Here is a 56,212-nt window from a genome sequence, read left to right as displayed (position 1 = left end):
CGAAGCGCGGCAGGTCGAGGCTGGTCTCATAGCCGGCCAGGATTTCGTTGCGCTTGGCGCCGGCGAACAGGCGCTGGGTCTCGGTGATCTGGCGACCCGGCGCGATGGTGTGCGCCTCGCCCAGCATGGTGGCCGAATGGATGTCCGCATTGGGGGTTTCGGTGACCCGGAAGGCGGCCTCGATCTGCTCGTCCTGCTGAGGGATCAGGGCGGCCAGCCAGTATTTGTCGGTGATGCCCATCCAGCCGCCGGTCGAGCTGTGCTCCTGCACCGGTTTCTTGACCCAGGCTTTATATTTGAGCTGCTGGGTCGTGTATTTGCCGTCGGCGCCGAAGGTGCCGATGCCGCCTTCGTGCAGGATCTGGTTGTTGCCGAGGGTGTTCGGCACGCCCTGACGCTCGATCCGGCCCCAGGGCGCGATGGTGATCGGCTGGGCGCTGAAGTTGGCGACGGTGTCGGTGATGGTGAACAGATACTGGGCGTCGATGGCGATGCGGCGCGTGAAGCGCAGACCCGCGCCGTTGTCCCAGGTCAGGGTGACGGGCGTGGTCGGCGTCAGGGTCGCGCCCTGGGTCAGACGCCACGGCGTCATCGGACCGGGCACGCCGCCCGGGACGTTCGGCCCGTTCCAGCCGAACTGGGCCTGATAGGCATGACGCATGCCCTCAGGGCGGAACAGTTCGACCGGCGGCGAGCCCGCCTCATTGGTTTCCTGATAGCCGGTCAGGAACAGGTCATCGATGCGCGAGCCGCGCAGCGACAGCGAACCCGTCACTGTTCCGGTCTTGATCGGCACCCGGTCGCCGCCGCGGGCCATCGCGACCGTGCGGTCGTCGGTGAAGACGGCGGCGACGGGCGATGCGCTCGTCACCAAGGCCGGACCGGCCGTGGTCTGCTCGGCTGCAGCCTGCTGGGCGGCCTTCCGCCTTGCGGCCTGGGGCTCCATCACGAAGAAGCTGTAGGCGAGCAGCATGATGCCGGCGATCACGACGAAAAGGATCGTGTTTCGGCTGTTGTCTTGAGGAGGCATGAAAATCAGGAATCCTGGCCGGCGGGCGCGGGTTGGGAAGGCGCGGACTTGGGCGCCGGTCGCGGGGTCGCGAGCCTTGTAAGCGCCGATTTCACATCGTCAAGCAAACGGTCCCAGGGACGGTCCGCCGTGCCCATGCGGGCGATGAAGACATAGTCGCTGCCGGGGACCGCCAACAGGGGCGCAGCAGCGCGGGCGGCTTCTCTCAAACGGCGTTTGGCGCGATTGCGGATGACGGCGTTTCCGACCTTGCGCGTGGCGGTGAAGCCCAGCCGCACGGTCTGGACGCCGTCCCGGCGATCCAGCCGCTGCACCACCACCGCGCCGCGGGCCTCTGAAACGCCCTTCGCGGCCGCCAGAAACTGGGGCCGCGAAGTCAGGCGTTCGATTTTGAAAGGGTCGCTCATTATTCCTCCCCCGTTGGGGGAGGGGGACCGCGAAGCGGTGGAGGGGGCGAATCCCATCCACAGACTTTCGGGTCCGGCCCCCTCCACCATGCTTCGCATGGTCCCCCTCCCCCGACGGGGGAGGACTGGAAAAGACTAGGCCGTCAGGCGCTTGCGGCCCTTGGCGCGACGCCGCGCAACAATCTTCTGTCCGTTCTTGGTGGCCATCCGCGAACGGAAGCCGTGACGGCGCTTGCGCACGAGTCGCGACGGCTGATAGGTCCGCTTCACGTTCGGCTCCTGGGACTGAAAACAAAAAGGCGGCGGAAAGCGTCCGTCGCGGGAAGGGCGGGCGTATAAGCGGCAGGGCCCGCGGTGTCAACGCCGACGGCCCCTCTGCGGAGAGACAATGGACCGGATCAAACGCTTTCTGCCCCTGATTTTGCTGGCCGGCGTCATCGCCCTGATCTTCGCCATGGGCTGGAACCGGTACCTCTCGCTGGACACCATCCGCGATCACGGCGCGGAATTCCACGCCTTCAAGGACGCCAACTACCTTCTGTGCCTGCTGATCCTGATGGCGGTGTTCGCCATCCTGACCGCCAGCGTGGTGCCGGGCGTCTTTTTCGTCACCATCACCGCCGGCTATCTGTTCGGCCCCTGGGTCGGCGGAATCTCGACCTCGATCGCCGCCACCGTGGGCGCCCTGATCGTCTATGCCGTGGCCCGCTCGGCGCTCGGGGAGGCCTTGAGGAAAAAGGCCGAACGCGACCAGGGCCTGATGCAGAAGGTCTGTCAGGCCATCGACAAGGATACGTTCTGGTATGTCCTGGCCTCGCGCCTCGCCGTGGTCGTGCCCTTCCATATGATCAATGTGGCGGCGGGGATCATGGCGGTGCGGTTGCCGCCCTATACGGTCGCCACGGTCATCGGCCTGCTGCCGGCCCACATCATCTACTGCTGGATCGGATCGCGGCTGAACCAGCTGCTGACGACCAACCCCAACCCCGACTTCCAGGCCCTGTTCGGCCAGTTCTGGGCCCCGATGGCGGGCGTTTTCGTCCTGGCGGTGGTGCTGCCCTTCGGGTTGAAGAGCCTGCAGAAGGCTCTGGGCCGAAAGGCTTCTGCATGAACGGCGCAGCTTTTGGCCCAAGCCTTGCGTTAAGCCCGGGATGAACCGGTTCCGGCCCCTTCTTGGCGCCCTTCGAAGGGGGCTGCGCGTGCCCGCTGACTGGCGCGAGCGGCTGAAAATCCATGCCCCCGACGCCCTCGCCTGGCGGCTGCTGCTGCTGACCTTCATCTTCACCGTGGTGGTCGAGATCCTGATCATCGTCCCCAGCGCGGCCAGCTTCCACGAGCGCTGGTTGCTGGACCGGTTGCAGTCCGCGGAACTGGCCTCGGTCGGGGTCGAGGCCCTGCCCTATTCGGCGGTCGAGGACGACGCCGCTGAACAGCTGCTGGCCATCGGCGGCGTGCAGGCGGTGGTGGTCGGCGACCAGGGCGTGCGTCGGCTCCTGCTGCAGGCCCCCAACCTGCCCCGGACGCCGGACCTGATCGACCTGCGCCAGAGCCGGCCGGTGACCCGGATCGCCGATCCCTGGCGCACCCTGTTCGGCCACCCTGATCGGTCCATTCGGGTTCAGGCCCGGCCGCGCTACCGCTCCGGCGACTTCATCGAGATTCTGGCGCCCGCCGAACCGCTCAAAGCCGAGCTGGGCGCCTTCCTCGTCAACAGCCTGCTGATGTCGCTGCTGATCTCGCTGGTGGCCGGGGGACTGCTGTACGGCGCTCTGGCCTTCCTGGTGCTGCAGCCGCTGCGGCGGGTGACCCGCTCGATCGAGCATTTCGCCCTCGACCCCGAGACCGAGGGCGACCCGCCCAGTGATCGGCACGACGAGATCGGCCGGGTCGAGCGTGAGCTGGCCCGGATGCAGGAGGAGGTGCGCGTCTCCCTGCGCTCCCGCGCCCGTCTGGTCGCGCTGGGTGAGGCGGTGGCCAAGATCAATCACGACCTGCGCAATATGCTGACCTCGGCGCAGCTTGCATCCGAGAGGTTGGCCGACTCGCCCGACCCAGAGGTCGCCCGCGTCCTGCCGCGGCTGGAACGGGCGCTGGGCCGCGCCGCCGCCCTGTCGCGCAATGTGCTGGAGTACGGCAAGAGCGAGGAGCCTCCGCCCCAGCGGGTCCGCATCCCGCTGGCCCCCGCCATCGCAGCGGCGGCCGAGGACGCCGGGCTGACGGCGGAGGGCGTCCGCCTAACCAAATCCATTCCGGCGCGCCTGAGCGTCCACGCGGACTCTGACCAGTTGCACCGCGTGCTGGTCAATCTGATGCGCAACGCCCGTCAGGCGATCGAGAGCGACACCACCCGCCGCACGGGCCGCAGGGGCGTGGTCCACGTCACCGTCTCGACCGAGAAGGGCGACTGCATCATCCAGATCGCCGACGACGGCCCCGGCATTTCGCCGCGCCTGTCGGAAAGCCTGTTCGAGCCCTTCGTCAGCGGCCGGGCCTCGGATGGGGCCGGACTGGGCCTGGCTATCTCGCGCGAACTGGCCGCCAGTCACGGCGGCGCCCTGACCCTGGTCGAGACCGGGCCGACCGGCACGACCTTCGCCCTGCGCCTGCCACAGTGAAGGGACCAAATCGCGCGACCGGCGTTATCACTGGCGTATCCCGACGAAGCCGCCCAGCTTCGCCGCATGCTTTTCTGTTCAGGAGGCCCTGCATGACCCGTTTCACCCTCGCCGCCGTGACCGCCCTGCTGCTGGCCGCCGCCCCCGTCGTCGCCCAGACGACCCCGCCCCAGGCTCCGATCCAGAGGACGACGCCTCAGCAGACCACCGCGCCCGCAGCGCCGGCCACCAGCCCGACGCCCGGCTCCGAGGAATGGCTGCGGCTGCGCGGCGAGAGCTACAGCGCTGCGCCAGAGGCTGAGCAGGACCCCACCGAGGTCGCCGAGACGATTCGGCTGAACGCCGGGATCACCGCCCGCAACGAAGCCGCCGAGCGCCGCGAGACCGAAGGAGCCGCCGCCTGGCAAGCCGAGGACGCCCGCTGGCGCGCCGAAGTCGCGCGTCTTGAAACCCAGCGCGCCCAGTGGGAGGCAGACGCCGCCGCCGCCGAGGCCGCCCGCCTCCGGTACGAGCGCGAACGCGCCGCCTGGGCGGCCGAAGTCGCCGCTTGCAAACGCTCGCCCCGGTCCTGCGTGACCCGCACGCCGGGATACTGAGACCGGGCCTGTAATCCCCGAAGCTGACGCGTCGTAGGCGCGGTCAGCGGCGTTGCGCCCCGCCCATGGTCATGAGACCGTCGGGCGCGAACCGCGTAGCTTGGGGATGACCATGACCGACATCGCCGGCGAGCCTTCGACCGAACCACCCAAGCCCCACGCGGACCGCCCCCTGTCACGTGGTCGGACCGACACGTGGCGGCATCCCGCCTGGGTCAGGCTCGCGCACTGGCTGAACGTCGCCGCCGTCGTGGTGCTGATCATGAGCGGACTCAACATCCTGCTGGCCCATCCGCATCTGTACTGGGGCGTCCGCTCGACCTTCGCCGACCCCTGGCTGAGCACCCCGACCCCGCCGGACTGGCTGCTGATCCCGCAAGGCCGCAATCTGGCCGAGGCGCGCAACTGGCATTTCCTGTTCGCCTGGATCTTCGTCCTGAACGGTTTGGCCTATCTGCTGCTGGGCCTGATCACCCGCCGCTTCGGCCGCCGTATGTGGCCGACCCCCGCGGACCTGAAGGGCTTCGGCCCCGCGGTGGTGGAGCATGCCCGGTTTCACTTTCCGACCGACGATCACGCGCGGGCCTATAATGTCATCCAGAAGCTGACCTATCTGGCCATGATCCTGATCGTCCTGCCGATGATGCTGATTACCGGCCTGTCGATGTCGCCCGGCTTCAACGCGGTGGGCGGAGTGCTGCTGGATCTCATGGGCGGGCGGCAGTCGGCGCGGACGCTGCATTTCATCTCGGCGGGGCTGATCGTCGGCTTCATCGTCATCCATGTCGGTCTGGTGATCTGGACCGGCCTGTTTAACAATATGCGGTCGATGTTCACCGGCTGGTTCGTGATCGAGCCGCCGGGTTCCACGGCCGGGCCAAAGCTCCGGCGCAAACCGCCGGCCGATGCCGGAGATGCGTCATGAACCGCCGCCGCTGGTTGACCGGCGCTGTCGCCACGGCCGCGACCGCCCTCCTTTCGGCCTGTGGTCAGGCCGGGACCAGTCTGGCCGAACAGGCGCGTCGGATGGGCGAGGGTCTGACCCGCCGGACGCAACGCCTGCTGATCCCCCGCGACGCCCTGGCCCCGACCTACAGCCGCGCCGAAATCTCACCCGACTTCAAACCCAATGGGTCCATCAGCCCGGCGGCCGCCGACTACAAGGCGCTCAAGGCCGATGGCTTCGGCGGCTATCGGCTGGTCATCGACGGTCTGGTTGAGCGGCCCCTGTCGCTGAGTCTGGCGGAGCTGCGCACCCGCCCGTCGCAGAGCCAGATCACCAAGCATGACTGCGTCGAGGGCTGGACCTCGATCGGGGAATGGACCGGCGTGCGGCTGGAGACCCTGCTGGACGAGGCCGGGTTGAGGCCCGAGGCGCGCTACATCGTCTTTCACTGTTTCGACGCCCTGACCCAGACCGAGGACGGGGACCGCTACTATGAGAGCATCGACCTGATCGACGCCCGGCACCCGCAGACCATCCTCGCCTGGGCCATGAACGGCGAGACCCTGCCGGTCCCGCACGGCGCGCCGCTGCGGCTGAGAGTCGAACGCCAGCTGGGCTACAAGCACGCCAAATACATCAGGCGGATCGAGGCGGTCGAAAGCTTCGCCCACATCGGCGGCGGCAAGGGCGGCTATTGGGAAGACCGGGGGTACGAGTGGTACGCGGGCATCTGAAAGTCTCCTACCCATGCAATGGGGAGGGGGACCGCAAAGCGGTGGAGGGGCCCTGGTCGCGAACCAACTGTTCCGAGGCTACCAACCCCTCCGTCTCGTCGCTGCGGTCCGATCCACCTCCCCATCGCTTCGCGACAGGGAGGAGACGTCACGCCTCCGCGCCTTCGGCCCGCTTCTTCATCATGGCGTCGAAACTGCCCCAGACGCCCTCGGTCCCGTGCCAGGCGCCGGTAGTGGCGGCCTTGGAGTATTCGGTGGCGCGGGCCTCGAAGAAATTGGCGTGCTCGACGCCCGACAGCAGCGACTGCAGCCACGGCAGCGGGTTTTCCTTGACGCCGTAAACCTCGGGCAGATGCAGCTGGCGCAGACGCCAGTCGGCGATGAAGCGGATGTATTGCTTGATGTCGTCCGGGGTCATGCCGTCGACCGCCCCCATCTCGAAGGCGAGGTCGATGAAGCGATCCTCCATCTCGACCACGGTCTTGCAGCAGTCGATGATGTCGGCGGCGACCTCGGGGGTGACCGCGCCCGTCTCCTTGTTGAAGGCGTGGTACAGTTTGATGATCCCGTCGCAGTGCAGGCTCTCGTCGCGAACGGACCAGCTGATGATCTGGCCCATGCCCTTCATCTTGTTCTGGCGCGGGAAATTCATCAGCATCGCGAACGAGGCGAACAGCTGCAGCCCCTCGGTGAAGCCGCCGAACATGGCAAGGGTGCGGGCGATGTCGCCGTTGGTCTCGACCCCGAACTTGCCCATGAAGTCATGCTTGTCGCGCATGGCCTCGTATTCCATGAAGGCCCCGAACTCGCTCTCGGGCATGCCGATTGTCTCGAGCAGCAGGGCGTAGGCGGCGATGTGGATGGTCTCCATGTTGGCGAAGGACGCCAGCATCATCTTGACCTCGGTCGGTTTGAACACCCGACCGTAGCGCTCCATGTAGTTGTCTTGGACCTCGATGTCGGCCTGGGTGAAGAAGCGGAATATCTGGGTTAGCAGATTGCGCTCGGACGGCGTCAGATTGGCCGCCCAGTCCTTGCAGTCCTCGCCCAGCGGCACCTCTTCGGGCATCCAGTGGACCTGCTGCTGCTTCTTCCACATGTCGAAGGCCCACGGGTAGCGGAACGGCTTGTAGGCCGCCGAGGCGGTGAGGAGGCCGGGCGTGGTGGGCTTGATCGAGACGTGCGCGTTCATCGGGTACAGGGCTCTGAAGGCGAATCCGGGATTGAGAATTCACCATGCGGGCGGACGGCCCCGGCGCCAAGCCGAAATGCGGCTATATTGCGATCACTTTTTGCGCGACCGCTACATGTGGTAGGTCGACCGCAGGTCTCTGGGGATGCGGTTGGGGACAAGCCCAAGCGCTCCCTATGGCGGTCCGGGCAGGTCTTGGGCGCGGAGGGGCGGGCGAAGCGTTAGCCTGACCGCCGGAAGAGGAGACATCCATGACCTACACTGTCTATGGCGCCATGGGATCGGGCTCGGTCCCGGTCGAGGCGGCCCTGACCCTGATCGGCGCCCCGTACACAGTGATCGAAGCCGTCACCTGGGAGGGCGAGGCCGAGCGCGACAAGGTCGCCCCGGTCAATCCGATGCGGCAGATCCCGGCCCTGATCACCCCCGCCGGCGAGACCATCACCGAGAGCGCCGCCATCCTGATCTGGCTGGCCGAACAGCATCCCGAGGCAGCGCTGGCGCCCGAACCATGCGACCCGCGGCGGGCGCAGTTCCTGCGCTGGATGACCTTCGTCCCGGCGGCCGTCTATTCGATGTTCTGGGTGCGGGACGAGCCGTCGCGACTGGCCGGAGACGATCCGGCCGCCCAGGAAACGATCAAGGTCCGCACCGCCGAACGCATCGCCGACTGCTGGGCGGCGATGGAAAGCCAGATCACGCCGGGGCGTTTCCTTCTTGGCGCAGAGCTGACGGTGCTGGACCTGTATGTCTCGGTGGCCAGCCGCTGGACGCCGCATCGCAAGCGATTCCATGAGGTCGCCCCGCGCATGGGCGAGGTCATGCGGCGCGTCGACGCCCTGCCCGAACTGACGACCTTCTGGGCCGAACGGTTTCCGCTGGTGGGTCGATACGGCAGCTAGAACGTCAGGCCGCCTCGGACTCGAGGGTCACGCGGGCGGCCGGGAGGTCGCCGGACAGGGCCCGGTTCACCATCGACAGCAGACCGGCCTGGTTGATCGGCTTGGCCATGTGGGCGTTCATGCCGGCGGCGAGGCACCGGGTCACATCCTCGGGCATGGCGTCAGCGGTCATGGCCACAATGGACAGAATCTCGCCCGCATCCGGCATGGCCCGGATGCGGCGCGTCGCCTCCAGTCCGTCCATGACCGGCATTCGCACATCCATCAGCACAAGATCGAAGGGCCGTTCCGCCACGGCGTCGAGCGCCTGCTGGCCGTCGCAAACCTCCACCACCTCGCAGCCGAAGGCCTCCAGCATGATCCGGGCGACCTCGCGATTGACCGGGTGATCGTCGACAACCAGCACGCAGGGAACGCGGCTGGAATCCTCGACCGGGGCCGCGACGGTCTCCTCCGGACGAATATCCTCGACGGCGTCGGCGACGCGCTCGAAAGGCAGGTGCAGGATGAAGGTCGAGCCCTCGCCGACACGACTGTCGACGTCGATCCGCCCGCCCATGCGCCGCACATGGCGCGCGGCGAGAGCCAGACCCAGGCCCACGCCGGAGTGATTGCGGCGGATCGAGGCGTCGCCCTGGGCGAAGGCCTCGAACAGGTCCGGAAGTACCGACGGCTCGATGCCGCAGCCGGTGTCCGAGACCCGGATGCAGACGCCGTCGCCGGCGCGATCCAGCCGCACCACAACCTCGCCGCGTTCGGTGAATTTGACCGCATTGGCGACCAGGGGATGCAGGGCCTGGCGGAGCGCGCGCCTGTCAGCGGTGAAGCGGGCCTGGGCCGGTAGCCGGTCGTCGATGCTCAGTGTCAGCCCACGCGCCTCGGCGGCGGCGAGGCTGGGCGCGACAGTCTCGCGGGCCACGGCGGCAAGGTCGAGCGGCTCATTCGTCAGAGTGTCGTCGCCGCGCGCGAAATCGAGGATGTCCTCGACCAGCATCAACAGGCCGTCGCTGGATTCACGGATCTGGCGCGCCTGACGTACGGCCTCGGCGTCGAGGCCCGGACGTCCGGCCAGAACATCGGCGAAGCCGGCGACGCCGTTCAGGGGCGTGCGCATCTCGTGGCTCATCATGGCCAGGAAGCGGGAGCGGGCGGCGGCCGCGTCCTCTGCCTTCCGCCGGGCCTCCTGGGCCGCGAGGGTCCGGGCGCGCAGACGGGTTTCCAGCCGGCGGCGTTCCGTCATCACCGTCGAAATCGGCAGGACGGTGGCGACCATGGCCAGAAGGTACAGATTATAGATACCCAGCCGGCGCAGCATGGGCGAGACCGCCTCCAGACCCGGAACCTCGGCCAGTCGGGTCAGATGCACGGGGCCGTGTCCGGTCAGTGTCGCCACGCCGGTGATGGCGGCCAGCAGGATGAGCGCCATCGCGGTCTTGGTCGGCGACAGCCGCAGACTAATCAGCAGCATGGGCGGGAAGGTCAGGTAGGCGACGGACAGGTCGTTCTGCCAGAAGACGACCGTCGTCACGACCAGCATCAGCGCGAACAGGCTGATGGCCTCAGGCCCGCGCGCGCGGGTCATGCCCTCGAACCGGTGCGCCCGGGCGATCAGCAGCATGATCGGCGTAACCAGCAGCAGGCCCAGAAGCTCGACGACAAAGAAGGAATAGATGTTGAATACGGCGGCGGTGCTGAGAGCGGTCTCACGAACCAGCATCACGAGGCCGAAACCGATGGCGGCTGTCATGGCCACCGCGGGAACCGCGGAGTAGCCGGCGAAGGCCAGCAGCCGCTTCGGACGGCGCATGTCGAGCGCCGCGCCGCAGACCCGCCGGGCCAGAAAGGCGCACAGGAAAGCCTCGCCCATATTCATGAGCGCGTTCAGCCAGAGAAGCATGCCGACGTCGCCGCGGATGACATTGCTGAACAGATTGATGGTGAAACAGGCGATCAACACAGCTACAGCGGGCCGGCGATGCAGTTGCAGCAGGGCTGCGGCGAGGATGCCGTTCGACAGCCAGACGGCGATCGCGTCGAAGGTCGCCACGCTCCAGTGGCCGGTCAGCTGCGAAGCGGCAAACAGCAACACATAGACCCAGGCTGGCGGGCCTGCGATGCGGCCTGCCTCATGCCTGAAAAGACGCCAATGACCCCGCAACCGGCTTCCTCCGGCCATACTCAATCAGGGGAGCGTTAAGGTGAAGGCGTAAACAAATCGGGCGCCTTGATGCCTGTTTCGCGAGTGCAGTGTTTCAAGTCTGAAACGCTTCACGCGGCCGGAACCTGCGCCAGACCGCCCAGATCAGCAGCGCCGTCGCCACGCCGAGCGCGTCGGCGAGAAGATCGCCCCAGCTGGGATCACGGCCGACATAGCGCTGCACCACCTCAACCGCCGCCCCGAGGGCGATCGCCAGCAGCGCCGCCCAGGTCCGCGGCAGGCGCCGGAAGAGCACGCCGAGGCTCCAGAGGATCAGACCGAAGGCGATGAAATGAGCCGCCTTGTCCCAGATCAGCTGTTCCTCAATGGTCCCGCCGGGCGACAGCAACAGGCCCATCAGGACAAGGAGCACGACGGCGCCGACGAAACGAAGGAAGGTACGCATACGATTCAGGGCTTTCCGGGGAGGAGTCGCTTCTATCAGCCCGCGAGCAGGACCCAAACCCCGGTCGCCGCGAAACCCGCCGCCGCCGCCAGACGAATCCAGCCCAGCGGCAGACGTTTCGCCGCCGTCTCGCCCAGCAGGACGGCCGGGCCGTTCACCAGCATCATGCCCAGGGTCGAGCCGGCCACCACAAGCGGCAGGTTCTGGAACTGTGCGGCCAGCATGGCCGTCGCGACCTGGGTCTTGTCGCCCATCTCGATCACGAAGAAAGCGGCGGTCGTGGTCCAGAAGACGCCGGCGAAGGTCTTCTCAGTCTGGTCCGGCGCCTCGTCGAACCGGTCCGGAATCAGGGCCCATAGCGCGAAGCCGAGGAAGGCGAGGCCCACGCCCCAGCGCACCCAGTCGCCGTCCATAAAGCGCGCCAGCACCGAGCCGGCCAGTGCGGCGAAGGCGTGGTTGGCCAGGGTCGCCACGAATATGCCCAGCAGGATCGGCAGGGGCCGCCGCCACGCCGCGGCGAGCATGATGGCCAGCAGCATGGTCTTGTCGCCGATCTCCGCGATGGAGACGAGGCCGGTCGAGATCAGAAAGGCGTCCAACACATCATCGTTCGCGGGGCGGCGGCGGACAGACCATCGGCGTCGCAGCCGGGCCCCGCGTGAAGCACCCTGCGAAGCCAACGGTCTCGCCAGTTAGTCGTCCTACGCTCGCCTCGCGGAGGCTCGCTGCTTGAGGACCGATATGGTCCGCCCTCAAGCAGCCTCGCGCCGCGCGCGAGGCGATAGGGCCACTAAAGAACGCGCCATCCTCTCCGGGCGAGAGGAAGTGTGTTGACGCGAACCCCGCTGATCGGTGCGGGCGGCTACTCCCCGATGACGGGCGGGTCTGTATCGGGGATGGGGTCGTCCGGCAAGGTCTCGTCGTGCGGACCACGGGTATGGACCGCCTGTCTGCGCTGCACCGTATAGGCGACCAGCCACAAGGCCATGGCCCAGGCCGCGCCCACGCTCCAGCCGGCCAGAACGTCGCTGGCCCAGTGCGCCCCAAGATAGACCCGGGTCAGGCCGACGATCAGGGTCAGCAGCAGGGCGACGCCGAGCACATAGGCCTTGAAGCGCCGCTGCGGGAACGCCCGGGTCAACATGACGCCGATGCTGAGATAGAAGACGGCCGACAGCAGGGCGTGGCCCGAGGGGAAGCTGGCGTTGATGGTCTCCACGGCCCGCCACGCTTCCGGGGGCCGGTCGCGCTGGAACATCGCCTTCAGCCCCTCACTCAGAACCACTCCGCCGGCCAGGCCCAAGACCAGCAACAGGGCCGACAGCCGCTTGCGCTGCAGGATCAGGAACAGCACCACGATGACGCCGAACAGGCCGAGGACCGAGATCCCTCCCAGCGACGTCAGGTCGAGGGCGGCGGTCTCAAGCCAGGGCGGACCCCAACCGTCCGCCGAACCGCCCGGCCGCAGCGCCAGCAGCACCGCCTGGTCGAAGGCCCGGCCGTCGGCCTCGGTCATGTCGTCCGCCAGTTCCACGAAGGTCATGATCCCCGCGGCCACGACGAACAGGGCGGCGAGCGCGACGATCTCGGTCCTGGCGATACGCCAGACGCGACGAGCAAACGGGACGATTTGAGAGGAGATCATCGGTCGCAAACGGTCACGCTTGTGGGACGTTCCATTCACGCGTTCGTGATGCTGGACGGGAGTCTCCTGTCACGCCCGCGTCGCGGCCTGTCCACAGGCTCATCCCCCGCCTTGAGAGCGATTCGGGCAGAAAGTGATCGTCAACCCCGTTGACGGTTGGTTAGCCATCTGCGCCCCATATGTGGGCGTGGGGAACGTCTCCAACCACTAGATGATGTGGTCGGCGACGCGGGGCTCCGCATCGATCCAGTTCAGGGCGACAGCATTATGGCCGGCGGCGAAGCGTTGAAGACAGTGGAATTCCAGCCGGTTGCAGGCGCCGATGCGGCGGCGCGTCCCCATCTTTCCGTGGTGCGCTCCCTCCAGCTCGACCGGACTCGCGACGATCTGCTGACCGACTTCGGCAAGAAGACGCTGGAGGACCGCTATCTGCTGCCCGGCGAAAGCTATCAGGACATGTTCGCCCGCGTGGCCACGGCATACGCTGACGACCACGACCACGCCCAGCGCGTCTATGACTATATGTCCAAGCTGTGGTTCATGCCCTCGACGCCGGTGCTGTCGAACGGCGGCGCCGACCGCGGTCTGCCGATCTCCTGCTTCCTCAACGCCGTGGCCGACAGCCTGGACGGCATCCAGTCGGTCTGGAACGAAAATGTCGCCCTCGCCTCGAACGGCGGCGGCATCGGCACCTACTGGGGCGGCGTCCGCTCCATCGGCGAGAAGGTCAAGGGCGCGGGCCAGACGTCCGGCATCATCCCCTTCATCCGCGTGATGGACTCACTGACGCTGGCGATCAGCCAGGGTTCGCTGCGCCGCGGCTCGGCCGCGGTCTATCTCGACGTCCACCACCCCGAGATCGAGGAGTTCCTCGAGATCCGCAAACCGTCGGGCGACTTCAACCGCAAATCCCTGAACCTGCATCACGGCATCAACATCTCGGACGCCTTCATGGAGGCCGTCCGCGACGGCCGGACGTTCGACCTGCTGTCACCCAAGGACAAGGCGGTGGTGAAAACCGTCGACGCCCGCGCCCTGTGGCAGAAGATCCTGGAGATACGCCTGCAGACCGGCGAGCCCTATCTGATCTTTTCCGACACGGTGAACCGCCAGATGCCGCAGCATCAGCGCGATCTGGGCCTGTCGGTGAAACAGTCCAACCTGTGCAGCGAGATCACCCTGCACACCGGCCGCGACCATCTGGGCGTCGACCGGACCGCGGTCTGCTGCCTGTCCTCGGTCAACGCCGAGAGCTTCCTGGAGTGGCGCGAGGAGCCGAAATTCATCGAGGACGTGATGCGCTTCCTCGACAACGTTCTGGAAGACTTCATCCGCCGCGCCCCGCCGGCCATGGCCGCAGCTGTCTACTCCGCCAGGCGCGAGCGTTCGGTCGGTCTGGGCCTGATGGGCTTCCACTCCTTCCTGCAGGCGCAGGGCGTGGCCTTCGAGTCCGCCATGGCCAAGTCTTGGAACATGCGGCTGTTCAAACATCTGCGCCGCGAGGCCGACAAGGCCAGCCGCCTGCTGGCTGAAGAAAAGGGCGCCTGCGAGGACGCGGCCGAGCGCGGCGTGATGGAGCGGTTCAGCCACAAGCTGGCCATCGCCCCGACCGCCTCGATCTCGATTATCTGCGGCGGCACCTCGGCCGGCATCGAGCCGATCCCGGCCAACATCTACACCCACAAGACCCTGTCGGGCTCGTTCGCGGTCAAGAATCCCTATCTGGAGCGGCTGCTAGGCGAGAAGGGCATCGACACCGAGGCGGTGTGGAACTCCATTCTCGAGCACGAAGGTTCGGTCCAGCACCTCGACGACCTGAACGACGACGAGAAATCGATCTACAAGACGGCCTTCGAGCTCGACCAGCGCTGGATCGTGGAGCTGTCGGCCGACCGCGCGGCGGAAATCTGCCAGGCCCAGTCGATCAACCTGTTCATCCCGGGCGACGTCAACAAATGGGACCTGCACATGCTGCACTGGTCCGCCTGGGAGAAGGGCGTGAAGTCGCTCTACTATCTGCGCTCCAAATCAGTTCAGCGCGCTGCCTTTGCGGGTGCGGAGAACAAGGTCGAGGAAGAGATCGATCCGAACCAGCCAGACCTCTTCAGCGCCGCCCGCACCGACTATGACGAGTGTCTGGCCTGTCAGTAGAGCGTCCGGGGGCGTTAGCCACGCTGTGACCCTGGAACCTCGCTATACAGCCGACGTTGGTCTGCGAGAGCAAAAGTCTGTTGGCGAGGCGACCCGCATCGTGCAGGGTCGCGATTGTTGACGGATCGGGAGGACCGTTGATGCGTATGACGGTTGTTTCGTTCGGAGTGTTGGCGACTGTGGCCCTTGCGGCCCCGGCGTTTGCCGCCGAGTCGCCGCCCGAAACGCAGGTCGCCCGGTCCGACCCCTGGGTTGTCACCCGCGAGCCTCCCACCACGGTTTCCGACCTGCTGACCCGGAACGCCCGCGAGGCACGCTTCGCCGGGTCGGACGGCCCGGCCCATGGCCCCGAAGAGGGCTGGAGCGGCTACGCGCGCCCCTCACGCGACCGGGCCTCGCCCTGGGTCGCCTCCAGCCGCGACGTCTGGTTCGAGAACAGCGCCTTTGACGACCGGCTGCGGTTGCGGACCGAAGGCCCCCTGCGCCGGGTCGACGGATCGCCCCTGCCGCCCGGACCGCTGGATCCCGCGGCCTATGAGGCCGAGCACTATGACCTGACCTACACCCGCGGCTGGACCGAAATCCTTGGCCGGACGGCGTCGGGTCTCGACGTCGCCCTGACGCCCCATGTCGGCCTCGGCGTCGGCTCGCGAGGCGGCACCACCGAGGCCGGGGCGACGCTGCGTATCGGACCCGATCTGGATCAGCTGGTGCCAGAGGGCGAAGAGGCGTTCGGCCAGCGGCCGCGCTGGTATCTGTATGCCGCCGGCTCGGGCCGGGCGGTCGGCTACAACTGGGCCCGCAACCGCGACGGCGAATTCGCCCGCTCTGGCGTGAGCCATGACTCCGGCGTCTTCATGGGCGACGCCTCGCTCGGCGTGGCCATGCGCCGCGGCGCGGTGCAGAGCTCAATCGGCCTGATCTACCGCGAGATCGGCGTCGAGGGCCTGCGCGCCGGCCACGGCGTCGACACCGACGTCTCTGAAGGCGTCCTCGCCTTCCAGCTGTCGATCAAGCCTGAATAAGCTGGACCGGGGCTAAAAGGTCCGCGCCACGCCCTCGCGGCGGTCGTCGGCGCCGCCGTCCCAGGCCCAGCCGTCCGGGCCCTGACGCCAGATCCCGCCGTGCAGTCCCGAGGTTTCGCTATCGTTGGGCCGCAAGGTCACGCCGCGCGCTGTCAGCCCTGCCCGCAAGGCGTTGGAGAACCGCTCGGTATCCGCGCCGAACCCATCGCCCCGCGCCACCAGATTGGGCAGATTGAAGGCCGTCTGGACGGGCAGACCCCAGTCCAGCACCGCGATCAGCGCCCGGGCGTTATAGGCCAGAATTGACGGCCCGCCCGGCGAGCCCAGGGCTCCGACCAGCCGCCCCTCGCGGTCGAGAATGAGGATCGGCGACATGGACGAGCGCGGCCGCTTGCCAGCCGCCACGGCGTTCGCCGCCGGCGCGCCGTCGGCCCGCAGCGGCGCGAACGAGAAGTCGGTCAGCTCATTGTTGAGGAAAAAGCCCGCCGCCATCCGGCCCGAGCCGAACACGCTCTCGACCGTGGTGGTCATGCTGACGGCGTTGCCCTCGGCGTCGACGACGACGAAATGCGACGTCCCCGCCGGCTCGTTGGTCGCATCGGGTCCAACCAGCACCCCCCCGGGCGGCGTCCCTGCTGCTGCCGCGCTGGTCAGGCCCGGCGCCAGGGCCGCGCGCGACGCCGTATAGTCCGGGTCCAGCAGCCCTTGCACCGGCACGCCAACGAAGCCCGGATCGGCCACATAGCGGTCGCGGTCGGCGTACATCAGCCGCTGAAGCTGGGCGAAGGCGGTCCAGGCCTCGGCGCTATCGGGGCCCAGAGTAATGTCGGGCGTCCGCTCCGCCATGGCCAGCAGCTGCAGCACCGCCACGCCGCTCGACGGCGGCGGCGGCACGCAGATCACATAGATCCGGTAGGGCCGGCACAGGGCGCCCCGCTCGACCGGTTCATAGGCGGCGATGTCCTGAACCGTCAGCGCCCCCGGACGCGGCTCCTCGGCCACCGTGGCGGCGATCTCGCGCGCGACCCGGCCGTTGTAGAAGACCTCGGCCCCGCCCGCCGCCAGTTCGGCGACCGTTCGGGCGTAGGCCGGGTTTTGCAGCACATCGCCGGCGACGTAGCGCACGCCGTCGGCCCTGGTGAAATACGCATTGGCCCAGCGGGTCCGCGCCTGCCCCCGCGTGGCGGCGATGAAGCCGGCGAGCCGCGGACTGACCACAAAGCCATCGCGCGCCAGCCGCTCCGCCTCGCCGAACAGGGCGCTCCACGGCAGCCGGCCGTGCGCCGCCTGCGCCATCGCCAGCATGGCCACCGCCCCGGGAGCGCCGGTCGACCGGCCGCTCAGGATAGCATCGCCGACCCCCAGCGGCCGTCCGTTCTCGAGGAACAGCCCGGGCGTCGCGGCTGACGGCGCGGTCTCGCGCCCGTCATAGCTGGTGACCTCGCCCGTGTGGACGTCGAACACCATCATGAAGGCCCCGCCGCCGAGGCCTGAGGACTGCGGCTCGACCAGACCCAGAACCGCCTGCACCGCGACCGCCGCATCGACGGCCGAGCCACCCTCGCTCAGGACCTTTAGCCCGGCCTCGACCGCCAGCGGATTGGCCGCCGCCACGAACGGCCCGCGCGCCCTGGGAGCCTGGACCGCCGCGGGGGTCTGAGAGGCTGCGGGTCCGGACTGCCCCCAGGGCCCGGGCATTCCGCCCGCGCATCCCGCCAGCGCCAGAGACGCCGCGACGACAACGGCCGTAACGGCGCGCAGGGGCCGGGGCGGGAAGGCGATCATGGCGGACTCACTCAGACGGATGCGGGAAGGCCCCGCACCTTGGCCCGCCGTCCGCGTGAACGGAACCCCCTGTCCCTCCGCGCCTTCCATGCGCGGCCGGAAAGGATCACCGAAAACCCGCCGGACAGCCCTTGCCCCCCGTCCCCTCCTCCGCTAGATACCCGCCCTCGCCGTTCGCGGCCAAGCGCGCCCGTAGCTCAGCTGGATAGAGCATCAGACTACGAATCTGAGGGTCGGACGTTCGAATCGTTCCGGGCGCGCCATTTTCTCCACGAAATCAGATAGACGATCGGCTTCAGGCTGGGTCGGAGTTTGGCGACCGCGTTGTGGCTTGCCCGGGGGTCCAGCTGTCTTGCCGCCGGATCGGCGGACCTGTTGCGCGGGAGCGAGACCGGAGTTCCGCCTTCAGTACGAAGCTCGCCCTTATGTTGATCGCTTCGGATTCCGACCGTCTATAAGCTTAACCGTAACGTATCCAAAAATCTGCCGCTTTTCTCCCAATATTCGTCGGCATAGGGGGAACAATTCAAGTCGTATGCCGTTTTGTGTTTCATAATCTTGTGTGAACAATCCAGTCACATCTTGTTAATCTATGAAAACACTAAGATCTTTATTGCCGACAACCTGAGGCCGTCTCACAGCTGTGAGGATCTATGTCTTGGGTCATCGCCGAATGAATCGATCAGCCAGCCTTCCTACGTGCGTGCTCCTAGCTGCGTGAGAGCCGTTACGCCCTGATACCGCGGCGGCACCTCGAGGCGGCTATGTTGAGATCGAGTCTTATTGTGGCAGCGCTTTTGGCGACGGGCCAGAACGCCTACGCCCAGCAATCGCCGGCCGCCGGGCAGCTGCAGCAAATTCCCCCCGCGGCCGTCCCCTCGAGGCCCGCTGCGGACATCCGCATCGAGCGGCCTGATCCGGCGGTGGACGCTGTGGCCGAAGGGTCCAGTATCCGCGTCGATGCGCTGCGGGTGACGGGCGCGACCCTGTTCACAGAAGCGGAGCTGGTGGCCGCCGCAGACTTCACCCCGGGCCGCGACCTGACCCTGCCCGAGCTGCGCAATGCGGCGGCGCGGATCACACGCTTTTACAATGACCACGGCTATGTGCTGGCCCAGGCCTATCTGCCCGCCCAGGACGTCGTTGAGGGCACGGTGACCATCGCGGTGGTCGAAGGCCGCTATGGGGCCATCGATCTGCGCAACCAGTCCGGCGTGTCCGACGCCTTGGCCGGGGGCGTGTTGAGCGGCCTGAACCGGGGCGATCCGGTGGCGATCGCGCCGCTCGAACGTCGCCTGCTTCTGCTGTCCGACATCCCCGGCGTCGCCGTGCATTCGACCCTGTCGCCGGGCGCCGAGGTGGGATCGTCAAATCTGACCGTCGATCTGACCCGCGCGCGTCGGATCTCCGGCAGCCTCGAGGCCGACAACGCCGGCAATCGCTACACCGGCGCCTACCGTTTCGGCGGGTCGGTGAATTTCGCAAACCTTACCGGCCTGGGCGACCTGATCAGCCTTCGGCTGCTCGCCTCGACCGAGGGGCTGGCCTACGGGCGGGCCGCCTGGCAGGCCCCGCTCGGGGATGCGACCGTCGGTGTCGCCTGGACCCATATGCAGTATGATCTCGGCCGCGAGTTCGAGGTCCTGGACGCCGGCGGCACGGCCGATATCTTCAGCGTCTTCGCCAGCTACCCCCTGATCCGCTCGCGGAACGCCAACCTCTATGCCCTGGCCAGTTTCGACGCCAAATTCCTCAGCGACGAGATCGGCCTCGTCTCCCAGGTGTCGGACAAGGACATCCGGGCGCTGACAGTGGGCCTGCGCGGGGATTCCCGCGACGGGTTCGGGGGCGGCGGCTGGAACGCCGGCTCATGGTCCTGGACCTCGGGCGAGCTGGACATCGAAAGCCCGCTCGAACGCGCCGCCGACGCGGTCACGGCGCGCTCCCAGGGCGGGTTCAACAAGCTTCAGTACGCTGTCTCCCGACTGCAGACGGTCAGCGGACCGCTGTCGCTCTACGGCTCGCTTCGCGGCCAGATGGCCACAGACAATCTCGACGCCTCCGAAAAGATGGAGCTGGGCGGCGCCTATGCGGTGCGCGCCTATCCGGAAGGCGAGGCCTATGGCGACGAAGGCTATGTGGCGACCGTCGAGGCCCGCCTCGCGCTGGACCAGTGGACCGCATCCCTGCCGGGCCGGTTCCAGCTCATCGGCTTTGTCGATACCGGCGAGGTCGACTTCGCCCATGACCCCTGGTTCGCCGGATCCAATCACGCCCGGCGCAGCGGCGTCGGCGCCGGTGTGGTCTGGTCCGGGCCTGACGACCTGTTCGTTCGTGTGACCTACGCCCACCGGCTGGGAGACCAGATCGCTACCTCCGGGCCTTCCGACAGCGGCCGAGTGTGGTTCCAGATCGTCAAGTTGTTCTGATGACTGCTTCCGCCGCCTTCCCCGCCACGCTCTTCAAGACAAGGACGTTCTGATGAACAGCCTCCAACTCCTGATCGCCGGCGCCATGAAGCGGGGGGACGCCGTGCGCGCCCGCCGGAACGCCCTGTCCGCCTCGACCGCCCTGGCAGGCTTCGTCGTGGCCGGACTCGCCGCGTCCCTGTCCTTCGGATCGGCGGCCCAGGCCCAGACCCTTCCGACCGGCGGATCGGTCAACGCCGGCGGGGCGACCATCGCCACCGGCCCCGGCACGATGACGATCAACCAGTCGACCCAGAACGTGGCGATCAACTGGCAGACTTTCTCTATCGGCCAGGGCGGCAGCGTTGTCTTCGTCCAGCCGAACAGCAGTTCGGTCGCCCTGAACCGGGTGCTGGGTCCGGACGCGTCAGCGATCTTCGGCAGCCTGACCTCCAATGGCCAGGTGTTCCTGATCAACCCGAACGGCGTGCTGTTCGCTCCGGGCTCGCAGGTCAATGTCGGCGGCCTCGTCGCCTCCACCCTGGACATGACCGACGCAGACTTCATGGCCGGCGACTACCGCTTCACCGGAACCGGCCCAGGCGCCGTACTCAACCAGGGCTCCATCGTCGCGAACGGCGGCTATGTGGCCCTGCTGGGCGGCAGTGTCAGCAACGAGGGTCTGATCCAGGCCAATCTCGGGTCCATCGTCCTCGCCGCTGGCGAGGCGGTGACGCTCGACGTCGCCGGCGACGGACTGCTCAATGTGGTCGTCGATCGCGGCGTGGCCAACGCCCTGGTCCAGAACGGCGGCATGATGCAGGCCGACGGCGGCCGTGTGGTGATGACGGCCCAGGGCGCGGGCGAACTGCTCCGCACCGTGGTCAACAACACCGGCGTCATCCAGGCCCGCACGATCGGCGAGCGGAACGGCACGATCCTGCTGCTGGCAGACATGTCTAGTGGCGTGCTGAACGTCGGCGGCGTCCTCGACGCCAGCGCGCCCGATGGCGGCGACGGCGGCTTCATCGAAACCTCCGCCGGGACCGTGAACATCACTTCGGGAACCCGCGTTACAACGGACGCTCCGCGGGGCGACACCGGAACGTGGCTGATCGATCCCCGGGACTTCACCATCGGCGCGGGCGGCAATATTTCTGGCGCTACCCTGTCCGCCCAGCTGGTGACCACCAATGTCGTGATCAGCACGACGACCGGCCCGGGAGCCAGCCTGCCGGGCGATGGCGATATCCACGTCAACGACGCCATCGCCTGGACCGCGTCCTCCAACCCGACGACCCTGACGCTGAACGCGCACCGGGACATCAACATCAATGCCGCGATCACCGCCACCAACGGCAATCTTGTCGCCTGTTGCGGCCGGGACGTGAACGTCAACGCGCCCATCACCACCACTAACGGCAGCGTCCTGCTGGAGGGCGGTCGCAATGTGAACGTCTATCATGCGATCACCACGACCGACGGCAACATCGCGCTGTGCGCCGGGCATGACCTGCATATCGATGCGGCCATCACCCTGACCCGGGGCAGCACCATCGCGGCGCAAAGTCTCGGCCTGCCCGTCGGCCTGACCCTGATCGCGGGCGCGGACGGGACCGGACCCGGCGTGAACGGCGGAACCATTGTGTTCAGCCCGCTGGCCCCGCGGGTCACGGTCACCAACGCTCCGGCGACCATCAACTACAATCCGGTCTCCTATTCCACCCCGACGGATTTCTCGACCCGCTTCACCCTGACGGAAGGCGCGACGCTGACCCAACGCATGCTGCTGTTCCCGGATGGGAGCCGCGTGTTCGACGGGACGACGGGAACCACCCTGACCGGGTTCAGGACCACGGCGACCTCGGGCCTTCCTTCCGGGGTCACGTTGGTGGCCTTGCCCGGAGCCAGCGCGACGTTCGATTCGGCGACGGCGGGCGCCGACGTCGGGATCACCTACAGCGGCTACACCCTCGCGGGCGCCAACGCCCACCTGTACGCCCTGGCCGGATCCTGTTGCGTGTCGACCTTCCGGACACGCGGAACGATCAGCACCGCGCCGACCCCGCCACCTCCGCCGCCACCCCCGCCGCCGCCGCCTCCTCCTCCTCCTCCTCCTCCTCCTCCTCCTCCTCCTCCTCCTCCTCCTCCTCCGCCACCACCGCCACCTCCGCCCACGCCTCCGACGGTCACCCCGCCCTTCCGGCCCTATCCCACGGTGACCTATCCGACCGTGACCTCGACGCCGGACCTCGGTCTGGTGGTTGTCGACACGGGCGTGCGAATGCCGGCGTATGAAACGGCCCCCGTCTCGCCGCCGATCGAGCAGGTGGTCGAGGCCCCGCGGCGCGTCGCGCCGGCCGCGCCTCCGCCGCCGCCCGTCCCGGTCTTTCCTCCCAAGCAGGATCGCAATTGACCGCGAGGCAGTCCCTGTGGCGGGCGGCGACGGCGGGACTGGCGCTGGGACTGCTCTTCTCGGGGTCCAGCCTCGCGGACGAGCGCTCCTGGTCGCCGGGCGGCCCGAACGGGCCCGTCGACGCCGACGCCTCGGCCGCCGCCGGACAGCTCAAGGCATGGGTCCTCGAGAGGGCCGACAACCAGGGTCTGCCCTTCCTGATCATCGACAAGATCAACGCCGAGGTGTTGGCGTTTGACCGCGAAGGCCAGCTACTCGGAACCGCGCCGGTATTGCTGGGTCTGGCGCGGGGCGACATCTCGCCGGCCGGCATAGGCGATCGTCCCCTGTCCGCCATCGCACCCGGGGAACGCATCACCCCGGCGGGGAGGTTCCTGGCTTCGATGGGCGAGAACCTCGGCGGCAAGGGCATTCTGTGGATCGACTATGACGCCGCCCTGTCCCTGCATCCGGTCATCACCACCCGCGCGGCCGACCGGCGACTGCAGCGCCTCGCCTCGGCCACAGCCGGGGACAACCGGATCTCGTACGGCTGCGTGAACGTGCCGGCTGAGTTTTACGAGAAGATCGTGCAGCCCGTTTTCAACGACACGACCGGGATCGTCTACATTCTGCCGGAGACCCGATCGCTGGCGGACGTATTTTTCCAGACCCCCGCTGTCAGCCCATCTGCTCAGGAAGGCGGGCCGGCGCTGGATTGAGTTCACCCTCCTCGCTTCGCAGCCGCTTCACAGAATAGCGCAGGCCTCGTCGAAGGTCGGGCGGGGGTTGCGGGGGTGCAGGTTCCCGTCGGCGCCATAGCCGATGTTGCAGATGAAATTGGTCCGCCACAGCGTGCCCGCAAAAAATTCCTCATCGACGCCGGCGGCCCTGAAGCCTGACATCGGGCCGCAGTCCAGCCCCAGCGACCGCGCCGCCAGCATCAGATAGGCGCCCTGCAGCGAACCGTTTCGCAGGGCGGTTTCGCGGGCGACCCCGGGATCGGCGAACCAGCCGACCGCGCCCGGATTCTGCGGATAGAGAACCGGCAGCTTCTCCGCGAAATTCAGGTCGTAGCCGATGATGACATTGACCGGCGCCTGCAGGGTCTTTGCCCGGTTGCCCGAGGACATGAAGGGCGACAGCCGCTGTTTGGCGTCATCGCTGGTCAGGAACAGGAACCGGCCGGGGCAGCAGTTTCCCGAGGTCGGGCCCCATTTGGCCAGGTCATAGATCTCGTGGATCAGCGCCTCGGACACCGTCTCGGGAGACCATGCGTTGCGCGTGCGGGCGGTCAGGAACAGTTTGTCTAGCGAGGCGTCGGGCAGGCGGTCGGACATCGGGGACAGACTCCGCGCCCGGACAGTTTGGCGCCGCCGCAGCCTATGCCATGGTGACCGCCGATCAATCGCAGGATTTGCCGACGCATGGCCCCGGCCGACGACACCTTCCTCCTGCCCGCGCGGCCCGAGCCGATTTCGCTCGCGGTGAGCCAGACGGCGGTGATCGTCATCGACATGCAGAACGCCTACGCCTCGCCCGGCGGCTATCTCGATCTGGCGGGGTTCGACATCTCGGGCGCGCAGAGGGTGATCGACAACAGCCGAGGAGTGCTGGAGGTCGCGCGGCGCGCCGGCATGCCGGTGATCTTTTTCCAGAACGGCTGGGACCCCGACTATGTCGAGGCGGGCGGGCCGGGGTCGCCCAACTGGCACAAGTCCAACGCCCTGAAGACCATGCGGGCGCGGCCCGAGCTGCACGGCCAACTGCTGGCGCGTGGCGGCTGGGACTATGAGATCGTCGATGCCCTGAAGCCCGAGCCGGGCGACATCGTGCTGCACAAGACGCGCTACAGCGGCTTCTTCAACTCGCAGCTGGACAGCGTGCTGCGGTCGCGCAGCATCCGCAATCTGGTCTTCGTCGGCATCGCCACCAACGTCTGCGTGGAATCGACCCTGCGCGACGGCTTCTTCCTCGAATATTTCGGCATTGTGCTGGAAGACGCCACCCATCAGGCGGGGCCGGAGTTCGTGCAGCAGGCCGCCCTCTACAACATCGAAACCTTCTTCGGCTGGGTCTCCAGCGTCGCCGACTTCAAGGGCGTCGTGGGGCAGATCGCGCCGAACGCCTGACAGGAGACGCCCATGCCCAAGACCGTCATCACCCCGCCCGGCACGCAGACGCCGATCGCCCCCTTTTCGCCCGGCACGATGGCCGACGGGGTGGTCTATGTCTCGGGCACCCTGGCCTTCGACAAGGACAACAATGTCGCCCACGTCGGTGACGCCGAGGGGCAGACCCGCGCCGTTCTGGAGACCATCAAGTCGGTGATCGAGACCGCCGGCGGGACCATGGACGACGTCACCATGAACCACATCTTCCTCAAGGACTGGGCCGACTATGCGGCCATGAACAAGGTCTATGCAGAGTATTTTCCGGGTGAGAAGCCGGCACGGTTCTGCATCGTCTGCGGCCTGGTGCGGCCCGACTTCCTGGTCGAAATCGCCTCCATCGCCCACATCGGCAGATCCTCCTGAGCCCCCTGCTGGTCCTGCTGATCAAGGCAGTCGTCTCAGCGATCCTGATCGTGGCGGCGTCCGAAGTGGCGCGTCGTCAGCCCGGCGTCGGCGCCCTGATCGCCTCGCTTCCGCTCGTGTCGGTGCTGGGGATGATCTGGCTCTGGACCGCCAGACCCGACGCCCGGAACATGGCGGACCACGCTGAGGCGACGTTCTGGTATGTGCTGCCATCGCTGCCGATGTTCCTTGTCATTCCCCTCCTGTTGCGGCGCGGGGTTCCGTTCTGGCCGGCATTGGGCCTCGGCTGCGCCCTCACGATCGGACTGTACGTGGCGATGACCGGCATCGGACCGCGCTTCGGGCTGAAGCTGTGAAAAGCAGCACCTTCGAGGGTCTCTACTACGAAGTTCACGATGGTCCATCGGACGCCTCGACCGTCCTGCTGTCGGCCGGGCTGGGCGGTTCCGGCGCCTTCTGGGCGCCGCAGATGGAGGCGCTGACGGCGCGGTTCCGGGTCGTGCTGTACGACCACCGCGGCACGGGCCGCAGCGACCGCGATCTGCCGAAGCCTTATGCCGTCGCCGATGTGGCGCGGGACATGGCCGGGATTATCGCCGCGCTCGGCAAGGAGGCCGTGCATGTGGTCGGTCACGCGGCCGGCGGGCTGGCGGCCCTGCAGCTGGCGCTCGATAGCCCGTCGCGAGTGCTCAGTGTCACTGTGATCAACGGCTGGAGCCGGCCTGACCCGCACATCGCCCGCTGTTTCCGCACCCGGATCAGCCTGCTGAACGACAGTGGGCCCGAAGCCTATGTTCACGCCCAGCCGCTGTTCCTCTATCCGGCAGACTGGATCTCGCAGAATGCAGAGCGGCTGGCCGCTGAGGAGGTTCATCACCTCGCCGGCTTCCAGGGGCGCGACAATATGCTGGCCCGGATCAACGCGCTGCTGGCCTTCGACATCGACAGCCGGCTGGGGGAGATCGCCTGCCCCGTGCTGATCAGCGCCAGCGCCGACGACATGCTGGTTCCGTCCCTGTGCTCAAGGCGGCTGGCGGAGAGGCTGCCCAATGCGACGCTCGACGTCGCGCCCTGGGGCGGTCATGCCTTTACGGCGATGGTTCCGGATGCGTTCAATGCGGCCCTGATCGCCTTTCTCTCCGGCGAACCTCTGTCCTGCTGAAGGATCACCCCATGGAAGTCGGCGTCTTCATTCCCATCGGCAACAACGGCTGGCTGATCTCCGAGACGGCGCCGCAGTACATGCCGTCGTTCGAACTGAACAAGAAGGTCACCCAGGCGGCGGACCGCTACGGCCTCGACTTCGCCCTGTCGATGATCAAGTTGCGCGGGTTCGGCGGCAAGACGCAGTTCTGGGAGCACAACCTCGAGAGCTTCACCCTGATGGCGGGGCTGGCCGCCGTCACCGACCGGATCAAGCTGTTCGCCACGGCCGCCACCCTGACCATGCCGCCGGCCATCGTGGCGCGTATGGCCGCGACCATCGACTCGATCGCGCCGGGCCGGTTCGGCATCAACCTGATCACTGGCTGGGCCGAGGCCGAGTACAGCCAGATGGGCCTGTGGCCGGGCGATAAACACTACAAGGACCGGTACAACTATCTGGCCGAGTACGCCCGGATCCTGCGCGATCTGTTCGACACGGGGGTGTCGAATTTCAAGGGCGACTATTTCACGATGACGGACTGCCGGGTCAGTCCCCGCGCCACCGACACCAAACTGATATGCGCCGGGTCAAGCACCGAAGGACTGGCCTTCACGGCCCAGTATGCGGACTACAGTTTCGCCCTGGGCAAGGGAACCAACACCCCGACGGCCTTCGCCGACGTCAATGAACGGCTGAGGGCGGCGAAGGAAAAGACCGGCCGGGACGTCAGCGCCTACATCCTGTTCATGGTCATCGCCGACGAGACCGACGAGGCGGCCATGGCCAAGTGGGAACGCTATCGCGACGGCGTCGACAAGGAGGCTGTAGCCTGGTTGGTGGGGCAGGCGTCAGGCAACACGTCAGAGGACACCAACACCCGGCAGCTGGCGGCCGAGAAGGCGGCGGTGAACCTGAACATGGGCACGCTGGTCGGGTCGCACGCCTCGATCGCCCGGATGCTGGACGAGGTGGCGACGGTGCCGGACACGGCCGGGGTGCTGCTGACCTTCGACGATTTCGAGAAGGGGATCGAGGATTTCGGCCGCCGCATCCAGCCGCTGATGACCTGTCGCGCCCACATCAGGAACGCCTGACCGTCAGGCGGCTTCGGCGTCGGGTTCGGGCCCGGCAGCGGCGAGAACCTGCGAGATTGCGGCGAACAGCGTGGCCATGGTCACCGGCTTGGCCAGGTGGCCGTCGGCGCCGGCCTTGCGGCCGGCCTCGACATGTTCGGGCATGGCGTTGGCGGTCAGCATCAGCACCGGGGTGTGAGCCCAGCCGCGCTGCATCTCGAACGCGCGGATTTCAGCGGTGGCGGTCAGGCCGTCCATCACCGGCATCTGCATATCCATAAGAACCAGATCGAAGCCGCCGCCCTGGAAGGCCTCCAGGGCCTCGCTTCCGTCCGCGACACACACCAGATCGGCGCTGGCGCCCGACAACAGAACCTCGATGACCTTGCGGTTGGCCGGATGATCGTCCGCCAGCAAGATCCGCAGCGGAACCCCCTCGGCATCGACCTCGGCGACCGGTGTTGCCGCGGTCCGAACCACGTCGGCGAGCGGCAAGGGGGCCTCGAACCAGAACCGGGAGCCGACGCCCGGTTCGCTGTCGCAGTCGAGACCGCCGCCCATCAGTTCGGCCAGCTCGCGTGAGATGGTCAGGCCCAGACCAGTACCGCCGAAGCGACGCGTGATTGAGCCGTCTGCCTGATGGAAGCGGCCGAAGATGCGGGCCTTCTGATCCGGTTCAAAGCCGACGCCGGTGTCCGTCACGGTGAAGCGGACGCGGTCGCCCACAGCATCCTCGACGCTCAGCCGAACCTCGCCCTCCGCCGTGAATTTCAGCGCATTGCTGACCAGATTGGTCAGGATCTGGCGGATGCGGACCCCATCGCCATAGACCAGCCGCTCCGCCTCAACCGGAATCTCGATCACCAGGTCGACACCCTTGTCCTCGGCCTTGGGTCGCCACAGGGCGGCCGTTTCACGCACCACGTCGGCCAGATGGAACGGCGCCGGTTCGATGGTGATCTGGCCGGACTCGATCTTGGCGGTGTCGAGGATGTCCGAGAGCAGGCGTTCCAGCGTGTCGCTGGAAGACCGGACGATATCGACCATCTCGCGCTCGCGCGGGCCCAGATCGCTACGGGAGAGGGCGTCGGCCATGGCGACCACACCGTTCAGGGGGGTGCGGATTTCGTGACTCATATTGGCGAGGAAGTCGCTCTTGGACCGGCTGGCCTCTTCCGCCGTCCGACGCGCCAGACGCAGGTGGCCGGCCGACCGCCATTGCCAGACCAGCAGGCTTGCCGCCGTCAGGAAGAAGACCACGGCGATGCCGACGATCCACCGTTGGGAGCTGATGACATCCTCGTTCAGCCGGGTGTTGGTTCGCGCGGTTTCGAGCTGCCGACGGCGTTCGGCCAGCTGTTCCTGCATGTCTCCGGTGACCTGTCCGATGCCGGCGTTGAACCGGCGCGCGGCTTGGACCTCACGCGCCTTGTGATAGGCGTCCAGCCGCCGGAAGGCCTCGCGGGTTCGACCTTCGGCGAACAGCAGGGCGGCCTCGACGCGCGGGACTTCCGAAAAACCCTCTTCGCGGAACAGGCCGGCGGCTTCGCGGCGCCGGATCTCCGCGAGATCGCGGCGTGCGAGACCGAGCTGGCCGGTCCGCGCATAGGCGAGGGCGCGTGACGGCAGCATCTGCGGCGCCAGAAAGTCCGCATCGCCGAGATCGGCCCCATAGGGCGAAAGGCAGTTCAGCACGCCGCGCGAGTCACCCCCGCCGTCGGCCACCATGGCGCACAGGTTGGCGTCATAGACCATCAGGCTCTCCAGCCCGGCTCGCAGGGACAGCCGGTGATGGGCGGCATAGAGCTGGTTCGCCAGTTCCTGATCGCCGACCTGAACCGACAGGCGCGTCAGGTTGTAGAGGGCGTCGAAGTCGGGGCGGGGATAGGCGGGGTTGGAGAAGTCGATCTCGAAGCGGCGGAAGGCCGTGGTCGCCCCCTCGATGTCGTTCAGGTCCATCAGGGCAAGGCCGGTCACCTCCCAGAGCCCGGCGCGGGCCGTGTCGGCATAGGGGGCGTCATCGGGAATGACGGCGTCTGCCGCGGTCAGCATGCGCAGCGCCTCGCCGATGCGGTCGCGGTCCATGAGCGCGAGCGCGCTGAGGCGCATGGCGTGCGCCTTGACGAACCAGTCAGTGGCGGTGCGGGCGATCTGGTCCATCTCGACCGAGGCGGCCATGTCGCCGCTGTCGTAGCGGATGGTCAGGGCGTTCAGCCGGGCGATCATCTGAAACCGCTCGTCCCGGCGGGCCAGGGCGGCGGCGGCAAGCCGGTTGTTCCAGACCTCGGCCCGTTCGAAATCGCCCTGGTTCAGCGTGATCCACATGACGTGGTAGAGCCGGTTCAAGCCTTCGCGACCCGAGTGGGTGAGGGCGGATTCACCGAAAGCCTCAAGCGCCGGAAAGCTGGTGGCGGCGGCGCGCTGTTCCACCCGCCGCGCCAGCTCGACCCGGCTCTCGCGGGACTGCATCGCGGCCTCCGCGCTGCCCGGGATGGCGAGCACGAAAAGCAGGACGGCGACGAGAACAAACTTTTCTGAGGGCATGTCGTTTCCGTAGTGACCGCCGATCATCACTCGCCGACCCTTTCACAAGCTTTAGCGCCGCGAGACTTTTCCGGGGTCGGACCGTCTGTGGACTTCCGCTCCCCCTCGCGTCAGCGTCTCGAAATGGTCGAATCGTCCGTCAGACAGTCCGCACCGGGGGGCTATTACGAGTTCTTCGCCGGCGGCGGCATGGTGCGCGCCGGTCTGGGCGAGACCTGGCGCTGCCTGTTCGCCAATGATTTCGATCCGGCCAAGGCCGCCGCCTATCGCGCCAACTGGGGCGACGCCGGGCTGCAGGTCGGCGATATCGCAGGCCTGACCGCCGCCGATCTTCCCGGGACGGCGGACCTGATGTGGGGCTCGTTTCCCTGCCAGGATCTGTCGCTGGCGGGGGCCGGGGCGGGTCTGGGCGGCAAGCGGTCGGGGACGTTTCACGACTTCTGGGGTCTGGCGCGCGCGCTGGCGGACGAAGGTCGGGCGCCGCGGATCGTGGCCGTCGAGAATGTCTGCGGAACCCTGACCTCGCATGGCGGGCGGGATTTCGAGGTCATCTGCCGGACCTATGCCGACGCCGGCTATCGGTGCGGGGCCCTGGTCATCAACGCCGACCGGTTCCTGCCGCAGTCGCGGCCGCGACTGTTCGTGATCGGCGTGCGCGAGGATGCGGCCCTTGACCCGGCCCTGACGATGCCCGTGGCCGCGGGGCTGTTTCATACCCTGGCCCTGCGCCGGGCGGTGGAACGGCTGCCGGACGAGTTGCGGAGCCGCATGGTCTGGTGGCGGCTGCCGGAGCCCGGCGTTTCGAACGCGAGTCTGGGATCAGTGATCGAGCCTGAACCGTCGGGCGTACGCTGGCATTCGGCCGCGGAGACGAAACGGCTGCTAACGCTGATGTCGCCCAAAAACCTGGCCAAGGTCGAGGCGGCGCGGCGGACGGGCGAACTTTGCGTCGGGGGACTGTACCGGCGGACGCGGCGCGACGCCGCCGGTCTGCGGGTCCAGCGCGCCGAGGTGCGGTTCGACATCGCCGGCTGCCTGCGGACGCCGGGCGGCGGGTCGAGCCGCCAGACCCTGCTGTTGGTCAAAGGCGGGCGGGTCCGGTCGCGTTTGATGTCAGCGCGGGAGACGGCGCGGCTGATGGGATTGCCCGACAGCTACCGTTTGCCCGGTTCATTCAGCGCCGCCTGTCATCTGACCGGAGACGGGGTCGCCGTGCCGGTGGTGCGGCATCTGGCGCAATGGCTGCTCGAGCCCTTGCTGGCGATGCGCCCCGGCCTTCGCCGCGCGGCCTGACAGCGCCCTTGCCAAAGCCGTTCAGCGGAGCATCATGGCGGTGGGGGACCTGGGGAGATCATCGTGAAACATTTTCTGGGCGGACTGATTGTTCTGGGCCTGTGCGCGGCGCCGGCCGCGGCCGAGACCTGGCATCCGTATTCGAGGAGCACGGGCAGCGTCTTCATGGCCGACGTCGACAGCATTGTGGTCAATGGCGAGATCACCAGCGTCCTGGTGGCGACCGTGGCGCGGACCGGCGACGCCGGCGACTACAGCCATACGATCGAGACGTTCGAGTTCCAGTGCGGTTCGAACAGCAAATGGCGCACCGCGGGCATGGTCGAATACGGCCCTGATGGCGAGGAAATGGGCCGCTATCCCGAAGAGGGCGCGGAGTGGGAGTCCATCCGCCCGAACACCTCGCCGGACTATCTGGAGCAGATCGTCTGCGACGGGTCGCGCGCCCAGCCGCCGATCTGGCCGACGGTCAGGGCATTCGTCGACGCCGGGCGGGGCTGATCGTCAGGCGTCGACCGCCGCATCCAGCGCATTCGCCTGAATGAACTCGCGGCGCGGCTCGACCACGTCGCCCATCAGTTTGGCGAACAGGTCGGACGCGTCTTCCTGATGCTCGACCTGCACCTTCAGCAGGGTGCGGGCGTTGGCGTCCAAGGTGGTCTCCCACAGCTGTTCCGGGTTCATCTCGCCCAGACCCTTGTAGCGCTGGATGGCGATGCCCTTCTTGCCGGCGTCGAGAACCGCCTCAAGCAGGTCGAGCGGACCGCGGACGGTGACGGTCTTGTCCTTGCGGCGGAAGATGGCCGGCTTGTCGAACAGGCCGTCGAAGGCGGCCGAGCGTTCGGCCAGGCGGCGGGCGTCCAGTGAGCGGATCAGGGCCTCTTCCAGCACGATGCGCTCGGTGACGGCGCGGCGCACGCGTTCGAAGGCCACGGCTCCCTGCGCGCCCGGTTCGCCGGTCCAGTCGCCGTCGCCTTCTTCGGCGTAGAGGTTGAGGCGGGCGGCGGCCGCTGACGGGTCGGAGCTCGTCTCGTCGAACAGGCCGGCGAGGGCCGACTGCTCGATGGCGAAGGCCGGGGCGCGTTGCGACAGACGATCAACGCCGGCCTTGAAGGCCTTGGCCTCGCGGACGAGAGATTGCAGGTCCAGGCCGGTGCGGCGCTCGCCGGTCGGCAGATCCAGTTCGGCCTCTGACGAACCTTCCTCGATGAGGTAGGCGTCCATCTCGGACTGGTCCTTGAGGTAGCGCGACTGCTTGCCCTTGGAGACCTTGTAGAGCGGCGGCTGGGCGATATAGACGTGCCCGCGCTCGATCAGCTCGGGCATCTGGCGATAGAAGAAGGTCAGCAGCAGGGTCCGGATGTGGGCGCCGTCGACGTCGGCGTCGGCCATCAGGATGATCTTGTGATAGCGCAGCTTGTCGGCGTTGAAGTCGTCACGGCCGATGCCGGTGCCGAGCGCCAGAATGAGCGTGCCGATCAGTTCGGACGACAGCATCCGGTCGAAGCGGGCGCGCTCGACATTGAGGATCTTGCCGCGCAGGGGCAGGACGGCCTGGTTCTCGCGATTGCGGGCCTGTTTGGCCGAGCCGCCGGCGGAATCGCCCTCGACGATGAACAGTTCGGACTTGGCCGGATCGCGTTCCTGACAGTCGGCCAGCTTGCCGGGCAGGGAGGCCATGTCCATCGACGTCTTGCGCCGGGTCAGGTCGCGGGCCTTGCGCGCGGCCTCGCGGGCGGCGGCGGCCTCGATGATCTTGGCGACGACCAGTCTGGCCTCGACCGGATGTTCCTCGAACCAGGTCGACAGGCCTTCGGAGCACAGACCCTCAACGGCCGGGCGGACCTCGGACGAGACCAGCTTGTCCTTGGTCTGGGAGCTGAATTTCGGGTCCGGCACCTTGACCGACAGGACGCAGGTCAGGCCCTCGCGGGCGTCCTCGCCGGAGACCGAAACCTTCTCCTTCTTCGCCGCCCCGGCGGCGTCGATATAGCCGCCCATGACGCGGGTCAGGCTGGCGCGGAAGGCCGAGAGGTGGGTGCCTCCATCCCGCTGAGGGATGTTGTTGGTGAAGCACAGCATGGTCTCGTGGTAGCTGTCGTTCCACCACAGGGCGAGATCGATCTCGATCCCCTCCTTCTTGCCGCGGATGACGATGACGTCCTTGAGGATGGGCGTCTTGGACTTGTCCAGGTGGCGCACGAAGGCCTCGACCCCGCCCTCGTAGTGCAGGATTTCCTCGAATTTCTCGGCCCCGCGATGGTCCTGCAGCTTGATGACCACGCCCGAGTTGAGGAAGGCGAGTTCGCGCAGCCGATGCTCGAGCGTCTTCAGGTCGAAGTCGATGTGGGCGAAGGTGGTGAGCGAAGGGTAGAAACTCACCTCCGTTCCTGACAGGGGCTGACCGGCCTTGTCACCGTCCGTGCGGATCGGGGCGTCGCCAGTGACCCTCAGGCTCTCGACCGTGTCGCCACGGGCGAACTTCATCTCGTGGCGTTTGCCGTTGCGGTAGATGACCAGTTTGAGCCAGTCGCTGAGGGCGTTGACGACCGAGACGCCGACCCCGTGCAGGCCGCCCGAGACCTTGTAGGAGTTCTGGTCGAACTTACCGCCGGCGTGCAGCTGGGTCATGATGACCTCGGCAGCGGAGACGCCCTCGCCCTCGTGGATGTCGGTGGGGATGCCGCGGCCGTTGTCGGTGACGGTGACCGAACCGTCGGCGTTGAGGATGACCTGGACCAGGTCGGCGTGACCGGCGAGGGCCTCGTCGATGGCGTTGTCGACCACCTCATAGACCATGTGGTGCAGGCCCGAACCGTCGTCGGTGTCGCCGATATACATGCCGGGGCGTTTGCGCACCGCGTCCAGGCCCTTGAGGACCTTGATGGAATCGGCGCCGTAGGCGGCCTCTTCGGCGGTGTCTTCATTGCGCCCAAGGTCGGCGGAATTCGGGGTCTGATCGGTCATATAATCGGTCGGTGAAACGCCCTCTCGGAGGGCCTGTGAAGGCGGCGGCGGGGCCGCCTTGAACGGACGGTTTTCGGGGCGCGAATCCGATCCGCGCCAATGCCCGCAATATATAGGAAATCCGGGCGGAATTGCGAGGAAAAGCGGCCCTCGAAGCGGTGTCAGTCGTTGGCCTGAATCAGGTGTTCGGGAATGTCGCTTTGGGCGTGCAGGACGCGCCAAACGTCGATTCTGTCGGGCCGGCTTTCATAGCAAACGACATAGGGGAATCCGCGAACCGGCCACGTCCGAAGCTCCGGAATACCAACCGACTCGCCAAGTCGGGGCGATCCTATCCCAGAATTGTCTCCGATCCGGTCATACGCCGCCTTGAGGGCGTCGATGAAGCGAAATGCGACTGCATCTCCCGCTTCCTGGATATAGTAGTCCGTCGCATCTTCAGCGTCGCGGATCGCCGATACGCGCGGGATGACGCGCAGGGACTTCACTTGGCGGTTGCGTCCCGCACCCGCTGCCGAAGTCGTTCAAAGTACGCCTCATCCACCGGCTCTCCCGGTCCGGACAGAGCGCCTTCCAGCAGCATGGCGCGTAGGCGTTCGACCTGTTGTTCCTTTCGGACCAGTGAGCGGATGTATTCGCTGCTGGTGCCGAAACCGTTGTCCGCCACCTGATCGTCGATAAACGACTTCAGCGAATCCGGCAGTGAGATGTTCATGGTCGCCATCCGTGAATAATGAGCGAAATGGCAAAAAATGGCAAGAACCTAGGTAAAGCCGCCATCGGCCACCCGCACGAACTGCGCCCGACCGCGCAGGGGGTCGAACAGTTCGGCCTCGGTGCCGGTCAGAAAAGCCTGCAGGCCGAGGGCCTCGATCTCGTCGAACAGGGCGGCTCTCCGGGCTGTGTCGAGGTGGGCTGGGGCCTCGTCGAGGAGCAGAACCGGCGGGGCCGGCTGATCCGCCAGACGGGTGATCTGGGCGAGGATCAGGTTGAGCACCAGCGCCTTCTGTTCGCCCGAGGAGCCTTCGGCGGCGGGGCGGTTCTTGGTGCGGTGCAGGGCGGTCAGGTCGGAGCGGTGCGGGCCGAACAGGGAGCGGCCGGCGGCGGCGTCACGGGCGCGGCTGCGGGCGAGGCCGTCGCGGAGGACGGCGGCGATGGTTTCCGGACCCGCGCCCGCCGCCGCCATGGCCTCGGCCTCGCCGGTCAGGCCGAGGTCGGCCTGGGGGAAGGGGCGGTCGTTGCGGGCGTCGATGGCGGCCTGGAGGGTGGTCAGGGCGGCGGCGCGGGCCAGGGCGGCCTCGGCCCCCGCCTCGCCGAGGCGCAGTTCGAGGGCGTCGAGCCAGAGCGGGTCGGCGGCGCGGCCTTCGGCCCCCTCGGTCAGCAGCCGCAGCCGCTCGCGCAGGGCCTTTTCATAGGCCGAGACCGAGGCGGCGTGGGCGGGATCGGCGGCGAACACCAGCCGGTCGAAGAATTTCAGCCGCGCGGCGCGGGCGTCGGAGAACAGCCGGTCCTGTTCGGGCGTGGCCCAGACGGGGCGGAGATGGTCGAGCAACCGGCCGGGCTGGGCCGTCTCGCCGTCGATGCGGACGATGCGGCGGGCGGCGCCGGGGGACTGGACGCCGGTGCCGAGTCTCGTTTCGTCGTCGCCATCGGTGAGGACGGCGGCGACGGCCCAGGCCCGGCCGGTCGCCTCGCCGGGTTCGCGCCGGCCCATCTCGGGGGCCGTGGCGCCGCGCAGGCCGCGGCCGGGGGTGAACAGGCTGAGGGCCTCGAGCAGATTGGTCTTGCCCGCGCCGTTGGGGCCGTAGAGCACAACGGCGCCCGCCGCGATCGGCAGGGTGGCGGCCGCGTAGGAGCGGAAGTCGGTGAGGGTGAGGGACTGGATCAAATTTTTCCGCTCATCCCGGCGAAAGCCGGGACCCAGTCCTTTCGCAAGAACGCAGGCGGTTCAGAAGAGCTTTTCGAACAGGTCTGTCCACCCGGGGTTGGTTCGCTCGATCATTTCCAGCTTCCAGATCCGTTTCCATTCCTTGATCTGGCGCTCCCGAACGAAGGCGGCGTGACGGCTCTCGTGGACCTCGAACCAGACCAGAATCGCGACGCCATAGTTGGCGGTGAACCCGTCGCGCCGCTTCTCGCGGTGTTCGATAATCCGCTTGATCAGGTTGTCGGTCGAGCCGGTGTAGAGGGTCCCGTTCCGGCGACTGGCGATAATGTAGGTGAAGAACGCCAACCGGAACCTCCGTACCTAACGAAAGCACTGGGTCCCGGCTTTCGCCGGGATGAGCGGAACCTAGAAAATCACACCCGCAGCGGCATCAGCACATACTGCACGCCCGGATCGCCCGGATCGAGCACCAGGGTCGGACTGGCCGGGTCGGCGAATTTGAAGTGGGCGGTTTCGCCGGTGATCTGGCCGGCGACGTCGAGCAGATAGCGGGCGTTGAAGCCGATCTCGAAGGGCTCCTCGGAATAGCCGATCTCGACCTCCTCGACCCCCTGCCCGGCCTCCATGTTGCGCACCGTCAGGGTGACGCGATCCAGCTCGAAGGCCAGTTTCACCGACCGACTCTTCTCGGCCGAGATGGTGGCGACGCGGTCGACGGCCTGGGCGAACAGGGTGTTGTCGATGTCGGCCTGTTTGTCGTTCCCCTTGGGGATGACCCGCATATAGTCGGGGAAGGCGCCGTCGATCACCTTGGAGGTCAGGCTGGCTTGGCCGAATTCGAAGCGGATCTTCTGCGGGCTGACCATGACCTCGACCGGGCCGGAGCCGTCGTCGAGCAGGCGGCGGACCTGGTCGATGGTCTTGCGCGGGACGATAACGCCGGGGCCGCCGGCGGCGCCCTCGGGGGCGGGCATTTCGGCGAGCGCCAGACGGTGGCCGTCGGTGGCCACCGCGCGCAGCAGGGGAATGCCGGCCTCGGCCACCGTGTGCAGGTACAGACCGTTCAGATAGTAGCGCGTCTCCTCCGTCGAGACAGCGAACCGGGTCTTGTCGATCAGCCGGGCCAGGTCTTCCTTGGGCAGGGAGAAACGCGTGCCCGAGGTGTCGGTCGACATCACCGGAAAGTCGCCAGCCGGCAGGACCGGCAGGTTGAATTTCGAGCGGCCGGCCTGGACCACCAGCCGCGGGTCGTCGCCGTTGTAGCTCAGCGAGACCTCGGCCCCCTCGGGCAGCTTGCGGACGATTTCGTACAGGGTGTGGGCCGGGGCGGTGATCTGGCCCTCGACATTCACTTGGGCCTCGGCCTCGTCGACCATCTCCATGTCGAGGTCGGTGGCGGCGAAGCTGAGCTTGTCGCGTCCGGCGCTGAGCAGGACGTTGGACAGGATGGGGATGGTGTTGCGGCGCTCGACGACGCTCTGCACGTGGCCGAGGGCCTTGAGGAGCGCGGATCGTTCGATGGTCAGTTGCATGTGGTTTCGCCCGCCGGCAGCGACTCACAAGCCGCCGCAAAGAGTTAGGGCTATGGACACTAGCGGATTGGCGGGGCGGGGCAAGGAAGGGGCGAGGGTCGAGGGGCGAGGGCGAGGACGGATGCGGAGGGACGTGTGGATAAACCCCGACCCGGGCGACCGGCTCGGTTTTCCTTCCCCCTCGCCCCTCGTCCCTAACCCCTCAGCTTCCTCGTCAGCGTCTCGACATCCCGCGCGATCTGGTCGTCGAGCCCGATCAATTCCTCGATCTTGCGCACGCCGTGAAGGACCGTGGTGTGGTCCCGCCCGCCGAAGCGGCGGCCGATGTCGGGGTAGGACCGGGTCGTGTGCTGTTTGCACAGCCACATGGCGATCTGGCGCGGACGGGCGACGGCGCGGGTGCGGCGCTCGGACAGCAGGTCGGCCTGTTTGAGGCTGAAGTGGTCGGCGACGGTCTTCTGGATTTCGTCGACGGTGATGCGGCGTTCGGGGCCGCCGCGCAGGGCCGAGCCGAGCAGGGTCTGGACCTCGTCGACGCCGAGGGTCGACAGGCGGCCTCCGGCGACGGCGGCGAGGGTGTTCACGGCGCCTTCCAGTTCGCGCATCGAGCCGGGCGTGCGGTCAACCAGATGCTCCAGCACCTCGGCCTGGGCCTCGCCGGAGACGACGCCGAGCTTGGCGAGGGCCTCGATCCGGTTGCGAGCCACGGCCAGTTTCAGGGCGCGGTCGGCGGGTTCGACCGGGCAGGTCAGGCCCGAGGCCAGATGGCTGCGCAGGCGCGGCTCGACCTCGGTCAGGGCCATGGGCGGACGGTCGGCCGAAAGGACGATCTTCTTGCCGTCCTCGATCAGGGCCGTCAGCGTCGACAGCAGTTCTTCCTGGGTGCCGGCCTTGCCGCCGACGAACTGGACGTCGTCGATCAGCAGCATGTCAGCGTTGCGCAGACTGTCCTTGAACGCGGCCATGGTGCGATCCTGGGCCGCGCGGACGAAGGTCGACAGGAAGCGTTCGGCGGTCAGATAGACGACCCGGGCGTCCGGGCGGAGGCGCTGGGCCTCCCAGGCGATGGCGTTGAGCAGGTGGGTCTTGCCGTAGCCATAGGGGCCGCAGAAGAAGATCGGGTTGAAATGGCCGTCGGCCCAGGCCGCGGCCTGACGGGCGATGGCCAGGGCGAAGGCGTTGCCCTGCCCTTCCACGAAACTGTCGAAGGTCAGCCGCTCCTGCAGGCCGGCGGCGCGCACGGCGCGGGCGCCGTCGGCGACGGGCGGAACGGTCGCCATGGGCATGGCCAGGGCATGGGATTGGGGCTGGAGCGGGATGACGGCGGCGCCCTCGGCGCGGCCGGCGGCGACCTGGGAGGCCGAGGGGGTCGAGCCCATTTCAGCGCGGCAGCGGACGTCGAGGCGACGCGACAGGCCGTCGAGGCCCAGCCACAGTTCGTTCATGCGGCGCAGGGCGTTCTTGCGCACCCAGTCGCGGGCGTAGGCGGTGGGGGTGACGAGGATCAGCTGGCCGGCGCCGTCGGCCCGCACCGCCGAGGGGGCGATATAGGAGCTGAAGGGTCCCTCGCCGATCTCGCTGCGCAGACGACCTGCCGCCTCGGTCCAGATGCGATCCGGATCCGTCATCCCCGCCATGTGCGCGCTCCCCGTCATCGTCATTGCCACCCTTGGAAACCATCAGCCGGCGCCCTTCGGGAGAGGCCTGAATCCGGGACGACTTCTCCTGTCCCGCGTGGCTGGAGCCTCGCGGGTGGGGTCGAACTCTTGAACAGACGTCTCACGCCGACACGAAAACTGGTTCCGCGCCGCTTTCATTCCGTATGGGAATGGAAGTGCGTCAGCGCCCCGAACTTACCCTCGGGGAGGGGGGCGTCAACGCTGATTCGCGACTCGAATTGCAGTTAAAATTGTTGACTCCGCTAAAGCCAAACACAGTCAACGAAAAACCGTATTTCGCCACAGACGCGAGCGCTGATCCGTCTGGAAACGCTTATTCGCGCACGTGCAAACGGCGAGGGAGCCTTCGCGCCCTCGCCGTTGGAATCGCTGCGTTTTGCCATGACAGCCTTGTGAAAGGCCGTCCGGGCTCCGAAAAATCAGGCGGCGGCCATCTTCTTCAGTTGGGCGGCCAGGCGGCCGACTTTCCGCGAACCCGTGTTCTTGTGAACCACGCCCTTGGACACGGCGCGCATCAGCTCGGACTGGGCCTCGACGAAGGCGGTCTTCGCCGCACCGGCGTCGCCGCCCGTGACGGCTTCCTGGAATTTGCGCAGGAAGGTGCGGACGCGCGTACGGCGCGCCTTGTTCACTTCGGTGCGGGCAGCGATCTTGCGGATCGCTTTCTTGGCGCCGGCATTGTTGGCCATCAGTCAAACCTTACGAACGGAAACGCCGCGGAGCACGGTCCACGGCGGGGAAATCTCGAAGAGCGCGCGGCTATAGCGGAAAGGGGTTGGGGGGTCAACGCGGAGTCCACGCCAAAGCGTCCTTGAGCAGCGTGAAGCAATCCGCGCAGACCCACTCATAGTCCGCACCCTTTATATAGTCTGCGGTGATGGCCCATCCTGCATGCAGGGCTTCAGGCGAGACGGCGGCTTCAGCGAGCCTGTCCCCGCAACCGGCGCAATGGTCGTGATCCCACCCCTCCCGGTACTGTGTGCAGGGCTTGAAGACGAAGGCCTAGCCGCGCAGATGCGCGGCGCTCTGGTATCGCCAATCGTCCTCGATCGCGGTCATTTGCCCGTGAACACCGGCTTCCGCTTCTCCACAAACGCCGCCATCCCCTCCTTCTGATCCTCGAAGGCGAACAGGCTGTGGAACAGGCGGCGTTCGAACTGGACGCCCTGGGTCAGGGTGGTCTCAAGCGCGGCGTTGACCATTTCCTTGTTGGCCATGACCGCGAGCGGGCTTTGCGAGGCGATCTTCGCGGCGATCTTGCGGACCTCCTCCAGCAGGGTGTCGTGCGGGACGACGCGGCTGGCGAGGCCCGCGCGTTCGGCCTCGGCGGCGTCCATCATCCGGGCGGTGAGGACCATGTCCATGGCCTTGGCCTTGCCGACCAGCCGGGTCAGGCGCTGGGAGCCGCCGATGCCGGGGGCGACGCCGAGGTTGATCTCGGGCTGGCCGAATTTGGCCTTTTCGCTGGCGACGATGAAGTCGCACAGCATGGCCAGTTCACAGCCGCCGCCGAGGGCGAAGCCGTTGACCGCGGCGATGATCGGCTTGCGGAAGCGGGTGATGCGGTCGTGGCCGAGGGCGAAGAAATTGCCCGTGTACATCTGGGCATAGGTCTGGTCCTGCATCTCCTTGATGTCGGCGCCGGCGGCGAAGGCCTTGTCGCCCGAGCCGGTCAGGATCAGGCAGCGGACGCTGTCGTCATGCTCGACCGCGTCGAGGAAGTCCGACAGGTCCTTGAACAGGGCCGAGTTGAGCGCATTCAGGGCCTCGGGCCGGTTCAGGGTCACCAGCGCATAGCCGTCGGTGTGGCGCTCGATGAGCAGGGTGGAATAGGTGTCGGCCATGGTGCGCGCTCCGGTGTGTGCGAGCTTTCATACTGACCCGCTCATCCCGGCGAAAGCCGGGACCCAGTGCTTTGGGTGAGCAGTCCCTGGACGATCTCCGCAATGCTTGTCCAAAAACGCGGGCGTCACGCTGGACAGAACTGGGTCCCGGCGTTCGCCGGGATGAGCGGAACGGGGGGATCAAACCCCATCACCCCTCACCTTTTCTGGCAGCTCGGGCACCAGAAGGTCGAGCGGCCGGCCTGGACGGTGCGTTTGACCACGCCGGCGCAGCCCTTTCCGAGACAGGGCTTGCCCTCGCGGCCGTAGACGTCGAAACGGTGCTGGAAATAGCCCTGCCCGCCATCCGCATTGGCGAAATCCTTGAGCGTCGAGCCACCCGCGAGGATGGCTTCGTTGAGGACGTCGCGGACCACGGCGGCAAGGGTCTCGAGACGCGGTCTGGACACCTTGCCGGCGGCGGTCAGGGGCGGGATGCGGGCGCGATAAAGGGCCTCGCAGACATAGATGTTGCCGAGGCCGGCGACGATGCGCTGGTCGAGCAGGCTGACCTTGATGTTCTGCTTCTTGCCCGAGAAGGCCTCGGCGAGATGGGCGCCGGAAAAGCCGTTGCCGAGCGGTTCGGGGCCGAGGGCGGCGAACCACGGATGGGCCTCGACCTCGGCGGTGGGGATCAGACCCATGAAACCGAAGCGGCGGGCGTCGGCGAAGCCCACGCGGGTCGTCGCCCTGCCCTTCACCGCGCACAGGCTGACGTGCTCATGCTTGCCGGCGATGGACGCGGGCTCCTCGAACTCGCCCAGTTGTTCGCCGTCGAGGGTGAAGCGGCCGGTCATGCCGAGGTGGCTGACCCAGGTCTCGCCGGTGGAGAGCGGCATCAGCAGATATTTGGCGCGGCGGTCGATCCGCTCGACGGTCGCCCCCTCGAGCCGTTCGACGAACCGGTCGGGAAAGGGGAAGCGCAGGTCGGGCCGGTTCTGGCGCACCCGCGTCAGACGCGCCCCGGTCAGGACGGGCTCAAGGCCGCGGCGGACGGTTTCGACCTCGGGGAGCTCTGGCACAGGTTCTAGGGACTAGGTTCTAGGGGTTAGGGTGAGGAGGAGCCTGACGTTCCGGCCGGAGATCATAGGGCGCGACCTTCCCTAATCCCTAATCCCTAGTCCCTCATCCCTCAGCCCGCCTTGTACCCGTCGTGACACGACTGGCAGCTGGCGCGCACGACGGCCCATTGGGCGGCAAAGGCGGCGGCGTCCTCGCCTCCGGCCAGTTCCGCCAGCCGGTCGGCGGCGACGACATAGTCGGCGGCCTTTGCTTCAAAGCCGGCCCGGTCGCTCCAGATCTCGGGTTTGGCGTTGGTCCGCACCCCCGCCTCGGCCCCGCTGCCGGCGGGGAACATGGCGGGCACGGCGTGGGCCCAGCGCGACAGGGCGCGGCTCGGGAAGCGCTGGCTGGCGGTTGGCTGGCCGGCGTCGATCGCCGCCTTGATGGAGCCCATGGCCACGCCCGACAGCATCATGGCCGCCTGACGGGCCTCGACGATATCCGCCGCCGGCGTGCGCGCGCCCTGGGCGCTGGCCCCGCCGCCGAGGCACAGCAGGCCGATCACTGTCGCCGTCATGATCCGCTTCATGGTGTCTCTTCCTGTTTGGAGCGAGGCTCTGACGGGGCGGAGCAGGTGTCAATGTGGGAGTGGCCGGCAATGACTACCCCCCTAGCCACCCGACCGCTTTCCGGCTTACCTCCGCCCAACGAGGGAGAGGAACCCGGATGACCGATATGCCCGCCAGCGCGCCCGTGAGCGGCGTCAAGCGTATGGAACTGACGCTGCGCGCCCTTGTGCTGGGCTGTCTGCTGGCCGTCGTGTTCACCGCCGCCAACACCTATCTGGGCCTGAAGGTCGGGCTGACCTTCGCCTCGGCCATCCCGGCGGCGGTCATCTCCATGGCCATCCTGCGGATGTTCAAGACCTCGACCATCTGGGAAAACATGACCGTGCAGACGGTCGCCTCGGTCGGCGGGGCCATGAGCTCGATCATCTTCGTCCTGCCCGGCCTGGTCATGGTCGGCTGGTGGCTGGAGTTCCCGTTCTGGGAGTCGGTGCTGATCTGCGTCTTCGGCGGCGTGCTGGGCGTGACCTTCTCCATCCCCCTGCGCCGCGCCCTGGTAGTCGAGGGCGGGCTGCCCTATCCCGAGGGCGTCGCGGCGGCCGAGGTGCTGACCGTCGGATCGCGCGGGGCGGAACAGACCGAGAGCGCCGTGCGCGAGAACGCGTCGGGCCTGTGGGTCGTGATCACCGGCGCGGTGGTGTCAGCCGGCTACGCCCTGCTGGTCGCGGGCCGGGTGTTCGCGGGCGAGGCGTCGCGGTTCATCAAACTGCCGGCGACGCTGGGCGGCGGCGCCACGGGCATGGGCTTCGGCATGCAGTTCGCGCTTCTGGGCGCCGGTCATCTGATCGGTCTGGCGGTCGGCCTGGCCCAGCTGTTCGGTCTGATCCTGGCCTGGGGCATCGCCGTGCCGATCCTGACCAGCCCCGACACCATCGCTTGGCTGACCGCCAACGGCATTCCGTCGATCGCCACGACGCTGGAGCCCGGCGTCGGTGCGGAAGAGCTGGCCGGCACGGTCTGGAGCCGTGAGGTCCGCTTCATGGGGGCCGGCGTCATCGGCGTGGCCGCCATCTGGACCCTGATCAAACTGGCCGGGCCGCTGATCGGCGGCCTGACCTCGGCCCTCGCCGCCAACCGCCGCCGTCAGGGCGGCGAGGTGCTGGACCGCACCGAGCAGGACATCCCGATCAATATCGTCGCCGGCTTGTCGGTCGCCTGCCTGATCGGCATCGGCTTCATCCTGGCCTGGTTCGCCCAGGGCAATCCGACGCTGGCGGGATCGACCGCCCTGCTGGTGACCGGCGGCCTGATCTATGTGGTCTTCATCGGCTTCGCCGTGGCGGCCATCTGCGGATACATGGCCGGGCTGATCGGCTCGTCGAACAGCCCGGTGTCGGGCGTCGGCATTCTGGCTGTGGTCATCGCCTCGGTGCTGATGCTCGGCGTGCTGGCGCTGGCCGGCCTGCCCGCGGATCCGTCGGTGGTCGCCTTCGCCCTGATCGTGACGGCGATCGTCTTCGCCGTGGCCGTCATCGCCAACGACAACCTTCAGGACCTCAAGACAGGCCAGCTCGTCCAGGCCACGCCGTGGCGGCAGCAGACGGCCCTCATCGTCGGGGTCTTCGCCGGCGCCATCGTCATCCCGCTGATCCTCAACCTGCTGAACAAGGCCTTCGGCTTCGAGGGCGGGCCGGTCGGCATCGCCGACGCGCCACTGGCGGCGCCCCAGGCGACCCTGATCTCGGCCCTGGCGCGCGGCGTCATCGGCGGCGATCTGCGCTGGGACCTGATCGGCATCGGCGCGGCCATCGGCGTGGTGATCATCGTGCTGGACGCCGTGTTGAGCGGCGCGACCAGGGGGAAGATGAAACTGCCGCCGCTGGCCGTGGGCATCGGCTTCTACCTGCCGGCCGCCGTGACCACGATGCTGGTGGTCGGCGCCGTGTGCGGCTGGATCTACGACAAGGCGATCAAGGGGACCCGGTTCGCCGACGTCGGCCGGCGCATGGGCGTGCTGCTGGCCTCGGGCCTGATTGTCGGCGAGAGCCTATTCCTGGTCATGACGGCCGGGGTCATCGTCTCGACCAACAATGACGCGCCCTTCGCCATGCTGCCCGAGGGCGCGACCTGGCCGGCGATGCTGGCGGGGATCGCCGCCTTCGTGGTGCTGACGCTGATGCTGTACGGCTGGGTTCGCAGCCAGTCGGCGAAAGTCTGAGCATGTCCCTGACCGCCCTCCTCGTCGCGGCAGCGCTGTGGCAAGACCCGCCCTCAGCGCCGCCGCCGGCCGAGGCCGGGAACACGGGCGACATCGCCTGGGTCCGGCGACCAATGCCCGAGTTTCCAGAGCGCGCCGTGCGAGCGCGGGTCTGGACGGGCGAGGCGCGGCTGCGCTGCACCCTGACGGCCGAAGGGCGGTTCGCCGAATGCGAAGTGATCGGGGAGTCCGTTAGCGGGGCCGGGTTCGGGCCGGCCGCGCTTTCCTCCATGCGGCGCGCCCGCTTCCAGTTCGTGGCCGGGGGTCCGCAGCCGGGCGATGCCTATGAAGCGACGCTGCGCTTCTACCTTCCGCCAGAACTTCGCAGCCTATAGGCGCCCTGAAACAGCCCCAAGCGCCGGTCATGCTGGCTTTTCGGCGCGTGCTTCGCTAAGAGGCGCGCGCCTTCCCGCATCTACGCCCTGTCCCAGCGGCCCGCGCTCGCCCGGCCGCCCTGCACGTCTGATAGTCAAATGAATCTGCGCAACGTCGCCATCATCGCCCACGTCGACCACGGCAAGACCACGCTGGTCGACCAGCTCCTGGCCCAGTCGGGCGTGTTCCGAGCCAATGAGGCCCAGTCCGAGCGGGCGATGGATTCCAACGACCAGGAAAAAGAGCGCGGCATCACCATCCTGGCCAAATGCACCTCGGTGCTGTGGCACGGCGAGACGGGCGACACCCGGATCAACATCATCGACACCCCGGGCCACGCCGACTTCGGCGGCGAGGTCGAGCGCATCCTGGGCATGGTGGACGGCTGCGTCCTGCTGGTCGACGCCGAAGAGGGCGTCATGCCCCAGACCAAATTCGTGCTGACCAAGGCGCTGAAGATGGGCCTCAAGCCGATCCTGTGCATCAACAAGGTCGACCGGCCCCACGCCGATCCCGACAAGGTCCACAACGCCGCCTTCGACCTGTTCGCCGCCATCGGCGCCACCGACGAGCAGCTGGACTTCCCGCACATCTACGCCTCGGGTCGGGCCGGCTGGGCGACGATGGATCTGAACCAGCCCAGCGACAATCTGAACGCCCTGTTCGAACTGATCGTCAAACACGTGCCGGAGCCCAAGGTCGTCGCCAACAAGGACAAGCCGTTCCAGATCCTGAACGTGCTGATCGAAAGCGACCCCTTCCTCGGCCGCCTGCTGACCGGCCGCATCGAGAGCGGCAAGGCCGTTCCCGGCATGGCCATCAAGGCCCTGTCGCGCGACGGCAAGACCATCGAACAGGGCCGCATCACCAAGGTGCTGGCCTTCCGCGGCCTGAAGCGCCAGCCGGTGGACGAGGCCGAGGCCGGCGACATCATCGCCATCGCCGGCATGTCCAAGGCCACCGTGGCCGACACCCTGTGCGCCCTGGAAGTCACCGAGGCGCTTCCCGCGCAACCCATCGATCCCCCGACCATCTCCATGACCGTCTCGGTCAACGACAGCCCGCTGGCCGGGCGCGAGGGTGACAAGGTCCAGTCGCGCGTCATCCGCGACCGCCTGCTCAGGGAAGCTGAAGCCAACGTCGCCATCCGGGTCACCGAGACCGGCGGCAAGGACGCCTTCGAGGTCGCCGGCCGCGGCGAACTGCAGCTGGGCGTGCTGATCGAGAACATGCGCCGCGAGGGCTTCGAACTGTCGATTTCGCGTCCGCGCGTGGTTTACCAGACCGGCGAGAACGGCGAGCGGCTGGAGCCGATCGAGGACGTGGTCATCGACGTCGACGACGAATACACCGGCGTGGTTATCGAGAAGCTGTCGGCCCGCAAGGCCGAGCTGAAGGACATGGGCCCCTCGGGCGCCGGCAAGACCCGCCTGACGCTTAAGTCGCCGTCGCGCTCGCTGATCGGCTACCAGGGCGAGTTCCTGACCGACACGCGCGGATCGGGCGTGCTCAACCGCGTGTTCAGCCACTATGAGCCGCACAAGGGCGCCATCGAAGGCCGTCTCAAGGGCGTGCTGGTCTCGAACGGCGACGGCGAGACCGCCGCCTTCGCCCTGTGGAACCTGGAAGACCGCGGCGTTATGTTCGTGGGCGGCGGCGAGAAGACCTACCAGGGCATGATCATCGGCGAGAACGCCCGCTGGGACGATCTCGACGTCAATCCGATGAAGGCCAAGGCGCTGAACAACATCCGCGCCTCGGGCAAGGACGAAGCCGTTCGCCTGACCCCGCCGCGCCGTCCGTCGCTGGAACAGGCCATCGCCTATATCGAGGAAGACGAACTGGTCGAGGTCACGCCCAAGTCGATCCGCCTGCGCAAGGCCGTGCTGAACCCGTCGTTCCGCAAGAAGCGCGTCCGCGAGGAGTAGGAATTCCTGCTGGGCCGCGGTCACAAGGCTCCGCCTTGTGACTGCTACGCGCCGCCCTTCGGGTCGATCCGACGCGGCCTTGTGGCCCCGGGGGCGCCGAAATCGGCCAAACCGGGCGGCGCCAAGGTCATTTCTGGGCGGGCGAAACAAAGCCCTGTCCATCGTGTTAGCCAGTCGGTGCGAGCCCTCCCCGCTCGCTTTGACAAGGCAGACATCATGCGAAAGACCGCACTCCTTACTGGCGTCGCCGGCCTGCTCCTCATGACCGCTCCCGCGTTCGCCCAGGACGGCACGGCCGCGCAGACCCAGGAACCGGCCCCGGCCACCGCCGCCCAGCCCGCGGCTGAGCAGCCCACTCTGACCCTTCAGCCGGGCTCCGACGTCAAGGGCTCGGACGGGTCGGTGCTGGGCCAGCTGGAAGGCGCCCGCAACACCGAGGCCGGCCAGGAGCTGACCGTGCGCGGGGCCGACGGCCAGCTGCGCGGCGTGCCGGTTTCCGGCGGCGTGCGCCAGGACGGCGAAGGCGTCGCGGTCGGCTGGACCAGCGCCCAGTTCTCGGCCGCGCCGTCGATCACCGACACGGCTGCGGATGTGGCCGAACCGGCCGCCCCGCCCATGCCGGACGAAGCCGGCATGGCCCCGCCCACGCCGCCGACCCTGCCGCCAGCCTCGGACCCCGCCGATCCGGCTCCGGTTGAAGGCACGGTCGCCGAGCCTGACGCCCCGGGCGCCTGACACCAGCGCGCCGGACAAGAAAAAGGGCGGCTCCGCGAGGCGCCGCCCTTCGTCGTTCAGCAAGCGAGGCGTTAGCCGCGACGCTTGACCAGCCCCAGCAGGAACAGCAGCAGGACTGCGCCGCCGAAGGCCACCAGAAGGGTGACGAGGTTAAACCCGCCGACCGGCTGTCCCAGCAGGTTCTCGGCGATGAAGCCGCCGATCAGGGCGCCGACGACGCCGACGATCAGATTCGTCACCAGGCCGTGGCTACGGCCCATGACCTTTTCAGCCAGCCAGCCGGCCACGATGCCGATGACGATCCAGCCGATGATTCCCAAGCCCATAGTGTCTCTCCTGACATTCCCAAGCGCGATCGCTCTGTCGCGGTAATGCGCTGGTGCGGCAACGGTTGCGCGTCCGGTCGCAAAACACTGCTCATTGACAATCCCCCGTCACGGGAGCGCGGCATGGTGCTTGCCACTTGAAGGGCGAGCCGTCCCGCTTCGGGACAGCCCGCCAACAAGGGAAATGGGGCCATGGCCACCGATATTGACCTTCACCTGGGCCGCCGCCTGCGCCGTCGCCGGCGTCTTCTGGGCCTGACGCAACAGCAGCTGGCCACCCAGGTCGGCATCCGCTTTCAGCAGATCCAGAAATACGAGTGCGGCGCCAATCGCATCTCGGCCGCCCGTCTGTGGCAGCTGTCCGAGGCGCTGGAATCGCCCGTCAGCTATTTCTACGACGGTCTGGAAGAAGCCATCGAACGCAAAGAGGCGGCCAACCAGGGCGGCGAGATGTTTTCCCGCAAAGAAACCCTCGACCTGATTCAGGCCTACTATCAGCTGGGCGAACGTCCGCGCCGCCGCCTGCTTGACCTTGCCAAGTCGCTGCACGCCGAGGGCGACGCCGCGTAGGGGTGACTGGTGATTGGTGACTGGTGGATTTTGTGCGGTGAAGCTGGCTGTTCGACCTGACAGCCACTAATCACCAGCCACCAGCCACCAGCCACCTGTGCCCATGACCGAGTACGAACTGTTCGCCGTTGATCTGGCCCGCGAGGCCGCCCGCGTCTCCCTGCCGTATTTCCGCGGCGCGTATGAGGAGACGGACAAGGGCGGCCCCGGCGCCTTCGATCCGGTCACCCAGGCCGACCGCGAGGCGGAGGCGGCGATCCGCAGCCTGATCGCGGCCCGCTATCCTGATCATGGCGTCATCGGCGAGGAGTATGGCGAAGACCGGCCGGACGCCGACCACGTCTGGATCCTCGACCCCATCGACGGCACCCGCGCCTTCATCGCCGGCCTGCCGCTGTGGACCAATCTGATCGCCCTGCGCGCTGAAGGCCGGCCGACCGTTGGCGTTATCGCCCAGCCGTATCTGGATGAAATCTTCCTGGGCGGCCCGTCGGGCGCGCGCCTGCTCAAGGGTGGGACGGAGACGCCGCTGGCCGTGCGGCCCTGCCCCCGCCTGACCGACGCGCTCATCGCCACCACCGACCCCGACCTGTTCACCGGCGCCGAATTGGGGGCCTGGACCCAAGTTCGCGCCGCCGCCCGCCTCGCCCGGTTGGGCTGTGACGCCTATGCCTACGCCATGCTGGCCGCGGGCCGGATCGACCTTGTCGCGGAAAGCGGACTGAAGGTCTGGGACTGGTCCGCCCTCGTCCCCGTCATCGAGGCGGCCGGCGGCGAGGTCACCAACTGGCGCGGCGAGACGCCGGACGGCAGCGGTCAGATTCTGGCTGTCGGCGACGTCGCCATCCGCGAGCAGGCTCTGGTGACGCTGAGAAGGGCGGCCCTGTAAGTTCCGCTCTTCCGGGCTTTCGCCGGGATGGGCGGAAATCTCAAATTCAGGCCGCTTCAGTCGGCTCGGACTCGCCGACGGACTCGGGCGCTGCGGGAGCCGCCATCGGGGACAGATCCTCGACCGGCGAGATATAGGCGCCCATGGCGTCGAACTCGTCGAGGAAGACCGCGCGCATGTCGTCGGCCTCCATGATGATCTCGTGCTTGGCCCCGGGAATCTCGACATAGCGGCCCCGGCCGAGGCGTTTGGCGGCCCATTTGTTGGTCTGTTTCCAGACGCGGTCGTCCTCGGCCGCCTGCACGATGGCGACAGGGATGCGCACGGCCTTCAAGGCCTTGGGCTTCAGGGAGCGTTCACCGGCGTCCAGCGCGAAGGCCAGCCAGCCCCAGGTCGGGCCGCCGACCGCCAGGTGCGGGCAGGCGTACAGCTGTTGCCGCCACTGTTCGTAGCGGCTTTCGTCCGAGGTCAGGGCGTCCTTCTCGAAGGTGTGGTCGAACGGATCGTCGGCGTCGTCGAGCACATAGTCCCCGGCCTTGCCGTGACGCAGGTTCCAGCGAACGGCCAGCTTGACTGACCACATCGACCGTTTGCCGGTCTTGATGCGCAGCATGGGGCCGGACAGGATGGCGCCGGCGAACCGGCTCTCGCCGCCCTGCAGCGTCATGAGGTTCAGCGTGCCGCCCATGGAGTGACCGACCATGACCCACGGCTTGGGCGCGCGATCCTCCCAGGCGTCGAGCAGGCGAGCGTAGTCGTCGAGGAACTCCTCGACCGCCCGGGCGTGGCCCTTCAGCCGATCCGGCAGCAGACGGGCGGAAAGGCCCTGACCGCGCCAGTCGTGGGCCAGGACACACCAGCCCCGGGCGAGGAAATTGCCGATGACCTCATAGTATTTCTCGATCGGCTCGGTGCGCCCCGGGCTGACGATCACGGTCCCGCGCGGCTTTTTCGCCACCAGCGTGGACGGGGTCCAGAAGGCGGCGCGCAGGCGCAGGCCGCCGGCGCCGCGGAACCATTCGCCGACGCCACCCGGGGGCGCGGACGCGCCCGGGACCCCCATCAGGGGCGCATTGGCGGCATAGGCGGCGGCTCGGTTCACTCTGGCTTCCTGAATCTCAAGGTCATGCGGTCACTCTCGCCGATCTCGTCGTATTGCGACCGATCGAAGTTCGGATTCGGCGGCGAACCGCGCGGCGCCGTCAACCCCATGGGCGGCAGGGTCTCGACGCCGAACGGATGATCCTTGGTATCCCTTTCATTCGCGTTGATTTCCGAAGCGGCGACGAAGGCGAAGCCCGCTTCCGCCGCCAGCTGTTTCACAAACGCCTCCTGGACGTATCCGTTCGCAGCGGCGGGGTCCTGATCCTCTTCCGGGCCCAGACGATGCTGTTCGATGCCCAGGACGCCCCCGGGACGCAGGGCGGCATAGGCGTCGGCGAAGGCCTTCTCAGCGATTCCGGCGGCCATCCAGGCATGGATGTTGCGCATGAACAGGGCCATGTCGGCCGTGCCCGCAACGGTGACGGGCCCCGAGGTCGGCCCGAAGGCGGCGAGTTCGATCTCGCCGTACAGACGGCGGTCGTTGGTGAACCGCTGCTGGAAAGCCGCCATCAGCGCCACCTGGGACGGATCGGCCCCCGGGCCGGTCTGGAAGCCCGCGGCGACGTATTTGCCCGCGCCCTCGGCGAGGTAGGGGGCGAGGATTTCCGTCCACCATCCGCTGCCCGGCCAGAACTCGACCACCGTCATGCGCGGCTGGAGACCGAAGAACCGCAGAGTCTCCATCGGATGCCGGTCGGCGTCGCGAACCTTGTCCTGGGCGCGCCAGGGACCGGCGACGGCCCATTCCAGCGAACCCTGGGGCGGTCCGTCCGGCGTGGGGGGCGGTTCAGCGGTCTTTTCCTTCCGGCCGCAGGCGGCGAGACCCGCCAGCGTCACGGCCGCGGCGCCCGACAGAACGCTCCGGCGCGACAGCGACAGTCGCCAGTCGTGTCTCAAATTACTCATCCAGATCCCCCGGGGGCCGGTTCTGCACGTTTCGGACCCGCCCCCCGGACCATTTTTGCTTCAGGTCGACTCGACCTGAATCCAAAAAATGGTCCAGATTCACGACGGAGCGAAATCTGAGCCTTGGCGGACTGCGTCCGCCAAGGCCGATTTCGCTCCAGGGCAGGGCTTAACCCTGTTCCCAGGTCCGGTCAAAACGGTTCCGGGCATGGGCGGACATCATCCCGGCTTGCGGAATCGCAGGGTCATGCGGTCGCTTTCGCCGATCGCATCATACTCGGCGCGCTCGGCCTCGGTCAGGGGCGTGGGCCGGTCGGTGGCGTTGTTGGCGCGCGGGGCGCTGGTGCGGACCGGCGGCAGGGTCCAGACGCCGTAGGGATGGTCGTGATCGTCCCTGGGATTGGCGTTCAGCTCGCTGCGGGCGTCGAGCACGAAGCCGGCGGCCTGGGCGGCCCGGATGACATAGCTCTCCGGCATATAGCCGGTCGGAGCGGTGACGTCGGGGTTCAGGCCGTCGACGCTGCGGTGCTGTTCGACGGCCAGAACGCCGCCGGGCTTCAGCGCCTTGAAGAAGGCCTCCAGATATGGGCCGGTCCGCGACGGGTTCGAGCGGTGCCAGTTGTGGAAGGCGCGGGCGACCACGATCATGTCGGCGGTCCCGTCCTCGACGCCCATGCTCTCCAGCGGACGGCTGACCGCCACATAGGTTCCGCCGGTGGCTTCGGCGTATGGCTGCAGGATGGCGCTCCACCAGCCGCCGCGGCCCGGTTCGATCTCCACGATCGTCGCACCGGGGGTCAGGCCCCAGAAGGTCAGGGTCTCGAACGGGTGGCGATAGACGTCGCGCGCCACATCGGCGGCGGGCCGGGCGGCGGAGCCGATGGCGGCCTGGAGGGCCGTGTCTTCCTGCAGCACCGGCGGCGTCATGGCGGCGCGACGGACCGTGCGCTGCGCGGGGGACTCGTCCAGCGTCGGCATGGCAGGCAGGGTCTGGGCGGCGGCCAGGGCCGGCAGGGCCAGCGCGGTCGTCATGACAAGGGCGAGCAGGCGCATCAAAGGTCTCCTGAGCGAATTTCCGGCGAACCCTAAGGAGTCTGGGGCGGGGGGCAAGCCATGACGACCGACAGGCGACAGATTGGCGCGGCGGTCGGGCCCCTTGACGGTTTCAAAGCGCTTCCCACATCGGCTTCGAGGCCGCCGATTTCGGGGCCTCCAGACCGGACGGGGCCGATCATCGGGCCGACCGGACTGAACTCCCACCGCCGGTCCGGGCTTCAAACCGCGGGACCGGTTCAACCTTGCTGATCCTCAGGAGGATGACCCATGCGTACCTATGATTTCACCCCGCTGTACCGCTCCGCCGTCGGCTTCGACCGTCTGGCCGGCCTGCTGGAAAGCGCCGCCGCCACCCGTCAGGAAAACGGCTGGCCGCCCTACAATATCGAGACGACGGGCGAGAACGCCTACCGGATCGAGATCGCGGTCGCCGGCTTCAAGCCCGACGAGCTGACCCTGGAGGTCAAGGAGAACCTGCTCACCGTGACCGGCCGCAAGACGGCCAATGACGAAGCCGGCGGAGAGCGGACCTATCTGCATCGCGGTCTGGCCGAGCGCGACTTCGAGCGCCGGTTCCAGCTGGCCGACTATGTCGTGGTCAAGAGCGCGGACCTGGCCGACGGCCTGCTGTCGGTCGAACTGGCCCGCGAACTGCCTGAGGCGCTGAAGCCGCGCCGCATCGAGATTGGCGTCCCGGCCTCGGCCAAGCCGCTGATCGAAGGCAAGAAATCCAGGGCGGCCTGAGCCCTCACAAAACCCGCCTCAAGCAGCGAGCCTCCGCGAGGCGAACGTAGGCGACTAACCAAGGGGCGGCGTTCGCGTCGCCCCTTTTTCGTGCGCAATCAGGCGGCGATCGCGGCCCGCGACGCGATCGCCTGGCGCTGTTCATCGGTGAGCGAGGCGGCGTCGATCCGGGCTCCCGAAACGTCGGCGCCGTCCAGTCGGGCGCCTTCGAGATCGGCGCCCTCCAGTCGGGCGAAACGAAGATTGGCCTCGATTAGCATGACCGGCATCGAGCGGCCCTTGCCGAGCGCAAGAGCCCCCAGGTTGGCGCCGCGCAGGTCGGCCTTGTTCAGCAGGACGCCGTTGAGGCGTGCGCCCCTGAGGTCCGCCCCGCGCAGATCGCAGCCACGCAGGTCCGACCCTTCCAGCCCCGCGCCCTGAAGACCGACGCCCCTGAGGTCCATTCCGGCGAGACAGGCGTGCCTGGCGCTGAGGCCCGGCATCCGCAGGCCTTTCAGACGGTCGCCCAGCGGGCGCAGATCTTCGCCGTCGAACATGGCCGGCTGACCGAATACGCCGCCACTTTCGGCCCAGGCGTTGGCGTCCAGCGCCTTTTCCGCCAGCCCTTCAGCGCGGGCCTTGGCATCGGCGCTCGGACTGCGGAGCACGCCGGTCATGTCGGTGCGCGTAGTCGTGGCCTTTTCGAACGCCACCCCGGTCAGGATCGCCCCCGTCAGGCGCGCGCCGTCGAGATTGCAGCCGTCCACCGAGGCGTTTTCCAGCATGGCGCCGGTCAGATTGGCGTCCTTCAGATTCGCTCCGGTCAGCATGGCGCCGCGCATCGAACAATCGGAGAAGTCCGCCTTGAGGGCGTTGAGTCCGTCGAAATGGATTCCGTCAAGCGTGGCGCCGACGAAGGTCGCGCCATCGGCGATGCCCTGGCGGGTCTCGTGCCTGACCGCCGCCAGCCCCTTGGTCGCGTGCGGCACGGCGATGACCCCCTCGCGGAAATCGGCGCGGGTGAGGTCGGCGTTCATCAGGCTGGCCCCGCGCAGGCAGGCCCCCCGCAGATCTGCCCGCACCAGCTGGGCGCCGGTGAAGTCCGATCCCCTCAGATCGGCGCAGAACAGCACGGCGCCGTTCATCCGGGCCCCGACGAGCTTGGCGTTTTCGAGCGCGGAGCCGGTGAAGTCGGCCTCGGCCAGATTGCGGCCCGACAGGTCCAGTCCGTTGAGGTCGACGAATTTCAGCATCAGCCGGCGGCCGCCAGGACGGCCCTCAACGAGACGCTCATGCGCCGCCACGAACATATCCAGATCGCCTTGGGAAAGGGACCGGCGAACAAAGGTCATGCAACATCATCCATGAGCTCGAGGCCCCGCGCCCGGCTGGTGATCGCATCGGTCAGATCGGCCTGACGCAGAGAGGCGCCGAACATCACGGCCCGGCTGAGGTCCGCGCTGGTCATGACCGCGCGATTGAGGTCCGCGCCCGAGAGGTCGGTTCCCCGCAGGCAGGCTCCGGTCAGGTCCACGGGCAGCAGTCGGTCGGCGGCGATCATCAACGGTCCCAGCTGGGCGCCGCGCAAATCCGCGCCGTTCAGCCGGGCTCTCGCCAGACGGGCCCCGCGCAGGTCGGCGCCCTTCAGATTGACGGACCGCAGGTCGGCGTCCTCGAGGTGGGCGCCCTGAAGCTGCACTCCTTCCATGTCGAGGCCGTAGAAGACCGCGCCCCGGGCCGACAGGGCCGTCAGATTGTAGCCGTGGATCGACTTCAGGGCGCGCAGGTCGACGCCGTCGAAGACCGAGGGCTGCCCTTGGGCGCCGCCGGTCTCGCACCACTGGGCGTGCTCGGCCAGCATTTCGGCGGCGGGCATCTTGCCGACCGGACTGCCGGAGGATCGTTCGTCGGTCAGGGCGCCGGCCATATTGGCCCCGTCCGTCCGCCACATGGCGATCTTGACGCCGACAAGGACCGCGTCGCGCAGATCGGCTCCAGACAGGTCGGCCCCGGACAGATCAGCGCCAGACAGGTCGGCGCCGCGGAAGCTGGCCTGTTTCAGGTTGGCCCGGACCATCTTGCAGTCCTTCATGATGGCGTCGGAGAAGTCCGCCGCCACGGCCACGATCCCGGTGAGTTTGGAGCGTTCGAGATTGGCCCCGGCGAGGCAGGCGCCCTGGGCCTCGGTCTCGTTGCGCGATTTGGCCTCGACAATCTTGAAGCCCAGTTTGGGGTCGGCGGCGGCGATCGTGCCTTCGCGCAGGTCGGCCTCGAACAGGTCGGCGCCGGTCAGGTCCGCGCCACGCAGGCAGGCGCCGCGCAAATCGGTACGGCGCAGGCTGGCCTCGACCAGCAGGCAGTCCTGCATGTCGGCCCCGAAGAAGGTGGCGTTGTCCAGCTTGGCGCCCGACAGGTCCGTCCCGATCAGGCTGGCGGCGGCGAAATCCGCGTCAGCCAGGTTGCGGCCCTTGAGCGAGAGACCCGAAAGATCGAGCCAGGCGAGGACCGCACGGGCGCCCCCCGGCTTGGCCTGCCACAGGCGGTCGTGCCGGGCGCAGATGGCGTCCAGCTCGGTTTGATCGATGCGCCTTCTGGCGGCTGATTGGGCGGTGTTCCCCGACATGATCCCGATATGGCACGCCTCCACTTAAGGAAGGGTTTGTGGGAACAGCCGAATTGGGCGAGATCAGAGGGACAGCAGACCTTGCTCGGTCAACTCCAAGTCTCGCATCGCGCGGCAAGCCGCTAGAGCGGGACTCGTTCACACGGAACCGTATCCGGAGTTGACGAGGTAGTTG

General features: G+C 67.7%; 54 protein-coding genes and 1 tRNA gene (1 of these 55 cut by a window edge). 26 read left to right on the top strand and 29 right to left on the bottom strand.

Annotation, left to right across the window (positions count from 1 at the left end; genetic code table 11):
* The 3 genes from yidC to rpmH all read right to left on the bottom strand — a co-directional run.
* A protein-coding gene (gene yidC / locus ACTIEW_RS12715) for a membrane protein insertase YidC (RefSeq protein ID WP_439478270.1) crosses the window boundary here: on the bottom strand, positions 1-1,030 show its 5' portion. It extends 773 nt beyond the left edge of the window; 1,030 of the gene's 1,803 nt are visible here — the first part of the coding sequence; its start codon is at positions 1,028-1,030; the stop codon falls past the left edge of the window.
* Between the two features lie 5 nt (positions 1,031-1,035).
* A complete protein-coding gene (gene rnpA, locus ACTIEW_RS12710) occupies positions 1,036-1,437 on the bottom strand; it encodes a ribonuclease P protein component (protein WP_439478269.1) in 402 nt (133 codons plus the stop codon).
* A 135-nt stretch (positions 1,438-1,572) separates the two neighbouring features.
* A complete protein-coding gene (rpmH, locus tag ACTIEW_RS12705) occupies positions 1,573-1,707 on the bottom strand; it encodes a 50S ribosomal protein L34 (protein ID WP_003164000.1) in 135 nt (44 codons plus the stop codon).
* A gap of 118 nt (positions 1,708-1,825) precedes the next feature.
* Here rpmH and ACTIEW_RS12700 point away from each other — a divergent pair, with 118 nt between their 5' ends.
* From ACTIEW_RS12700 to ACTIEW_RS12680, 5 genes are all read left to right on the top strand, one after another.
* A complete protein-coding gene (locus tag ACTIEW_RS12700) occupies positions 1,826-2,548 on the top strand; it encodes a TVP38/TMEM64 family protein (protein ID WP_439478268.1) in 723 nt (240 codons plus the stop codon).
* Between the two features lie 88 nt (positions 2,549-2,636).
* Positions 2,637-4,052, top strand: coding sequence for a sensor histidine kinase (locus ACTIEW_RS12695; protein WP_439478267.1), 1,416 nt, complete (start codon positions 2,637-2,639; stop codon positions 4,050-4,052).
* A gap of 92 nt (positions 4,053-4,144) precedes the next feature.
* Entirely contained in the window at positions 4,145-4,648 is a 504-nt protein-coding gene (locus ACTIEW_RS12690; RefSeq protein ID WP_439478266.1) for a cell wall hydrolase, read from the top strand.
* Positions 4,649-4,760: 112 nt separating this feature from the next.
* Positions 4,761-5,573, top strand: a complete 813-nt coding sequence (locus tag ACTIEW_RS12685; RefSeq protein WP_439478265.1) for a cytochrome b/b6 domain-containing protein — start codon at positions 4,761-4,763, stop codon at positions 5,571-5,573.
* A complete protein-coding gene (locus tag ACTIEW_RS12680) occupies positions 5,570-6,328 on the top strand; it encodes a molybdopterin-binding protein (protein ID WP_439478264.1) in 759 nt (252 codons plus the stop codon). The genes ACTIEW_RS12685 and ACTIEW_RS12680 overlap by 4 nt, the downstream gene beginning before the upstream one ends.
* Before the next feature lie 148 nt (positions 6,329-6,476).
* On the opposite strand, the gene ACTIEW_RS12675 is transcribed toward ACTIEW_RS12680, so the two are convergent.
* Positions 6,477-7,520 carry a ribonucleotide-diphosphate reductase subunit beta gene (locus tag ACTIEW_RS12675; RefSeq protein ID WP_439478263.1) on the bottom strand — a complete coding sequence of 348 codons (1,044 nt, stop codon included), beginning with the start codon at positions 7,518-7,520 and terminating at the stop codon, positions 6,477-6,479.
* A 251-nt stretch (positions 7,521-7,771) separates the two neighbouring features.
* On the opposite strand from ACTIEW_RS12675, the gene ACTIEW_RS12670 reads away from it, so the two are divergent.
* On the top strand, positions 7,772-8,422 hold the full coding sequence (locus tag ACTIEW_RS12670; protein WP_439478262.1) for a glutathione S-transferase family protein: 651 nt from the start codon (positions 7,772-7,774) through the stop codon (positions 8,420-8,422).
* 4 nt (positions 8,423-8,426) lie between these two features.
* On the opposite strand, the gene ACTIEW_RS12665 is transcribed toward ACTIEW_RS12670, so the two are convergent.
* The 5 genes from ACTIEW_RS12665 to ACTIEW_RS12645 all read right to left on the bottom strand — a co-directional run bounded on the left by ACTIEW_RS12665 (position 8,427) and on the right by ACTIEW_RS12645 (position 13,012).
* Complete coding sequence (locus ACTIEW_RS12665) at positions 8,427-10,508, bottom strand: response regulator (protein ID WP_439478261.1); 2,082 nt, start codon at positions 10,506-10,508, stop codon at positions 8,427-8,429.
* Positions 10,509-10,674: 166 nt separating this feature from the next.
* Positions 10,675-11,025, bottom strand: coding sequence for a VanZ family protein (locus tag ACTIEW_RS12660; RefSeq protein WP_439478260.1), 351 nt, complete (start codon positions 11,023-11,025; stop codon positions 10,675-10,677).
* Positions 11,026-11,060: 35 nt separating this feature from the next.
* Positions 11,061-11,624, bottom strand: a complete 564-nt coding sequence (locus tag ACTIEW_RS12655) for a TMEM165/GDT1 family protein (RefSeq protein WP_439478259.1) — start codon at positions 11,622-11,624, stop codon at positions 11,061-11,063.
* A gap of 263 nt (positions 11,625-11,887) precedes the next feature.
* Entirely contained in the window at positions 11,888-12,670 is a 783-nt protein-coding gene (locus ACTIEW_RS12650; RefSeq protein ID WP_439478258.1) for a phosphatase PAP2 family protein, read from the bottom strand.
* A 207-nt stretch (positions 12,671-12,877) separates the two neighbouring features.
* Complete coding sequence (locus ACTIEW_RS12645; RefSeq protein WP_439478257.1) at positions 12,878-13,012, bottom strand: hypothetical protein; 135 nt, start codon at positions 13,010-13,012, stop codon at positions 12,878-12,880.
* A gap of 9 nt (positions 13,013-13,021) precedes the next feature.
* Between ACTIEW_RS12645 and ACTIEW_RS12640 the strand changes: the two genes are divergently transcribed.
* Together ACTIEW_RS12640 and ACTIEW_RS12635 are read left to right on the top strand one after the other, a co-directional pair.
* Complete coding sequence (locus tag ACTIEW_RS12640) at positions 13,022-14,821, top strand: ribonucleoside-diphosphate reductase subunit alpha (RefSeq protein WP_439478287.1); 1,800 nt, start codon at positions 13,022-13,024, stop codon at positions 14,819-14,821.
* A gap of 140 nt (positions 14,822-14,961) precedes the next feature.
* Entirely contained in the window at positions 14,962-15,846 is an 885-nt protein-coding gene (locus tag ACTIEW_RS12635) for a lipid A-modifier LpxR family protein (protein ID WP_439478256.1), read from the top strand.
* Between the two features lie 12 nt (positions 15,847-15,858).
* On the opposite strand, the gene ACTIEW_RS12630 is transcribed toward ACTIEW_RS12635, so the two are convergent.
* The gene (locus ACTIEW_RS12630) at positions 15,859-17,631 is read right to left on the bottom strand and encodes a gamma-glutamyltransferase family protein (protein WP_439478255.1); all 1,773 of its coding nucleotides are present in this window, start codon (positions 17,629-17,631) and stop codon (positions 15,859-15,861) included.
* A 186-nt stretch (positions 17,632-17,817) separates the two neighbouring features.
* Here ACTIEW_RS12630 and ACTIEW_RS12625 point away from each other — a divergent pair.
* The 4 genes from ACTIEW_RS12625 (at position 17,818) to ACTIEW_RS12610 (ending at position 23,156) form a co-directional block, all read left to right on the top strand.
* Positions 17,818-17,894: transfer RNA gene (locus ACTIEW_RS12625), tRNA-Arg, on the top strand.
* Between the two features lie 522 nt (positions 17,895-18,416).
* The gene (locus ACTIEW_RS12620) at positions 18,417-20,060 is read left to right on the top strand and encodes a ShlB/FhaC/HecB family hemolysin secretion/activation protein (protein ID WP_439478254.1); all 1,644 of its coding nucleotides are present in this window, start codon (positions 18,417-18,419) and stop codon (positions 20,058-20,060) included.
* 52 nt (positions 20,061-20,112) lie between these two features.
* On the top strand, positions 20,113-22,455 hold the full coding sequence (locus ACTIEW_RS12615; RefSeq protein ID WP_439478253.1) for a filamentous hemagglutinin N-terminal domain-containing protein: 2,343 nt from the start codon (positions 20,113-20,115) through the stop codon (positions 22,453-22,455).
* Entirely contained in the window at positions 22,452-23,156 is a 705-nt protein-coding gene (locus tag ACTIEW_RS12610) for a L,D-transpeptidase (protein ID WP_439478252.1), read from the top strand. Before ACTIEW_RS12615 ends, ACTIEW_RS12610 begins: the two co-directional genes overlap by 4 nt.
* 27 nt (positions 23,157-23,183) lie before the next feature.
* Here ACTIEW_RS12610 and ACTIEW_RS12605 read toward each other — a convergent pair whose 3' ends face one another.
* A complete protein-coding gene (locus ACTIEW_RS12605; protein WP_439478251.1) occupies positions 23,184-23,774 on the bottom strand; it encodes a malonic semialdehyde reductase in 591 nt (196 codons plus the stop codon).
* An 87-nt stretch (positions 23,775-23,861) separates the two neighbouring features.
* Here ACTIEW_RS12605 and rutB point away from each other — a divergent pair, with 87 nt between their 5' ends.
* Genes rutB through rutA form a run of 5 tightly spaced genes read left to right on the top strand, consistent with a single transcriptional unit; the run spans position 23,862 to position 27,212 of the window.
* Complete coding sequence (gene rutB, locus ACTIEW_RS12600; RefSeq protein WP_439478250.1) at positions 23,862-24,566, top strand: pyrimidine utilization protein B; 705 nt, start codon at positions 23,862-23,864, stop codon at positions 24,564-24,566.
* A 12-nt stretch (positions 24,567-24,578) separates the two neighbouring features.
* Positions 24,579-24,971, top strand: coding sequence for a pyrimidine utilization protein C (gene rutC, locus ACTIEW_RS12595; protein WP_439478249.1), 393 nt, complete (start codon positions 24,579-24,581; stop codon positions 24,969-24,971).
* Positions 24,972-25,021: 50 nt separating this feature from the next.
* On the top strand, positions 25,022-25,327 hold the full coding sequence (locus tag ACTIEW_RS12590) for a DUF3147 family protein (protein WP_439478248.1): 306 nt from the start codon (positions 25,022-25,024) through the stop codon (positions 25,325-25,327).
* Complete coding sequence (rutD, locus tag ACTIEW_RS12585; RefSeq protein WP_439478247.1) at positions 25,324-26,133, top strand: pyrimidine utilization protein D; 810 nt, start codon at positions 25,324-25,326, stop codon at positions 26,131-26,133. The genes ACTIEW_RS12590 and rutD overlap by 4 nt, the downstream gene beginning before the upstream one ends.
* Positions 26,134-26,144: 11 nt before the next feature.
* Complete coding sequence (rutA, locus tag ACTIEW_RS12580; RefSeq protein ID WP_439478246.1) at positions 26,145-27,212, top strand: pyrimidine utilization protein A; 1,068 nt, start codon at positions 26,145-26,147, stop codon at positions 27,210-27,212.
* A gap of 3 nt (positions 27,213-27,215) precedes the next feature.
* On the opposite strand, the gene ACTIEW_RS12575 is transcribed toward rutA, so the two are convergent.
* Positions 27,216-29,735 (bottom strand): ATP-binding protein, encoded by a 2,520-nt coding sequence (locus ACTIEW_RS12575; RefSeq protein WP_439478245.1) that lies wholly within the window; start codon positions 29,733-29,735, stop codon positions 27,216-27,218.
* Between the two features lie 123 nt (positions 29,736-29,858).
* On the opposite strand from ACTIEW_RS12575, the gene ACTIEW_RS12570 reads away from it, so the two are divergent.
* Together ACTIEW_RS12570 and ACTIEW_RS12565 are read left to right on the top strand one after the other, a co-directional pair.
* Positions 29,859-31,028, top strand: a complete 1,170-nt coding sequence (locus ACTIEW_RS12570) for a DNA cytosine methyltransferase (RefSeq protein WP_439478244.1) — start codon at positions 29,859-29,861, stop codon at positions 31,026-31,028.
* Between the two features lie 63 nt (positions 31,029-31,091).
* Entirely contained in the window at positions 31,092-31,529 is a 438-nt protein-coding gene (locus ACTIEW_RS12565; RefSeq protein ID WP_439478243.1) for a surface-adhesin E family protein, read from the top strand.
* 3 nt (positions 31,530-31,532) lie between these two features.
* Here ACTIEW_RS12565 and gyrB read toward each other — a convergent pair whose 3' ends face one another.
* From gyrB to ACTIEW_RS12510, 11 genes are all read right to left on the bottom strand, one after another.
* Positions 31,533-33,995, bottom strand: coding sequence for a DNA topoisomerase (ATP-hydrolyzing) subunit B (gene gyrB / locus ACTIEW_RS12560; RefSeq protein ID WP_439478242.1), 2,463 nt, complete (start codon positions 33,993-33,995; stop codon positions 31,533-31,535).
* A 161-nt stretch (positions 33,996-34,156) separates the two neighbouring features.
* Positions 34,157-34,483, bottom strand: a complete 327-nt coding sequence (locus ACTIEW_RS12555) for a type II toxin-antitoxin system RelE/ParE family toxin (RefSeq protein WP_439478241.1) — start codon at positions 34,481-34,483, stop codon at positions 34,157-34,159.
* Entirely contained in the window at positions 34,480-34,710 is a 231-nt protein-coding gene (locus tag ACTIEW_RS12550) for a ribbon-helix-helix domain-containing protein (protein WP_439478240.1), read from the bottom strand. Before ACTIEW_RS12550 ends, ACTIEW_RS12555 begins: the two co-directional genes overlap by 4 nt.
* A 48-nt stretch (positions 34,711-34,758) precedes the next feature.
* Positions 34,759-35,883 carry a DNA replication/repair protein RecF gene (gene recF, locus ACTIEW_RS12545; protein WP_439478239.1) on the bottom strand — a complete coding sequence of 375 codons (1,125 nt, stop codon included), beginning with the start codon at positions 35,881-35,883 and terminating at the stop codon, positions 34,759-34,761.
* A 60-nt stretch (positions 35,884-35,943) separates the two neighbouring features.
* The gene (locus ACTIEW_RS12540; RefSeq protein ID WP_439478238.1) at positions 35,944-36,228 is read right to left on the bottom strand and encodes a GIY-YIG nuclease family protein; all 285 of its coding nucleotides are present in this window, start codon (positions 36,226-36,228) and stop codon (positions 35,944-35,946) included.
* 68 nt (positions 36,229-36,296) lie between these two features.
* Complete coding sequence (dnaN, locus tag ACTIEW_RS12535; RefSeq protein ID WP_439478237.1) at positions 36,297-37,415, bottom strand: DNA polymerase III subunit beta; 1,119 nt, start codon at positions 37,413-37,415, stop codon at positions 36,297-36,299.
* 194 nt (positions 37,416-37,609) lie between these two features.
* Positions 37,610-39,052, bottom strand: a complete 1,443-nt coding sequence (gene dnaA / locus ACTIEW_RS12530) for a chromosomal replication initiator protein DnaA (protein ID WP_439478236.1) — start codon at positions 39,050-39,052, stop codon at positions 37,610-37,612.
* Positions 39,053-39,513: 461 nt separating this feature from the next.
* Positions 39,514-39,783, bottom strand: a complete 270-nt coding sequence (gene rpsT / locus ACTIEW_RS12525) for a 30S ribosomal protein S20 (protein ID WP_439478235.1) — start codon at positions 39,781-39,783, stop codon at positions 39,514-39,516.
* 366 nt (positions 39,784-40,149) lie between these two features.
* Positions 40,150-40,938 (bottom strand): enoyl-CoA hydratase-related protein, encoded by a 789-nt coding sequence (locus ACTIEW_RS12520; RefSeq protein ID WP_439478234.1) that lies wholly within the window; start codon positions 40,936-40,938, stop codon positions 40,150-40,152.
* A 197-nt stretch (positions 40,939-41,135) separates the two neighbouring features.
* On the bottom strand, positions 41,136-41,999 hold the full coding sequence (gene mutM, locus ACTIEW_RS12515; RefSeq protein WP_439478233.1) for a bifunctional DNA-formamidopyrimidine glycosylase/DNA-(apurinic or apyrimidinic site) lyase: 864 nt from the start codon (positions 41,997-41,999) through the stop codon (positions 41,136-41,138).
* A gap of 110 nt (positions 42,000-42,109) precedes the next feature.
* Positions 42,110-42,568: a c-type cytochrome gene (locus ACTIEW_RS12510; RefSeq protein ID WP_439478232.1), complete on the bottom strand. Its 459-nt coding sequence runs from the start codon at positions 42,566-42,568 to the stop codon at positions 42,110-42,112.
* Positions 42,569-42,705: 137 nt separating this feature from the next.
* Here ACTIEW_RS12510 and ACTIEW_RS12505 point away from each other — a divergent pair, with 137 nt between their 5' ends.
* The 4 genes from ACTIEW_RS12505 to ACTIEW_RS12490 all read left to right on the top strand — a co-directional run bounded on the left by ACTIEW_RS12505 (position 42,706) and on the right by ACTIEW_RS12490 (position 47,840).
* The gene (locus ACTIEW_RS12505; protein ID WP_439478231.1) at positions 42,706-44,763 is read left to right on the top strand and encodes an OPT family oligopeptide transporter; all 2,058 of its coding nucleotides are present in this window, start codon (positions 42,706-42,708) and stop codon (positions 44,761-44,763) included.
* A gap of 2 nt (positions 44,764-44,765) precedes the next feature.
* Positions 44,766-45,137, top strand: a complete 372-nt coding sequence (locus ACTIEW_RS12500; protein ID WP_439478230.1) for a TonB family protein — start codon at positions 44,766-44,768, stop codon at positions 45,135-45,137.
* A gap of 138 nt (positions 45,138-45,275) precedes the next feature.
* Entirely contained in the window at positions 45,276-47,105 is a 1,830-nt protein-coding gene (gene typA / locus ACTIEW_RS12495) for a translational GTPase TypA (protein ID WP_439478229.1), read from the top strand.
* A gap of 216 nt (positions 47,106-47,321) precedes the next feature.
* Positions 47,322-47,840 (top strand): superoxide dismutase, encoded by a 519-nt coding sequence (locus ACTIEW_RS12490; RefSeq protein ID WP_439478228.1) that lies wholly within the window; start codon positions 47,322-47,324, stop codon positions 47,838-47,840.
* A 71-nt stretch (positions 47,841-47,911) separates the two neighbouring features.
* Here the strand turns inward: ACTIEW_RS12490 and ACTIEW_RS12485 are convergent, their stop codons facing one another.
* Positions 47,912-48,166, bottom strand: a complete 255-nt coding sequence (locus tag ACTIEW_RS12485; protein WP_439478227.1) for a GlsB/YeaQ/YmgE family stress response membrane protein — start codon at positions 48,164-48,166, stop codon at positions 47,912-47,914.
* A gap of 192 nt (positions 48,167-48,358) precedes the next feature.
* On the opposite strand from ACTIEW_RS12485, the gene ACTIEW_RS12480 reads away from it, so the two are divergent.
* Both ACTIEW_RS12480 and hisN read left to right on the top strand, forming a co-directional pair.
* Positions 48,359-48,736, top strand: coding sequence for a helix-turn-helix domain-containing protein (locus tag ACTIEW_RS12480; RefSeq protein WP_292026106.1), 378 nt, complete (start codon positions 48,359-48,361; stop codon positions 48,734-48,736).
* 103 nt (positions 48,737-48,839) lie between these two features.
* Complete coding sequence (gene hisN, locus ACTIEW_RS12475) at positions 48,840-49,625, top strand: histidinol-phosphatase (RefSeq protein WP_439478226.1); 786 nt, start codon at positions 48,840-48,842, stop codon at positions 49,623-49,625.
* A gap of 46 nt (positions 49,626-49,671) precedes the next feature.
* Here the strand turns inward: hisN and ACTIEW_RS12470 are convergent, their stop codons facing one another.
* The 3 genes from ACTIEW_RS12470 to ACTIEW_RS12460 form a co-directional block, all read right to left on the bottom strand.
* On the bottom strand, positions 49,672-50,727 hold the full coding sequence (locus ACTIEW_RS12470) for an alpha/beta hydrolase (RefSeq protein WP_439478225.1): 1,056 nt from the start codon (positions 50,725-50,727) through the stop codon (positions 49,672-49,674).
* Positions 50,724-51,635 carry a class I SAM-dependent methyltransferase gene (locus ACTIEW_RS12465; RefSeq protein WP_439478224.1) on the bottom strand — a complete coding sequence of 304 codons (912 nt, stop codon included), beginning with the start codon at positions 51,633-51,635 and terminating at the stop codon, positions 50,724-50,726. Before ACTIEW_RS12465 ends, ACTIEW_RS12470 begins: the two co-directional genes overlap by 4 nt.
* A 219-nt stretch (positions 51,636-51,854) precedes the next feature.
* A complete protein-coding gene (locus ACTIEW_RS12460) occupies positions 51,855-52,688 on the bottom strand; it encodes a class I SAM-dependent methyltransferase (RefSeq protein ID WP_439478223.1) in 834 nt (277 codons plus the stop codon).
* Positions 52,689-52,958: 270 nt separating this feature from the next.
* On the opposite strand from ACTIEW_RS12460, the gene ACTIEW_RS12455 reads away from it, so the two are divergent.
* Entirely contained in the window at positions 52,959-53,435 is a 477-nt protein-coding gene (locus tag ACTIEW_RS12455) for an Hsp20 family protein (RefSeq protein ID WP_439478222.1), read from the top strand.
* A gap of 98 nt (positions 53,436-53,533) precedes the next feature.
* Here ACTIEW_RS12455 and ACTIEW_RS12450 read toward each other — a convergent pair whose 3' ends face one another.
* Together ACTIEW_RS12450 and ACTIEW_RS12445 are read right to left on the bottom strand one after the other, a co-directional pair.
* Complete coding sequence (locus ACTIEW_RS12450; RefSeq protein ID WP_439478221.1) at positions 53,534-54,766, bottom strand: pentapeptide repeat-containing protein; 1,233 nt, start codon at positions 54,764-54,766, stop codon at positions 53,534-53,536.
* Positions 54,763-56,037, bottom strand: coding sequence for a pentapeptide repeat-containing protein (locus ACTIEW_RS12445; RefSeq protein ID WP_439478220.1), 1,275 nt, complete (start codon positions 56,035-56,037; stop codon positions 54,763-54,765). The genes ACTIEW_RS12450 and ACTIEW_RS12445 overlap by 4 nt, the downstream gene beginning before the upstream one ends.
* Positions 56,038-56,212 lie beyond the last annotated feature (175 nt).

This window comes from Brevundimonas sp. (assembly GCF_051860745.1).
Classification (GTDB): Bacteria; Pseudomonadota; Alphaproteobacteria; order Caulobacterales; family Caulobacteraceae; genus Brevundimonas.
Note: the sequence above shows the minus strand (reverse complement) of the source record. Positions and strands in the feature narration are given on the sequence as shown.

Coding starts and splice junctions, on each gene's coding strand:
- ACTIEW_RS12700 (WP_439478268.1), top strand. CDS start 1,826: ATGGACCGGATCAAACGCTTTCTGCCCCTGATTTTGCTGGCCGGCGTC.
- hisN (WP_439478226.1), top strand. CDS start 48,840: ATGACCGAGTACGAACTGTTCGCCGTTGATCTGGCCCGCGAGGCCGCC.
- ACTIEW_RS12500 (WP_439478230.1), top strand. CDS start 44,766: ATGTCCCTGACCGCCCTCCTCGTCGCGGCAGCGCTGTGGCAAGACCCG.
- ACTIEW_RS12670 (WP_439478262.1), top strand. CDS start 7,772: ATGACCTACACTGTCTATGGCGCCATGGGATCGGGCTCGGTCCCGGTC.
- ACTIEW_RS12645 (WP_439478257.1), bottom strand. CDS start 13,012: ATGGGGACGCGCCGCCGCATCGGCGCCTGCAACCGGCTGGAATTCCAC.
- rpsT (WP_439478235.1), bottom strand. CDS start 39,783: ATGGCCAACAATGCCGGCGCCAAGAAAGCGATCCGCAAGATCGCTGCC.
- ACTIEW_RS12455 (WP_439478222.1), top strand. CDS start 52,959: ATGCGTACCTATGATTTCACCCCGCTGTACCGCTCCGCCGTCGGCTTC.
- ACTIEW_RS12605 (WP_439478251.1), bottom strand. CDS start 23,774: ATGTCCGACCGCCTGCCCGACGCCTCGCTAGACAAACTGTTCCTGACC.
- ACTIEW_RS12575 (WP_439478245.1), bottom strand. CDS start 29,735: ATGCCCTCAGAAAAGTTTGTTCTCGTCGCCGTCCTGCTTTTCGTGCTC.
- ACTIEW_RS12550 (WP_439478240.1), bottom strand. CDS start 34,710: ATGAACATCTCACTGCCGGATTCGCTGAAGTCGTTTATCGACGATCAG.
- ACTIEW_RS12615 (WP_439478253.1), top strand. CDS start 20,113: ATGAACAGCCTCCAACTCCTGATCGCCGGCGCCATGAAGCGGGGGGAC.
- ACTIEW_RS12685 (WP_439478265.1), top strand. CDS start 4,761: ATGACCGACATCGCCGGCGAGCCTTCGACCGAACCACCCAAGCCCCAC.
- ACTIEW_RS12510 (WP_439478232.1), bottom strand. CDS start 42,568: ATGAAGCGGATCATGACGGCGACAGTGATCGGCCTGCTGTGCCTCGGC.
- ACTIEW_RS12650 (WP_439478258.1), bottom strand. CDS start 12,670: ATGATCTCCTCTCAAATCGTCCCGTTTGCTCGTCGCGTCTGGCGTATC.
- ACTIEW_RS12635 (WP_439478256.1), top strand. CDS start 14,962: ATGCGTATGACGGTTGTTTCGTTCGGAGTGTTGGCGACTGTGGCCCTT.
- ACTIEW_RS12630 (WP_439478255.1), bottom strand. CDS start 17,631: ATGATCGCCTTCCCGCCCCGGCCCCTGCGCGCCGTTACGGCCGTTGTC.
- ACTIEW_RS12480 (WP_292026106.1), top strand. CDS start 48,359: ATGGCCACCGATATTGACCTTCACCTGGGCCGCCGCCTGCGCCGTCGC.
- ACTIEW_RS12505 (WP_439478231.1), top strand. CDS start 42,706: ATGACCGATATGCCCGCCAGCGCGCCCGTGAGCGGCGTCAAGCGTATG.
- dnaA (WP_439478236.1), bottom strand. CDS start 39,052: ATGGCGGGGATGACGGATCCGGATCGCATCTGGACCGAGGCGGCAGGT.
- ACTIEW_RS12485 (WP_439478227.1), bottom strand. CDS start 48,166: ATGGGCTTGGGAATCATCGGCTGGATCGTCATCGGCATCGTGGCCGGC.
- ACTIEW_RS12570 (WP_439478244.1), top strand. CDS start 29,859: ATGGTCGAATCGTCCGTCAGACAGTCCGCACCGGGGGGCTATTACGAG.
- ACTIEW_RS12690 (WP_439478266.1), top strand. CDS start 4,145: ATGACCCGTTTCACCCTCGCCGCCGTGACCGCCCTGCTGCTGGCCGCC.
- ACTIEW_RS12680 (WP_439478264.1), top strand. CDS start 5,570: ATGAACCGCCGCCGCTGGTTGACCGGCGCTGTCGCCACGGCCGCGACC.
- ACTIEW_RS12660 (WP_439478260.1), bottom strand. CDS start 11,025: ATGCGTACCTTCCTTCGTTTCGTCGGCGCCGTCGTGCTCCTTGTCCTG.
- rutA (WP_439478246.1), top strand. CDS start 26,145: ATGGAAGTCGGCGTCTTCATTCCCATCGGCAACAACGGCTGGCTGATC.
- typA (WP_439478229.1), top strand. CDS start 45,276: ATGAATCTGCGCAACGTCGCCATCATCGCCCACGTCGACCACGGCAAG.
- ACTIEW_RS12465 (WP_439478224.1), bottom strand. CDS start 51,635: ATGAGTAATTTGAGACACGACTGGCGACTGTCGCTGTCGCGCCGGAGC.
- ACTIEW_RS12450 (WP_439478221.1), bottom strand. CDS start 54,766: ATGACCTTTGTTCGCCGGTCCCTTTCCCAAGGCGATCTGGATATGTTC.
- gyrB (WP_439478242.1), bottom strand. CDS start 33,995: ATGACCGATCAGACCCCGAATTCCGCCGACCTTGGGCGCAATGAAGAC.
- ACTIEW_RS12490 (WP_439478228.1), top strand. CDS start 47,322: ATGCGAAAGACCGCACTCCTTACTGGCGTCGCCGGCCTGCTCCTCATG.
- rnpA (WP_439478269.1), bottom strand. CDS start 1,437: ATGAGCGACCCTTTCAAAATCGAACGCCTGACTTCGCGGCCCCAGTTT.
- rutC (WP_439478249.1), top strand. CDS start 24,579: ATGCCCAAGACCGTCATCACCCCGCCCGGCACGCAGACGCCGATCGCC.
- rutB (WP_439478250.1), top strand. CDS start 23,862: ATGGCCCCGGCCGACGACACCTTCCTCCTGCCCGCGCGGCCCGAGCCG.
- dnaN (WP_439478237.1), bottom strand. CDS start 37,415: ATGCAACTGACCATCGAACGATCCGCGCTCCTCAAGGCCCTCGGCCAC.
- ACTIEW_RS12675 (WP_439478263.1), bottom strand. CDS start 7,520: ATGAACGCGCACGTCTCGATCAAGCCCACCACGCCCGGCCTCCTCACC.
- ACTIEW_RS12445 (WP_439478220.1), bottom strand. CDS start 56,037: ATGTCGGGGAACACCGCCCAATCAGCCGCCAGAAGGCGCATCGATCAA.
- ACTIEW_RS12520 (WP_439478234.1), bottom strand. CDS start 40,938: ATGGCCGACACCTATTCCACCCTGCTCATCGAGCGCCACACCGACGGC.
- ACTIEW_RS12460 (WP_439478223.1), bottom strand. CDS start 52,688: ATGCGCCTGCTCGCCCTTGTCATGACGACCGCGCTGGCCCTGCCGGCC.